This window comes from Adhaeribacter pallidiroseus, assembly GCF_003340495.1.
GTDB classification, from domain to species: domain Bacteria; phylum Bacteroidota; class Bacteroidia; order Cytophagales; family Hymenobacteraceae; genus Adhaeribacter; species Adhaeribacter pallidiroseus.
Genome location: NZ_QASA01000001.1, coordinates 1903157 through 1960827 on the forward strand (window position 1 = coordinate 1903157; position 57671 = coordinate 1960827).

At 40.2% G+C, this 57671-nt stretch carries 47 protein-coding genes and 2 pseudogenes (1 of these 49 cut by a window edge); 28 read left to right on the forward strand and 21 right to left on the reverse strand.

All coding sequences use genetic code 11. The annotated features are described in order from the left end of the window. The 9 genes and pseudogenes from argH to AHMF7616_RS07440 all read right to left on the reverse strand — a co-directional run. Nucleotides 1-1293 carry the 5' portion of an argininosuccinate lyase gene (gene argH, locus AHMF7616_RS07400; RefSeq protein ID WP_394335778.1) on the reverse strand. Its footprint begins 90 nt before the window's first position, so 1293 of the gene's 1383 nt are visible here — the first part of the coding sequence; it begins with the start codon at nt 1291-1293; the stop codon falls past the left edge of the window. Between the two features lie 55 nt (nt 1294-1348). Next, nucleotides 1349-2416 carry a M20 family metallo-hydrolase gene (locus AHMF7616_RS07405; RefSeq protein WP_115372310.1) on the reverse strand — a complete coding sequence of 356 codons (1068 nt, stop codon included), beginning with the start codon at nt 2414-2416 and terminating at the stop codon, nt 1349-1351. A gap of 42 nt (nt 2417-2458) precedes the next feature. Continuing rightward, nucleotides 2459-3286, reverse strand: a complete 828-nt coding sequence (gene proC, locus AHMF7616_RS07410; protein ID WP_115372311.1) for a pyrroline-5-carboxylate reductase — start codon at nt 3284-3286, stop codon at nt 2459-2461. A gap of 128 nt (nt 3287-3414) precedes the next feature. Next, nucleotides 3415-4206, reverse strand: a complete 792-nt coding sequence (gene argB / locus AHMF7616_RS07415; RefSeq protein ID WP_115372312.1) for an acetylglutamate kinase — start codon at nt 4204-4206, stop codon at nt 3415-3417. Nucleotides 4207-4214: 8 nt separating this feature from the next. Next, nucleotides 4215-5164, reverse strand: a pseudogene (locus AHMF7616_RS07420) (acetylornithine carbamoyltransferase). Next, complete coding sequence (locus AHMF7616_RS07425; protein WP_115372313.1) at nt 5161-6303, reverse strand: aspartate aminotransferase family protein; 1143 nt, start codon at nt 6301-6303, stop codon at nt 5161-5163. Before AHMF7616_RS07425 ends, AHMF7616_RS07420 begins: the two are co-directional and overlap by 4 nt. A gap of 106 nt (nt 6304-6409) precedes the next feature. Then, nucleotides 6410-7396: an N-acetyl-gamma-glutamyl-phosphate reductase gene (argC, locus tag AHMF7616_RS07430; protein WP_115372314.1), complete on the reverse strand. Its 987-nt coding sequence runs from the start codon at nt 7394-7396 to the stop codon at nt 6410-6412. A gap of 1 nt (nt 7397) precedes the next feature. Beyond that, nucleotides 7398-8585, reverse strand: coding sequence for an argininosuccinate synthase (locus AHMF7616_RS07435; protein ID WP_115375495.1), 1188 nt, complete (start codon nt 8583-8585; stop codon nt 7398-7400). A 104-nt stretch (nt 8586-8689) separates the two neighbouring features. After that, a complete protein-coding gene (locus AHMF7616_RS07440) occupies nt 8690-9289 on the reverse strand; it encodes a GNAT family N-acetyltransferase (RefSeq protein ID WP_115375496.1) in 600 nt (199 codons plus the stop codon). 657 nt (nt 9290-9946) lie between these two features. Between AHMF7616_RS07440 and AHMF7616_RS07445 the strand changes: the two genes are divergently transcribed. The 8 genes and pseudogenes from AHMF7616_RS07445 (at nt 9947) to AHMF7616_RS07480 (ending at nt 22092) form a co-directional block, all read left to right on the forward strand. Further along, entirely contained in the window at nt 9947-10798 is an 852-nt protein-coding gene (locus AHMF7616_RS07445; protein ID WP_115372315.1) for a prephenate dehydrogenase, read from the forward strand. Between the two features lie 310 nt (nt 10799-11108). Continuing rightward, a complete protein-coding gene (locus tag AHMF7616_RS07450) occupies nt 11109-11351 on the forward strand; it encodes a hypothetical protein (RefSeq protein ID WP_147275627.1) in 243 nt (80 codons plus the stop codon). Nucleotides 11352-11412: 61 nt separating this feature from the next. After that, nucleotides 11413-13950, forward strand: coding sequence for a DNA gyrase subunit A (gene gyrA / locus AHMF7616_RS07455; protein ID WP_115372317.1), 2538 nt, complete (start codon nt 11413-11415; stop codon nt 13948-13950). Between the two features lie 43 nt (nt 13951-13993). Further along, nucleotides 13994-15130, forward strand: a complete 1137-nt coding sequence (locus AHMF7616_RS07460) for a tetratricopeptide repeat protein (protein WP_115372318.1) — start codon at nt 13994-13996, stop codon at nt 15128-15130. Between the two features lie 355 nt (nt 15131-15485). Next, the gene (locus tag AHMF7616_RS07465) at nt 15486-15872 is read left to right on the forward strand and encodes a DUF3592 domain-containing protein (RefSeq protein ID WP_115372319.1); all 387 of its coding nucleotides are present in this window, start codon (nt 15486-15488) and stop codon (nt 15870-15872) included. 124 nt (nt 15873-15996) lie between these two features. Next, nucleotides 15997-17379, forward strand: a complete 1383-nt coding sequence (locus AHMF7616_RS07470; protein WP_115372320.1) for a c-type cytochrome domain-containing protein — start codon at nt 15997-15999, stop codon at nt 17377-17379. Between the two features lie 11 nt (nt 17380-17390). Beyond that, nucleotides 17391-20633, forward strand: coding sequence for a DUF1553 domain-containing protein (locus AHMF7616_RS07475; protein WP_115372321.1), 3243 nt, complete (start codon nt 17391-17393; stop codon nt 20631-20633). 11 nt (nt 20634-20644) lie between these two features. Beyond that, nucleotides 20645-22092 (forward strand): annotated as a pseudogene (locus tag AHMF7616_RS07480) (DUF1501 domain-containing protein). 35 nt (nt 22093-22127) lie between these two features. Here AHMF7616_RS07480 and AHMF7616_RS07485 read toward each other — a convergent pair. Both AHMF7616_RS07485 and AHMF7616_RS07490 read right to left on the reverse strand, forming a co-directional pair. Further along, complete coding sequence (locus AHMF7616_RS07485) at nt 22128-22535, reverse strand: Riean_0653 family protein (protein WP_115372322.1); 408 nt, start codon at nt 22533-22535, stop codon at nt 22128-22130. A gap of 197 nt (nt 22536-22732) precedes the next feature. After that, complete coding sequence (locus AHMF7616_RS07490) at nt 22733-23218, reverse strand: DUF6702 family protein (RefSeq protein ID WP_115372323.1); 486 nt, start codon at nt 23216-23218, stop codon at nt 22733-22735. A 65-nt stretch (nt 23219-23283) separates the two neighbouring features. Here AHMF7616_RS07490 and AHMF7616_RS07495 point away from each other — a divergent pair, with 65 nt between their 5' ends. Both AHMF7616_RS07495 and AHMF7616_RS07500 read left to right on the forward strand, forming a co-directional pair. Further along, on the forward strand, nt 23284-23871 hold the full coding sequence (locus AHMF7616_RS07495; RefSeq protein ID WP_115372324.1) for a HupE/UreJ family protein: 588 nt from the start codon (nt 23284-23286) through the stop codon (nt 23869-23871). Between the two features lie 13 nt (nt 23872-23884). Beyond that, nucleotides 23885-26233, forward strand: a complete 2349-nt coding sequence (locus AHMF7616_RS07500) for a M1 family metallopeptidase (protein ID WP_115372325.1) — start codon at nt 23885-23887, stop codon at nt 26231-26233. Between the two features lie 206 nt (nt 26234-26439). On the opposite strand, the gene AHMF7616_RS07505 is transcribed toward AHMF7616_RS07500, so the two are convergent. The 3 genes from AHMF7616_RS07505 to AHMF7616_RS07515 all read right to left on the reverse strand — a co-directional run bounded on the left by AHMF7616_RS07505 (nt 26440) and on the right by AHMF7616_RS07515 (nt 27236). Continuing rightward, the gene (locus tag AHMF7616_RS07505) at nt 26440-26622 is read right to left on the reverse strand and encodes a DMT family transporter (protein ID WP_317047590.1); all 183 of its coding nucleotides are present in this window, start codon (nt 26620-26622) and stop codon (nt 26440-26442) included. Nucleotides 26623-26690: 68 nt separating this feature from the next. Next, nucleotides 26691-27005, reverse strand: coding sequence for a dihydrofolate reductase family protein (locus AHMF7616_RS07510; RefSeq protein ID WP_115372326.1), 315 nt, complete (start codon nt 27003-27005; stop codon nt 26691-26693). A gap of 36 nt (nt 27006-27041) precedes the next feature. Further along, nucleotides 27042-27236 carry a dihydrofolate reductase family protein gene (locus AHMF7616_RS07515; protein WP_115372327.1) on the reverse strand — a complete coding sequence of 65 codons (195 nt, stop codon included), beginning with the start codon at nt 27234-27236 and terminating at the stop codon, nt 27042-27044. Nucleotides 27237-27699: 463 nt separating this feature from the next. Here AHMF7616_RS07515 and AHMF7616_RS07520 point away from each other — a divergent pair, with 463 nt between their 5' ends. The 4 genes from AHMF7616_RS07520 to AHMF7616_RS07535 are packed head-to-tail and all read left to right on the forward strand — an operon-like array spanning nt 27700 to nt 31986. Beyond that, nucleotides 27700-28752, forward strand: a complete 1053-nt coding sequence (locus AHMF7616_RS07520; protein WP_115372328.1) for an NAD-dependent epimerase/dehydratase family protein — start codon at nt 27700-27702, stop codon at nt 28750-28752. Nucleotides 28753-28811: 59 nt separating this feature from the next. Further along, a complete protein-coding gene (locus tag AHMF7616_RS07525; protein WP_115372329.1) occupies nt 28812-29579 on the forward strand; it encodes a glycosyltransferase family 2 protein in 768 nt (255 codons plus the stop codon). Then, nucleotides 29572-30276, forward strand: coding sequence for a lipid-A-disaccharide synthase N-terminal domain-containing protein (locus tag AHMF7616_RS07530; RefSeq protein WP_115372330.1), 705 nt, complete (start codon nt 29572-29574; stop codon nt 30274-30276). The genes AHMF7616_RS07525 and AHMF7616_RS07530 overlap by 8 nt, the downstream gene beginning before the upstream one ends. Nucleotides 30277-30315: 39 nt before the next feature. Then, nucleotides 30316-31986 carry an ArnT family glycosyltransferase gene (locus AHMF7616_RS07535; protein ID WP_115372331.1) on the forward strand — a complete coding sequence of 557 codons (1671 nt, stop codon included), beginning with the start codon at nt 30316-30318 and terminating at the stop codon, nt 31984-31986. Here AHMF7616_RS07535 and AHMF7616_RS07540 read toward each other — a convergent pair. The 3 genes from AHMF7616_RS07540 to AHMF7616_RS07550 all read right to left on the reverse strand — a co-directional run bounded on the left by AHMF7616_RS07540 (nt 31973) and on the right by AHMF7616_RS07550 (nt 35375). Beyond that, entirely contained in the window at nt 31973-32866 is an 894-nt protein-coding gene (locus AHMF7616_RS07540) for an AraC family transcriptional regulator (protein ID WP_115372332.1), read from the reverse strand. The genes AHMF7616_RS07535 and AHMF7616_RS07540 overlap by 14 nt on opposite strands. Before the next feature lie 92 nt (nt 32867-32958). Further along, a complete protein-coding gene (locus AHMF7616_RS07545) occupies nt 32959-33240 on the reverse strand; it encodes a hypothetical protein (RefSeq protein WP_233507387.1) in 282 nt (93 codons plus the stop codon). A 293-nt stretch (nt 33241-33533) separates the two neighbouring features. Then, entirely contained in the window at nt 33534-35375 is a 1842-nt protein-coding gene (locus AHMF7616_RS07550; RefSeq protein WP_115372334.1) for an alkaline phosphatase, read from the reverse strand. Between the two features lie 612 nt (nt 35376-35987). On the opposite strand from AHMF7616_RS07550, the gene AHMF7616_RS07555 reads away from it, so the two are divergent. After that, a complete protein-coding gene (locus AHMF7616_RS07555; protein WP_115372335.1) occupies nt 35988-36866 on the forward strand; it encodes a carbohydrate kinase family protein in 879 nt (292 codons plus the stop codon). 613 nt (nt 36867-37479) lie between these two features. Further along, nucleotides 37480-39066, forward strand: a complete 1587-nt coding sequence (locus AHMF7616_RS07560) for a glycoside hydrolase family 32 protein (RefSeq protein WP_233507388.1) — start codon at nt 37480-37482, stop codon at nt 39064-39066. A gap of 993 nt (nt 39067-40059) precedes the next feature. On the opposite strand, the gene AHMF7616_RS27045 is transcribed toward AHMF7616_RS07560, so the two are convergent. The 4 genes from AHMF7616_RS27045 to AHMF7616_RS07575 form a co-directional block, all read right to left on the reverse strand. Beyond that, nucleotides 40060-40560 carry a fatty acid desaturase family protein gene (locus AHMF7616_RS27045; protein ID WP_317047591.1) on the reverse strand — a complete coding sequence of 167 codons (501 nt, stop codon included), beginning with the start codon at nt 40558-40560 and terminating at the stop codon, nt 40060-40062. Further along, complete coding sequence (locus tag AHMF7616_RS27050; RefSeq protein WP_233507390.1) at nt 40500-41177, reverse strand: fatty acid desaturase family protein; 678 nt, start codon at nt 41175-41177, stop codon at nt 40500-40502. The genes AHMF7616_RS27045 and AHMF7616_RS27050 overlap by 61 nt, the downstream gene beginning before the upstream one ends. A gap of 350 nt (nt 41178-41527) precedes the next feature. Then, on the reverse strand, nt 41528-42676 hold the full coding sequence (locus tag AHMF7616_RS07570; RefSeq protein ID WP_115372336.1) for a Gfo/Idh/MocA family protein: 1149 nt from the start codon (nt 42674-42676) through the stop codon (nt 41528-41530). Between the two features lie 275 nt (nt 42677-42951). After that, nucleotides 42952-43968 carry a hypothetical protein gene (locus AHMF7616_RS07575; RefSeq protein ID WP_115372337.1) on the reverse strand — a complete coding sequence of 339 codons (1017 nt, stop codon included), beginning with the start codon at nt 43966-43968 and terminating at the stop codon, nt 42952-42954. Between the two features lie 214 nt (nt 43969-44182). Between AHMF7616_RS07575 and AHMF7616_RS07580 the strand changes: the two genes are divergently transcribed. The 12 genes from AHMF7616_RS07580 (at nt 44183) to AHMF7616_RS07635 (ending at nt 57210) form a co-directional block, all read left to right on the forward strand. After that, nucleotides 44183-45307, forward strand: a complete 1125-nt coding sequence (locus tag AHMF7616_RS07580) for a DegT/DnrJ/EryC1/StrS family aminotransferase (protein ID WP_115372338.1) — start codon at nt 44183-44185, stop codon at nt 45305-45307. A 3-nt stretch (nt 45308-45310) separates the two neighbouring features. Continuing rightward, nucleotides 45311-45892, forward strand: a complete 582-nt coding sequence (locus AHMF7616_RS07585; RefSeq protein ID WP_115372339.1) for an acyltransferase — start codon at nt 45311-45313, stop codon at nt 45890-45892. 67 nt (nt 45893-45959) lie between these two features. After that, a complete protein-coding gene (locus AHMF7616_RS07590) occupies nt 45960-46979 on the forward strand; it encodes a Gfo/Idh/MocA family protein (RefSeq protein WP_115372340.1) in 1020 nt (339 codons plus the stop codon). Between the two features lie 149 nt (nt 46980-47128). Then, a complete protein-coding gene (locus AHMF7616_RS07595) occupies nt 47129-48427 on the forward strand; it encodes an oligosaccharide flippase family protein (protein ID WP_115372341.1) in 1299 nt (432 codons plus the stop codon). Beyond that, entirely contained in the window at nt 48381-49100 is a 720-nt protein-coding gene (locus AHMF7616_RS07600; RefSeq protein WP_115372342.1) for a class I SAM-dependent methyltransferase, read from the forward strand. The genes AHMF7616_RS07595 and AHMF7616_RS07600 overlap by 47 nt, the downstream gene beginning before the upstream one ends. Before the next feature lie 4 nt (nt 49101-49104). Then, nucleotides 49105-50322: a glycosyltransferase gene (locus tag AHMF7616_RS07605; protein ID WP_147275628.1), complete on the forward strand. Its 1218-nt coding sequence runs from the start codon at nt 49105-49107 to the stop codon at nt 50320-50322. A gap of 162 nt (nt 50323-50484) precedes the next feature. Beyond that, nucleotides 50485-51618: a glycosyltransferase family protein gene (locus AHMF7616_RS07610; protein WP_115372344.1), complete on the forward strand. Its 1134-nt coding sequence runs from the start codon at nt 50485-50487 to the stop codon at nt 51616-51618. A 4-nt stretch (nt 51619-51622) separates the two neighbouring features. Then, nucleotides 51623-52666, forward strand: coding sequence for a non-hydrolyzing UDP-N-acetylglucosamine 2-epimerase (wecB, locus tag AHMF7616_RS07615; RefSeq protein WP_158546118.1), 1044 nt, complete (start codon nt 51623-51625; stop codon nt 52664-52666). 16 nt (nt 52667-52682) lie between these two features. Further along, nucleotides 52683-54602, forward strand: coding sequence for an asparagine synthase (glutamine-hydrolyzing) (asnB, locus tag AHMF7616_RS07620; RefSeq protein WP_115372346.1), 1920 nt, complete (start codon nt 52683-52685; stop codon nt 54600-54602). A gap of 150 nt (nt 54603-54752) precedes the next feature. Then, nucleotides 54753-55397: a glycosyltransferase family protein gene (locus AHMF7616_RS07625; RefSeq protein WP_115372347.1), complete on the forward strand. Its 645-nt coding sequence runs from the start codon at nt 54753-54755 to the stop codon at nt 55395-55397. Beyond that, a complete protein-coding gene (locus AHMF7616_RS07630; RefSeq protein WP_147275629.1) occupies nt 55304-56089 on the forward strand; it encodes a glycosyltransferase family protein in 786 nt (261 codons plus the stop codon). The genes AHMF7616_RS07625 and AHMF7616_RS07630 overlap by 94 nt, the downstream gene beginning before the upstream one ends. A gap of 53 nt (nt 56090-56142) precedes the next feature. Beyond that, nucleotides 56143-57210: a glycosyltransferase family 2 protein gene (locus AHMF7616_RS07635; RefSeq protein WP_115372349.1), complete on the forward strand. Its 1068-nt coding sequence runs from the start codon at nt 56143-56145 to the stop codon at nt 57208-57210. Nucleotides 57211-57671 lie beyond the last annotated feature (461 nt).

Sequence of the window (57671 nt, forward strand, 5' to 3'; positions counted from 1 at the left end):
ATTACATAAATTACCAATGCTGCCTTCGTGGGTATGGTGTACTTCCCGGTCCGGATTAAAATTACCCGCCTCAATGGCTAACCCAATGTTGCGGTAAGCTTCCCGGAAAGGCACGCCTTTCAGTACTTCGTTATTTACCACTTCTACGCTAAACAAGTACTTGTATTTATCCTCGTCCAAAATATTTTCTTTTACAATTATGTTTTGCAGCATAAAAGTAGCCATAGTAAAGCAGGACTGAATTTCCTGAAAGGCCGGTAAAAAGCTTTCTTTCACTAACTGCAAATCGCGGTGGTAGCCAGATGGTAGGTTAGAAATGATAAAGGCAATTTCGTTGGGTAAAGCCTGTAATTTGTTACACTTAGCCCGCATAATCTCAAAAACATCCGGGTTTTTCTTGTGCGGCATAATACTCGACCCCGTGGTTAAGTTATCCGGTAAACTTAAAAAACTAAAATTCTGATTCAGGTACAAGCAAATGTCCATGGCCATTTTCCCTAAAGTGGCCGCCAACGAAGCTAAAGCAGACGCCACATTTCTTTCGGTTTTGCCCCGGCCCATTTGCGCATAAACTACGTTGTAATTTAATGAATCAAAACCCAGCAGATCGGTAGTGAGTTGCCGGTTTAAGGGGAAGGAAGATCCATACCCAGCCGCGGAACCAAGCGGGTTTTTATTGCTAATCCGGTAAGCTGCTTGTAGCAAAATTAAATCATCTACTAAACTCTCGGCGTAAGCGCCGAACCACAAACCAAACGACGAGGGCATAGCAATTTGCAGGTGCGTATACCCCGGTAATAGTTTATTTTGATGCTCTTCGCTGAGCTTAATTAATTCGTGAAACAGGGCTTGTACGGTTTCCACGGTTTTTTGAATTTCGCTGCGAATGAACAACTTTAAATCCAGTAACACTTGGTCGTTGCGGGAACGGCCACTGTGAATTTTTTTGCCGGCTTCACCTAAACGTTGAGTTAACAATAGTTCCACTTGGGAGTGAACATCTTCAACCCCGGCTTCAATGTTAAAGTGGCTGGCTTTAATTTCGTGGTAGATCGTTTTTAATTCTTTTTGTAAAATTTTTAAATCTTCAGCGTCCAACAAACCAATAGCAGCCAGCATTTGGGTATGGGCCAAAGAGCCTAATACGTCAAATTCGGCGAGTAATACATCCAGCTCCCGATCGCGGCCTACGGTAAACTTTTCAACTTCTTCTTTCGTGGTGGTATTTTTTGCCAGAGCTTCATAGTTTTTGTTTTTGGTATCAAGTATCAGGTAGCAGGTATCAGGACAGATAAAAGTTTAAAAAAGTAATATTTAACGTATCTTGATACTTGATACCTGCTACTTGCTACTTAAACAGTATTTTATTTAAAAGTTGAATATACAATTGAATGCCTTCTTCTATTTCGGATAAATAAATAAACTCGTCTGCGGTATGCGACCGGGCCGAATCACCGGGCCCTAATTTTAAAGAAGGCACAGCCAGCAAGGCTTGGTCGGAGGTAGTAGGAGAGCCGTAAAGCTCCCGGCCCAATGCCAAACCCGCTTGTACGATAGGAGTTTCTTTGCTGATTCGGGAAGGTTTTAAACGCAGGGAACGCGGTTCTACCGCACAGGTAACGTGTGTTTTTATGATTTCCAGTACTTCTTCAGGTGTATAAGCATCAGTTACCCGCACATCCACGGTAAACGCGCAACTATCGGGCACAACATTATGCTGGGTACCGGCTTGTATTATGGTCACGGTCATTTTTACCGGCCCTAAAAACTCGGATTCGACGGGAAATTTAAAACTTTGAAACCAGTTGATATCCGGTAAAGCTTTGTAAATGGCGTTTTCGCCTTCTTCCCGGGCGGCATGCCCCGAAGTACCTTTAACCAAACAATCCAATACCAGTAAGCCTTTTTCCGCAATAGCCAGGTGCATTTGCGTGGGCTCTCCCACAATGGCAAACTCCAGAGGGCCAAGTTGCGGAATGATAGATTCCAAACCATTTACTCCCGATACTTCTTCTTCGGCGGTAGCTGCTAAAACCAGGTTATATTTTAAATTTTCATGACTGTAAAAGTGCCTAAACGTAGCAATTAAAGAAACCAGGCAACCACCCGCATCATTGCTGCCTAAACCATATAACTTATTATCCGCTACATAAGGGGTAAAAGGATCTTTTGTCCAATCTTTATTGGGTTTAACGGTATCGTGATGAGAATTAAGCAAAATGGTGGGCAGCTCCGGTCGAAAATTTTTATTAAAAGCCCAAATATTATTCTGTTCCCGGAGAGCTGCAATGTTGTTTTTTTTTAAAAAATCATGAATGAGAGCGGCTGTATTTTCTTCCTGCCAGCTAAACGATGCGGTTGCTATTAATGCTTTTAATAATTCTAGAGCATCCTGGAAAAGGATTTCTGGTTGCATGAAGCAAATTTAAAAAAGGTAATTGTTGGTTAACAAATATTATTAATTGGATTTTACGTAAAGATCTCCGGCTTTTTGAGCCGACAGCCGAATTCCTTTAATCATAGCGGAGCTAAAACCCGCGTGTTCCATTTCGTTTAAGCCGGCAATGGTGCAACCTTTGGGAGAAGTAACTTTATCAATTTCTCCTTCCGGGTGGTTACCGGTAGCTAATAATAAAGCCGCTGCTCCTTTGGCTGTTTGAGCCGCCATGTGCAAAGCTTCTGCCGCATGAAAGCCAATCTCGGTACCACCTTGGGAGGCGGCCCGAATGGAGCGCAAAAAGAAAGCAATGCCGCAAGCGCAGAGGGCGGTAGCCGCCGTCATTAATTCTTCGTGGATTTCAATGGTTTCGCCTACTGTATCAAACATGTCTTTTACCAAAGCCATATTTTCTTTCGTAGCATTGTTAGAAGCCAGGCAGGTCATGGATTCCTGAATGGCAATAGCTGTATTGGGCATGGCCCGTACAACCTGCACTTGTTTAACTAAACGTTTTGTAATATCGGCCACACTCACGCCCGAAACCACGGATATTAACACATGCTTTTCAGGATCAACGGCCTCGCGAATAACGTCCAATAATCCGTCCAATTGCTGGGGTAAAACGGCAATTACCACTACTCCGGCCTGCTGCACGGCTTGCGCATTGTTATCGGTAGCCCCAAACCCCTGATTAGTTAAATCTTGTAAGGAGCGAACATTCCGGCGCGTGATCGTTATTTGCTCAGCGTTATATTTGCCGGATTTTACTAAACCTTTGGCTAAGGCGATACCAATATTACCACCACCCAAAATGGCTATATTATTCTGATTTGTAGAAAAAGACATTTTTATAAATTTAAAATTGATTTACGGCAAGGGTTAAGTGTAAAATTTAAAAAAACAAAGATCTTTTGCCTGATTTATTCTTGTAACAAGTTAAAATCTACACCCGGAACCAGTGCCTTATGGTTTAATTAAAGGTGTAACACCGTACCGGCTAGTTGTTGCTGGGTAATTAATAACAAATCATCGGCATGCGCAATATGAACCGCTTTAACACCTTGTTCTAAAGCTTGTAAAGCATTATCCATTTTGGGAATCATGCCTTGTGCAATTATTCCGTTTGCCCGCAAATCCGGGTAGGTGGCTGGCGTTATTTCGGGAATTAGCGATTTCTCGTCTTGCACATTTTGTAATACTCCTTTTTTCTCGAAACAATATATTAAGCTTACCTGGTACAAAGAGGCTAATGCCACGGCCAAGGTTGAAGCAATGGTATCGGCGTTGGTGTTGAGTAAATTACCGGCTTTGTCGTGCGTTAAAGGCGCCACAACAGGAGTGAAGCCCTGATTTAAAAAAAGCTGCAAACCGGGGGCATTTACTGCAGCGGCTTCTATATCCCCTACAAACCCGTAATCAATGGCCGCCACCTGCCTTTTTTTCGCCGGTATCAAATTAGCATCGGCCCCGGTTAAACCTAAGGCATTGCACTGTAAAGCCTGCAACTGCGCTACTATGTTTTTGTTAATTAAACCCGCATACACCATGGTAACAACCCTTAAGGAACCCGCATCGGTTATCCGGCGACCATCCACTAACTGAGGCTCTATGCCTAAAGCTTTACTTACTTCTGTAGCTATTTTGCCTCCACCATGCACTAATAATTTCAATCCCGGAATTTGAGAAAAATCATTTAAGAAAAGCTTAAGTTTATTTTCGTCATCAATAACATTCCCGCCAATTTTAACGATGTAGAGGGTTTCCATTAAAAAATTTAAAAATTAGCTTCCAAAATTCTTTTTAATACCGCTTGGGCCGCAAAAACCCGGTTTGCTGCTTCCGGAATAACCAGGGAGTTAGGTCCGTCTAATATTTCGGACGATAATTCTAAGTCGCGCCTTACGGGTAAACAATGCATTACCTTTGCCTGCTTGGTTAATTTTAATCTCTCCTGCGTAAGCAACCAATTAGCGTCTGTACTGAGGATTTTACCGTAGTCGTGGTAAGCCGACCAGTTTTTGACGTAGATAAAATCGGCGTTTTCTAAAGCTTTCTCCTGATTGTGGGTGATTGTTGCGTTAGTTGTAAATTCTTCCGCCAATTCATATCCGGCCGGGTGCGTAATTACAAATTCTACCTCGGCCTGGCCCATCCATTCGGCAAATGAATTGGGTACGGCCTGGGGCAATGCTTTTACGTGCGGGGCCCAGGTAAGCACTACCTTGGGTCTGGCCTTGGTTTTATATTCGGTGATGGTAATTAAATCGGCTAAACTTTGCAGGGGGTGCCGGGTTCCTGATTCCAGGCTAACCACCGGAATTTGCGCAAATTTGATAAACTTATGCAAAATAGCCTCGCTGTAATCTTCTTCGCGATTTTGTAAACCCGGAAAAGAACGAATACCCAGAACATCAAAATATTGCCCCATTACTCCGGCCGCTTCCCGGATATGTTCCACGGTGGTGCCGTTCATAATGACTCCGTCTTGGGTTTCCAGGGCCCAGCCTTCTTTGTCGATGTTCAGGACGATTGCTTCCATGCCTAAATTAGTAGCGGCTTTCTGGGAGCTTAAACGGGTACGCAGGCTCGGATTTAAAAAATTAAACCCAGAGTTTTGTTTTTACCTAAGTGCGAATAGGCAAATGGATTTTTTTTAAGTTCCAGTGCTTCATGTACTAAAGCGTTTACATCGGGCACATCGGTTACCGAGGTGAAATTTCTCATAGCGCGTAGGTTTTGGCGAGTACAGCCTGAAAAGCTTCCAGGAATATGTCCGCTTCTGGTTTTTGTAAGTTTAAGGCCGGCAATATACGGATGGTATTTTTATTGGAAGAAGAACCTAAAAATATATGATGCTCTTCGAGTAATTGTTTACGGGTAGCCGCGGCATTATCTGGTAATTCTACGCCGATCATCAACCCTTTGCCCCGTATTTCCAAAATTCCTTCTATGGTACTTAGATTTTGCATTAGATAATTGCCGATTGCAGCAGCATTAACTAACAGGTTTTCTTCCTGGATAACATCTAACACGGCTATAGCTGCCGCGCAAGCCAGGTAATTACCGCCGAAAGTAGTACCCAACATCCCGTGTTTGGCCTGAAATTTCGGGTGAATGAGTACTCCCGCTACCGGAAAGCCGTTACCCATACCTTTAGCCACCGTTACAATATCCGCTTGAATATTGCTGTGTTGGTGGGCAAAAAACTTACCCGAACGGCCATAACCCGATTGAATTTCATCCAGGATCAAAACTGCATTATGGTTATTGCAAAAAGTGCGAAGTGCTTGTAAAAACTCCGGCGTCGGAATATTTACCCCACCCACTCCCTGAATACCTTCAATGATAACGGCGCATATTTCGTTTGGATTTTTTAAATTTTCTAAAGCCTCCAGATCATTAAACGGTAAAAATACGGTTTCGTGATTAGCATTGAGCGGCGCCAGAATAGAAGGATCGGGGGTGATCGCTACGGCGGCAGAAGTACGACCGTGGAATGCTTTGGTAAAGGCTAAAACTTTTTTGCGACCATTGTAGAAAGAAGCCACTTTTAAAGCATTCTCATTTGCTTCGGCTCCCGAGTTAATTAAAAATAAATTATAATCCGGATAGCCGCTTAACGCTCCCAGTTTTGCCGCTAACTCTTCTTGCTGCGGAATTTTTACGGAGTTGGAGTAAAAGCCAATCCGGGCTAATTGATTAGTTAATTTTTGAACGTAATGGGGGTGGCTATGGCCAATAGAAATAACGGCATGACCGCCGTATAAGTCTAAATATTTAGTACCCGTTTCATCCCAAAGGTAAGAACCTTCGGCTTTAACCGGAGTGATATTAAAAAGTGGATATACATCAAAGAGATTCATAGTGGCAGAAAGTAATTTTTTTAAAATTTAAACCTACTTACATAAATTTACAATAGGAACATTCCCATTTAGGTTTAACGCTTGACGCAGTTAACCAAATCCAGATTTAAAAACCAGACGGCTTTAGCAACAGGCCCGTAGTTTCCGGTAAATGAAAAAGCAAATTCATGTTTTGCACGGCTTGGCCAGAAGCACCTTTTAAAAGGTTATCAATTAAACTGATTATAACCAACTGATCTTCGTGCTTTTCAAGGTAAACTAAACATTTATTAGTGTTTACTACTTGCTTTACATGCGGATTCTGGTTGGTTACATGGGTAAACGCAGCATCCTGGTAGAATTGCCTAAACTGGTCATTAGCTTCTTCTAAAGACCAATTACAAGTCAGGTAAGTTGTGCACAAAATACCCCGGGTAAAATTTCCACGATAAGGCACAAAATTTATCCGCGGTATGGTTGAATCAATTTGTAAAGTACCCAGGGTTCGGCGCATTTCGTGTAAATGCTGATGGTTTAATACTTTATAAGCCGAAATATTGCTATCGCGCCAGCTAAAATGACTCGTCTCGGAAAAGCTTTGGCCTGCGCCAGTAGACCCGGTAATACCACTTATATGTACATCAGAAGCTAGTAAACCTTGCGCAGCTAAAGGAAGTAAGGCTAGTTGCATGGCCGTCGCAAAACAACCCGGGTTCGCAATGTTCTGAGCATTTCGTATTTTATCTACTCCGAGTTCCGGAAGGCCATACGTAAACTGCCGATCGCCACATTCCGGTTTGACCCGAAAGTCCTGGCTCAAATCAATAATTTTTACTTCGGTCGGCAATGTGTTTTGGGCTAAAAACTTTTGCGAATCACCGTGACCTAAACATAAAAATAACACATCAAGGTCGCCGGTCATATGCTGACTAAAAACCAGGTCGGTTTCGCCCGCTAAATCGGTATGTACCGAATACAGGGGTTTGCCGCCACTGCTGTTGCTATGCGCGAAAACCAGGTCGACTTGAGGATGATAGATGAGCAAACGCAGGAGTTCGCCCCCGGTATAACCGGCCGCCCCCACAATGCCCACTTTTATTTTTTGATCTATCATCTTAAAGGCTGTTCACTTTATGATGAATCATGGTTTGGTTGCCAAATATTTTGGAAAAGCCTTTTACATCTTCGCCGGTCCAGGCATTGTTCATTTCGCCGTAAGAACCAAATTTAGCCGACATTAAGTCGTGCTCCGAGGAAATACCAATAACGTGGTACCGGTAGGGGGCTAACGCCACCGTAACTTTACCCGTAACGGTACCTTGCGTATCGGCCAAAAATTTTTCAATGTTGCGCATTACCGGATCCAGAAACTGACCTTCGTGCAGTAAATTGCCGTACCAAACCGCCAGTTGATCTTTCCAGTACAATTGCCATTTGGTAAGCACGTGTTTTTCTAAAGCATGATGTGCTTTTATAATTAAAATAGGAGCTGCCGCTTCAAAGCCAACGCGGCCTTTAATGCCGATGATAGTATCGCCCACGTGAATGTCCCGGCCAATTCCAAAAGGCGCAGCCACTTCGGTTAATTTTTGAATGGCTTGTACCGGATTTTCAAAAATTTCATCGTTTATCCCTTTCAGCTCCCCGTTAACAAAAGTAAGCGTTACCTCTTCTGGATTTTGTTTAGTAACTTGGGTGGGCCAGGCTTCTTCGGGCAAATAACCGTAAGAAGTCAGGGTTTCGGCCCCGCCCACCGAGGTTCCCCATAAACCTTTGTTAATGGAGTATTTAGCCTTATCAAAATTCATTTCTACGCCGTGATTTTTTAAAAAATCAATTTCTTCCTGGCGCGAAAGTTTATTGTCCCGGATGGGAGTAAGTATTTCTACTTCCGGAATCAAAATATTAAAAATCATGTCAAACCGCACTTGGTCGTTGCCGGCCCCGGTGCTGCCGTGAGCGACGTAATCGGCACCAACTTGCTTGCAATAATTAGCAATAGCTACGGCTTGAGATACCCGCTCGGCGCTTACCGAAAGCGGATAGGTATTATTTTTTAAAACATTCCCGAAAACCAGGTACTTAATGCAAGAATCGTAGTAATTATCGGTTTCGTCCAGTACTGCAAATGAGTTAACTCCTAAAGCGTAGGCCCTTTTTTCAATTTCCTTTAGTTCTGCTTCGTTAAAACCGCCGGTATTTACAATAGCGGCGTGAATTTCCAGGTTCATGGATTCCGCTAGATATTTAACGCAATAGGAGGTGTCCAGGCCACCGCTGAAAGCTAAAACTACTTTTTTCATTCGGGTTATTTTGTTGATAATCAAATAAAAGGTTAGAAGATTAAATGGAATATAAGAGGCCATGTACACCATAAGAGCAGCCTTTTAAGCTGCTCTTGTGGGTATTACAAATCTGATGAAGATTCTTCTGTATCGCTGAGCAGGTTTTGTATTTTGCGTTCTCTATCCTGAGCCGGATCATAAAGCATGGCTGTACACAAGCAATTTTTGCGCTCTTTTAAGGTTAAAATTTCAAAATTTACACAGCTGCGGCAACCTTTCCAGAATTCTTCGTCATCGGTGAGTTCCGAGTAAGTAACCGGGCGGTAACCTAAATCGGAATTAATTTTCATGACGGCTAAACCAGTGGTTAAACCAAATATTTTAGAATTCGGGTACTTGCGACGCGATAAGGCAAAAACTTCTTGTTTAATGCGTTTCGCTAAACCACCTTTCCGGAAATGCGGTGAAACAATTAAACCCGAGTTAGCCACGTATTCGCCGTGGCCCCAGGTTTCGATGTAACAAAATCCTGCCCATTCGCCATCTTTACTCAGCGCTACAACGGCTTTGCCTTCCAGCATTTTAAGTTTTATGTATTCGGGAGAGCGTTTGGCAATACCCGTTCCCCGGGATTTGGCCGATGCTTCCATTTCATCGCATATGGTTTGCGCCCACACCGTGTCAGCGGCGGTTGCTACTCTTATAACAAACTGATCATCCATAGCTGACAAAGTAGTTGCCAGCGGTACATCAGTTTTTTTATTTTCAATCATTATCATGTTGATTAAAAAGAATTAAAAATGAATAAATCCTGCTTAAAGGTTTAAAAAAATTAAACTAAAATTAGAGATTGGAAAACGGGTTACCGCGTGAGTTACCCCCGAACAGATTACGCCCTTACGGGGAAAACCTGTCTACAAGCAGGCCTATATAATGGAGACGCAACAACCATTGCCACCGGAAGAGTGGGCAGCGTAGAAGTGGCTAGCGTATAAGAATGATATTTCTCCATTTTTTTAATTCGATGCAAATGTAATTAAAATACTAAAAAAGCAAAGATTTGGTTCTAATTTGTTTGTAAATTTTGTGTTAACCTTAGTTACTCAGTTAGATTAGCTTAAATTCTTATATCCAAAACGTAATTTTTAAATTTTCAAATTCCAGTTGTACCTGCAAGTATGCTTGTTATGTTAAACGATTGCTGGTAAGCAATATACTTGCCAAATTAAACTTCTTATCTTCAGGATTAAATAATGAAAGGTAATAATTGTAGCTTAAAAGTTTATTTTAGGAACAACTCTGCTTTGCAATAATTTAAAGTAAATGCCTTATTTTGGCAGCTTTAAGGAATTGTCTAAAAGGCAAGGATATTAACGATTATGAAACTTTGTATTGTAGGAATAGGCTTGCTCGGTGGATCTTTTGCATTAGGTATAAAAGATAAAATTTCTGATTTAAAAATTACTGGCGTAGATGCCAATCCAGAGCACGCTAAAAAAGCCTTGGAGTTAGGAATTGTACAAGAAATTTTAAATTTAGAAGCGGCAGTTGCCGAAGCAGATTTAATTGTTTTAGCCATTCCGGTAAACGCCATTATCTCTTTGTTGCCCCGGGTGTTGGATGTGATGGCTTCTACTGCCATTGTAATTGATTTAGGTTCTACTAAGGAGTTAATTTGTGCGGCCGTGCAAGATCATCCGAGGCGGCACCAATTTGTGGCGGTACATCCCATTGCCGGTACCGAAAACACGGGACCCGAAGCAGCTTTTGCCTCGTTGCTGCCCGGAAAAACCATGATAATCTGTGAAAAAGAAAAAAGCGATCCGGTAGCAGTGCAGTTAATAGAAGAATTATGTCGTAATTTAGAAATGCGTATTAGTTACATGGATGCTGCTTCGCACGATTTGCATTTGGCTTATGTATCGCACTTGAGCCACATTAGTTCGTTTGCCTTAGGTATTACCGTACTTGACAAAGAAAAAAACGAACAAAATATTTTCGATATGGCCGGGAGTGGTTTTTCTTCCACGGTGCGATTAGCCAAAAGTTCACCGGATATGTGGGCACCCATTTTTACCCAAAATGGCAAAAACATATCCGAGGCGCTCGCCAGCTACATCGAAAAGCTTCAATTTTTTAAAAAAATCATTGATAATCAAGACGAAAGTAGTAGCTATGCTCTCATGAAAGAAGCAAACGAAATTCGCCGGATTTTACAAGGGATCAAATAATGGCCTACTCTTACCATCTTTGATAAATTCGGCTTATTTACATTCCTGCGGCGTGAGCAATTATAAATTTTATGATTAATTAGATATTCCGTTTGCCTGGGAACCTGTATTCTATACTTACAGTAAATTATTGGGGCATACTGAATTATATAGATAAAGCAATTGTTTTATTTAGAGTGAATGCTAGTTAAATAATTTTAAAAAATAATCGTTAACACCCGTAAGGCTTTTGGTAAGCGCCACGAAATAGTTTTAATTTTGCTGATCGTGCATTATCAACCAAAACCATTTTAAGTTAACCTTTGCTGCTATGTTTCTTCTCTCCCGATTGGGAATTTTGTTGGTTTTAATTTTCCTGTTTTCTAGTTGCCGGCCTAGTTGCCCTATTGCTTCTTGTGCTGTCCGCAAAGTGCATCATCACGGCGGTAAAATTTACCGGGGACAACCACTCTGGAAAAAGCAAAATCCGCATATTGGCGAAGATATACCCCAGGATACCAAAGAAAAGCCAAATTTCAAACAGAATAAGCGTAAAGAAAAAGTGGGTGAATAGCTTAATTTTTCCGTAACTTGCAGGCACGGTTTCTTAATAGGATACTACTTTTTAACAAAAAATGACAGAAGGCGAACGAATAATACCTATAAATATTGAAGATGAAATGCGGGGAGCTTACATCGACTATTCCATGTCGGTGATTGTTTCCCGGGCTTTACCCGATGTACGCGATGGCTTGAAACCGGTTCACCGTCGCGTGTTGTACGGTATGTCGGAGTTAGGGGTTACCTATAACAAAGCTTATAAAAAATCAGCCCGTATTGTGGGCGAAGTACTCGGGAAATACCACCCGCACGGTGACTCCTCGGTATATGATACCATGGTGCGGATGGCCCAGGATTGGTCTTTGCGTTACCCGCTGGTGGATGGCCAAGGTAACTTTGGTTCGATCGACGGCGATTTTCCGGCGGCTATGCGTTACACCGAAGCGCGTTTAAAAAGGATTGCTGACGAACTTTTGGCCGACCTCGACAAAAACACCGTTGATTTCATTCCTAATTTTGATGATTCTTTAAAAGAGCCAAGCGTAATGCCGGCCAAATTACCTAATTTACTGGTAAACGGCACTTCGGGCATTGCCGTGGGTATGGCCACCAACATGGCACCGCACAACCTAAACGAGGTAGTAAACGGTATAATTGCCTACATCGATAATCATGAAATTACCATTGCCGAGCTGATGCAGCATATTACCGCGCCGGACTTTCCGACGGGTGGTACTATTTACGGCTACGAGGGCGTTCGGGCAGCCTACGAAACAGGTCGCGGACGGGTAATTGTGCGGGCGAAAGCTACTTTTGAAACTACTCCCACCGGCAAAGAACAAATTATAGTATCCGAAATACCTTACATGGTAAATAAAGCCGCCATGATTGAAAAAACGGCCGCTTTAATTAACGAGAAAAAAATAGAGGGCATTTCGGATTTGCGGGACGAATCGGACCGGGATGGATTGCGCGTGGTGTACGATTTAAAACGCGACGCCATGCCGAATGTAGTTCTGAATAATCTCTATAAATACACCCAATTACAGTCTTCGTTTGGAGTGAATAACGTGGCTCTGGTAAATGGCCGCCCCCTTACATTAAATCTAAAAGAACTTATCCGGTACTTTGTGGAACACCGCCACGAAGTGGTTATCCGGCGCACCGAGTTTGAACTGGCCGAAGCCAGAAAACGGGCGCACATTCTGGAAGGTTTATTGATTGCTCTTGACAATCTGGACGAAGTAATTACTTTAATTCGTTCTTCCCGCGACCCCGATATAGCACGGGTAGGTTTAATTGAGCGTTTCCAATTATCGGAATTACAAGCGCGGGCCATTTTAGAGATGCGTTTGCAACGATTAACCGGCCTGGAACGCGATAAGATTGTAAAAGAATACGACGAGATTATGCAGCTGATTACGCGGTTAGAAGAAATTCTGGCTAGCGAGGAGTTACGCATGCAAATCATTAAAGACGAACTCACCGAAATCCGGGACCGCTACGGCGATCCGCGGCGCACCAACGTGGAAATGTCGTCGAGCGATTTCTCGATGGAAGATATGATTCCGGATGAGAGCATGGTTATTACCATTTCGCACGAAGGGTATATTAAACGCACCGCCTTAACCGAATACCGGAGCCAAAGTCGCGGTGGCGTAGGCTCTCGCGGCGTGGCCGCTTCTAAGCAGGACGACTTTACCGAACATTTATTTATTGCTAACACGCATAATTACATGTTGCTTTTCACCGAGTCCGGTAAGGTTTTTTGGTTAAAAGTATACGAAATTCCGGAAGGTAGTAAAACGGCCAAAGGTCGGGCTATTCAGAATCTCATTAATATTGATAAAGAAGATAAAGTTCGCGCGGTTATTAACGTACACGATTTAAAAAATCCGGACTACGTTGTCAACAACTTTTTAATTTTTTGTACCGAGCAAGGCACCATTAAAAAAACGCCGCTAGAAGCTTATTCCCGTCCTCGTTTAAACGGCATTAACGCTATTACTATTAACGACGGCGACCGGCTGTTGGATGTACGGTTAACAAATGGTTCTAACGACATTGTACTGGCATTAAAATCGGGTCGGGCCGTGCGGTTCAACGAAGACAAAGTACGTTCCATGGGCCGGAATGCCGCGGGGGTAAGAGGCGTTACTCTAGCCAATGAGCAAGATAAAGTAGTAGGTATGGTTTGTTTAAGCGATCCGAACATGAATTTGCTGGTGGTTTCGGAAAAAGGCTTTGGCAAACGCTCACCACTGGAAGAATACCGCATCACTAATCGAGGAGGTAAAGGAGTAAAAACTTTAAATATTACTTCTAAAACCGGACAATTAGTAGCCATTCACGGCGTTATCGACACCGATGATCTCATGATTATTAATCGGTCAGGTATTACTATCCGTTTACGGGTGAGTGATTTACGCGTGATTGGCCGAGCAACGCAAGGTGTTCGGTTGATTAAAATTAACGAAGGCGACGAAATCTCCTCGGTAGCAAAAATTGAATACGAAGATAAAACCGAAATTGTCCTGAATCAGTCGGAGTTACCAGCCGATGAATCCTTGAATCCGGATTTAACGGACCCTGATTTAATCAATGAAAACTAATTTTATTAATCTTTAACTTTAAACCAACTAGTAATTTATTTGTATGAAAAAGCTTCTATTAACTACCGTTGCCGCTTTGAGTATGCAACTGGCAATGGCTCAAAAATCGGAAGTAACCAATGCTATATTGTCTTTAAAGAACGGAACCCTAGATAAAGCAAAAACTTCGATTGATAAAGCGGTGGTGCACGAAAAAACAGCTAACGATCCGAAAGCTTGGTTTACGAAAGGAGAGGTTTACGCTGCTTACATTGATAATCCGATCTTTGGAAAACAGGTACCCAATGCCGTAGAAGAGGCATACCAAGCTTACGATAAAGCAATTGCTATTGACAAAGATGGTGAATGGGGAAAACAAGCTACGGCTAAAAAAGATGGTTTGTACGCCGGTGCTTTTAACAACGCGGTTAACGCCTACAACGAAAAGCGCTACGACGAAGCTATTAAAGCTTATACCATGGCCCAAAATATTCGGCCACAAGATACCACGGCTTATGTTTATGCAGCTTATGCAGCCGAAGCCAAGCAAGACTTTCCTTTAGCTAAAGAAAATTATAAAAAATTATTGGCCATGAACCATAAAACCCCCATGGTTTATAACCGACTAATTTATTTCGCGAAAGAAGTAGATAAAAACGAAACTGAAACCGCTGCTTTGTTACAGGATGCGGTTAAAGCCTTCCCGAACAATAAAGATTTTATGTTGGAGGAATTAAACCTTTACGTAAAAGCCGGAAAAGGCAAAGAAGCCATTGGTAAATTAGAAAACGCAATTAAAGTAGATCCGAATAACCCGAACTTGTATAACGTTTTAGGTTCGCTGTATGATCAAACTGGTGAAAAAGACAAAGCTCGTCAGAACTACGAAGCTGCTTTAAAAGTTGACCCGGCTAACTTTGATGCCAACTTTAACCTGGGCGTGTACCACTACAATAAAGGAGCCGATACAAACAATAAGTTCAGCAAACTATCGGCAGCTAACCAACCTAAATTGGGGCCGAAATTACAGGCTGAAAGCAAACAAAGTTTTAATACCGCTATTCCGTACTTCGAAGCTGCCCACAAAGCTAATCCGCAGGACGTAGGAACCATGGAAACTTTAGCCCGCGTGTACATCCAGACAGGTCGCACGAAAGACGCCGAAGCCATGAACAAGAAAGTTGATGCTTTAAAGAAATAAATTAATTTTTTAAAATTTTAAAAAAAGGGAGGCCATTAAGCTTCCCTTTTTTGTGAACCAGGTTTTTTGTAAAATATTTTAATTCAGGAACATAGCAGTTTGTACCGAGCAGTATTTAAGAATTAACTAGCAGCTTAAAAGATGGCCTTCACTTTAAGAAGAAAGAAGCAATTTTTAGCTTTTGGGCAGCAAGCTCCCTTATTAAATGTTGCATATAATTTTTAGGGAATAGTGGATTTAAGTATATTGCTAGATAAGAGGTAAATAGCAATAGAAACGTTTCTTGGTTTTACCACTTTTTTGTAAATTATTCTGGGATTAAATCTTTTGCTGTTAGTAAGGCAAACCATACAACATGTATTCGGATTTACTTTTTGCAGTGGTAAGCATTTTTTTGTTAGTGGGAGGAATTATTAAAATAAAAAATGGCAAATATTTAAAAAAACAAGGGAAACGAGTAAAAGGAGTTATTTATTCTTTAGTATGGGAAAGAGATATTTACTATCCAGTTGTACGATTTAAGACTACGGAAGAAGTTTGGATTACTAAAAAACTAAACTCTGGAACTAATCCTTCGATGCATTCAGAAGGCGAAAAAGTTTTGCTTCTATATGATCCCGAAGATCCGGATTTAGTAGAAATTAATTCTGAAATCTCCCTAACCATCATTCCGGTTATTTCGATTATTCTGGGTTGGGCCGGACTGATTTATGTTGTTTTATCTTTGTTCGATCTAGTTTGATTAGCTTCTTTGCAAATCATATTTCCTTATTTTAGGCTAATTAGCCAACGATAATTTTAGAATTAAATCTAGGTTCCATTCAGTACCAGATGCCTTTATCCTAATACATTAATGAAGTCTTAAAATGACCGAAAACCTGATTCAATTCTTTGGGCGTTTACATCCTTTAATCGTGCATTTGCCCATTGGTGTTTTAATGCTGGCTATTGCTTTGCAAGTTTTGGTTAGTTTTTCCAGGTACGCGCATTTTCGGGCTTTTTTACCTTTGTTATGGTTTACAGGGTTTGTTACCGCCGTAATGGCTTGTGTGGCAGGGTTTCTTTTAAAGCTAAGCGGCGGTTACGACGAAGAAGCTGTTGATCTGCATCAGTATATGGGGATTGCTTTAGCTATCCTTACGGGTTTTGTTTTTCTGATTCAAAGTGGTCGTTTTCCGCAAAGATTATCCATTCCAACCGTTATAATAGCCTCGTTTTTTCTGATTGGGACCGGCCATTATGGTGGCAATCTTACGCACGGCGAAGATTATTTATCGGAACCATTGTACGCCATGATCGGGCAAACGCCCGGTAAAAAAGTGCGGTCACCCATTACAGATTTAAAAAATGCGTTGGTTTATACCGATTTAGTAGAACCCATACTGGAACAAAAGTGCTACCAATGCCATAACTCTAAGAAACAAAAAGGCGATTTACGACTGGATTCTCCGGAAAACCTGCTAAAAGGTGGTGAGCACGGTGCTGTTATTGCCGCGGGTAAAGCCGATGAAAGTGATTTATATAAACGGCTGATTTTACCGGAAGAAGATGATGACCGTATGCCCCCCAAAGGCAAAACGCAACTCACCGAATCCGAAATTCAATTAATTCATTGGTGGATAGACCAAGGAGGGGCCGATTTTAAAAAGAAAGTGGCTGATGTTCCGCAGTATGACAAAATCAAAGTGGTACTGACTGGATTAGCAAAAGGCGCACCTATAGATGATACTAAGAAAGAAGCTTCGGAGATCCCGGATAGTCCGGTAAAAGCGCCCGATGCGGCGGTATTAGCTAAAATCCGGGATTTAGGAGTAGTTGTAAGTCCGCTTACCCGCGATAACCGGTTTGTTTCCTTAAATATGGTAAATGCTCCAGCCTTCGCCGATGCGGATATGGCCTTGCTGACACAAATAAGCGACAATGTAATTTGGCTGGATATGTCGGAAACAGCAATTACCGATAAAGCCTTAGAAAATTTAAAAAAATTTAAAAATCTTACCCGCCTTAGTCTGGACCAAACAGATGTGTCGGATCCTGGTTTGGCCTATCTGCAAAATATGCCCCGTTTAAAATACTTAAACCTGTATGGCACTAAAGTTACCGATCAGGGGTTAAAACTAGTTGCAAACTGTAAAAGCCTGAAATCTATATATTTATGGCAAACTCAGGTAACCCAGCAAGGAGTGGCCGCCTTACAGCAACGCGTGGGTAAAGAAGTGGAGATCAATTTTGGAATGGATACTTTATAATTGCTCGAACCATGAAAAATCTTTTTTTGCTTTGCGGAAAAGTTACCATCCTGCTCTGGGCACTGACTAGTTGCAGCGAGCCAGACTTGCCCCCCGACGTAGAAAAAGCGTTAACCCAGGTTCCGGCCAAAATAGATTACAACTTACACGTAAAACCAATTTTGTCGGATCGGTGCTTTGCCTGCCATGGTCCGGATAAAAATAAGCAAAAAGGCGGCCTGCGGCTGGACCTAGTAGCGGCTTACGATAAAAAAAACGAGGATACGGGCCGGAAAGCTTTGGTACCGGGTAGCCTGGCAAAAAGCGAGGTATTTCACCGGATCATTAGCACTGATCCGGAGTATCTGATGCCCACTCCTGAATCGCATTTACAATTAAGCCCCACCGAAAAAGCTATCCTCATTAAATGGATTAAAGAAGGTGCCGAGTACAAACCGCATTGGTCGTTAGTGGTGCCTAAAAAAGCCGAGGTACCGGTTGTGAAAAATAAAGCCTGGCCTAAACATGCGATTGACTATTTTGTATTAAACAAATTAGAAGAAAAAGGGTTAAAACCAAATCCGGAAGCTTCTAAAGAAACACTTATCCGGCGGGTCTCTTTTGACTTAACCGGCTTGCCACCCACCATTGCCGAAATAGATGCCTTTCTGGCCGATAAATCACCACAGGCGTACGAAAGGGTAGTCAATCGTTTGCTGCAATCACCGCACTTTGGCGAGCGGTTGGCCGTAGATTGGTTGGATGTAGCCCGTTACGCGGACACCCACGGGTACCAGGACGATGGTTTACGCAATGCTTACCCGTGGCGCGATTGGGTAATTTCGGCCTTTAACCGCAACATACCTTACGATAAATTTATCACCTACCAATTGGCCGGTGATTTACTGCCGCAACCTACCCGCGAACAGTTAATTGCTACTTGCTTTTTGCGCAACCATCCGCAAAGTCAGGAAGGCGGCATCGTGGACGAAGAATACCGCGTAGAATACGTGGCCGACCGGGTAAATACTTTTGGTAAAGCTTTTCTGGCTCAGAGCACCGAATGTGCCCGCTGCCACGATCATAAATACGATCCTATTTCGCAAAAAAATTACTACGAATTATCCGCGTTTTTCAATAATAACAACGAAACCGGCGAGATTCCTTATACCGGCGAAGCGAGCCCCAGCTTAATATTAACCAAACCCGAAGTAGAAGATAAGCTTCAATATATCCGTACGCAATTAAAACCCTTGGAGCAAAAGCAAGCCGATAAAAAAGCTTATGAGCAAAAATTTGAAAAATGGTTAGCATCCGCCCAAAAGAATCCAACGGAAATTTTAAAAAAACAACCCGGTTTACTCGGCCATTTTACCTTCAACGAGAGAGAGCCGAAAAATACAATTAAATCTACCTTAGCTGCGCATTATACCAGCGGCGATAAAGACCGAAATCCTACTCCTTATCCGGGTAAATGGGGCCGCGCCGTTAAAGTGGATGGAGATATGGGTATTGAGTTCGGCAAGGAACTTACTTTCGACCGGTATCAGCCTTTCAGTGTTAGCTTATGGGTGAACGTTTTAAAAGCCGGCGAATCAGGTCCTTTGTTTAACCGCACCAATGGCGAATTAGATAACTGGCGCGGATATTTGTGCGGATTGAATAAAGATGGCACCGTATCCCTGAAATTTGTGCACGTGTACCCAGCCAATGCCATTGAGCTGCAAACTACGCAAAAACTAAATCCGCAAGCCTGGCACCATTTGGCTTTGGTATACGATGGCAGCAGCAAGGCCCAGGGTATTCAGTTTTTTATCGATGGCAAGTTGGCTTCGCTTAAAGTAATAAACGACGACTTGCAACAAAGCATGTTGTACGCCAAAGACAAAGCCAATTGGGGTATTCAAAATTTTAAATTAGGGCAGGCATCCATTAAATCTATATCGGGGGTGGCTTTCGATGAATTTCGGGCTTATAACCGCCAACTCGCAGCTTTAGAAGTGCAGCAACTTGCCAGTAAAAAAGATTTAATTCAAATTATTTTAGAAAAGCCGGTGAGTCAATTATCCGCTGAGCTAAAAGATTTGTTACAGGAGTATTACCGGCTGGCTTTTGACCCGGAATTTGCGGCACTTCAAAAAGAATTAGCTGCTAAAAGGAGTGAAGAAAACGACTTGCTCACCAATCAGGAAGAAGTAATGATTTACAAGGAGCTACCGCAACCCCGCGCGGCTTTTATCCTGGATCGGGGAGCCTACGATGCCCCGAAAGAACAAGTAAAACCGAATACACCCGAAAAATTCTTGGTGTTTGATAAAAAATTACCTAAGAACCGACTAGGATTAGCTAAATGGTTAATCAGTAAAGAACAACCTTTATTTCCGCGGGTAGCCGTAAATCGTTTTTGGCAACAATGTTTTGGACAAGGAATTGTGAAAACGGCCGAAGATTTTGGCAACCAGGGCGACTTGCCCACGCACCCGGAACTACTGGATTATCTAGCCGTAACTTTCCGGGAAAGTAACTGGAACGTAAAAGCTTTATTAAAGACCATGGTATTATCGGCTACTTACCGGCAATCTTCGGTGCCAACCCCGATTAATAAAGCGAAAGATCCGGAAAACAAGCTATTTACGCGGGCACCTTCGTACCGCTTAAGTGCCGAAATGATCCGGGATAATGCATTAACCGCAAGTGGTTTATTAACGCGCAAGATTGGGGGTAAGAGCGTATTTCCGTACCAACCTGCCGGTATTTGGGAAGCATTAGCCACACGTAATGCCACCCACTACGAAACCAGCAAGGGCGCTAATTTATACCGACGCAGTTTGTACACCATCTGGAAGCGTAGTTCGCCGCACCCTGCCATGATTAATTTTGATGTGCCCGACCGGTATATGTGTAGTGTGCGGCGGCAGAAAACCAGTACTCCTTTGCAAGCCTTGGTTTTAATGAACGATGTGCAATTCGTAGAAGCCTCTCGGGTTCTTGGTGAGCGGATGATTCGGGAAGGCGGGGAAACGCCGGAACAACGCATTACATATGCTTTTCGGGCATTAACTAGCCGGTATCCTCGTCCGGAAGAGTTGGCTATTTTGAATGATTTGTACCAGCAGGAATTCGCCGATTTTAAAAAAACACCCATGCGGGCAACTAAATTATTGCAGGAAGGGGAGTATGCGGTTAATAAAAAATTACCGCTTGCAGAAGTTGCCACCTGTGCGGTAGTAGCCAATACGCTCATGAATTTTGATGAATTTGTAATTAAGCGTTAATAAAACCAGCTATGTGTAACCATCACCATCACGAACAAGTTGCCAGCCAAATGAACCGGCGAGAATTTTTAACGCGCACCAGTTTGGCTGGGGTAGGGTTAGCCGCGCTCTCCTCGCTTTTGCCCCAAAGTGTTCTGGGTGATACCAACCCCAAACCGGTATTGCCGCATTTTGCGCCTAAGGCTAAACGGATTATTTACTTGTTTCAGAGCGGTGGTCCCTCGCAATTAGAACTATTTGAATACAAACCTAAATTGCAACAGTTATTTGGTCAGGAATTGCCGGCTTCTATTCGCGGCAACCAACGCTTAACCGGCATGACTTCCAACCAGAAATCTTTTCCGCTGGCCATGGGTAAATTTGAATTTGCGCAGCATGGTAAGAGCCGGGCCTGGGTATCGGAATTGTTGCCGCATACCGCTAAAATTGTGGATGAGTTGTGTTTTATAAAATCCATGCACACCGAAGCCATTAACCACGACCCGGCGGTAACGTTTGTGCAGACGGGTAGCCAGCAAGCCGGCCGGCCTAGTTTTGGCTCTTGGTTGAGTTATGGGTTAGGCAGCGAAAACCAGAATTTACCGGCTTTTGTGGTTTTATTATCGCGTGCCCGCGAAGGCGACCAGCCGCTTTATGCGAAGTTGTGGGGCAATGGCTTTTTGCCTTCCGAACACCAGGGCGTTATTTTTAAATCGGGCGATAACCCGGTTTATTATTTGAACAACCCCGGCGGCATGGATAAAGTAAGCCGCCGCCGCATGCTCGACCATTTAGCTAAATTGCACCAGGCCCAGGTTAAAAACGTGCTCGACGACGAAATTAACTCCCGTATTTCGCAGTACGAAATGGCTTACCGCATGCAAAGCTCCGTACCCGCTACCCTGGACATCAGCAAGGAGCCGGAGTATATTTACAACATGTACGGCGAAGAATCCAAAAAACCCGGCACTTTTGCGGCTAATTGTTTATTGGCGCGACGTTTAATTGAAAAAGACGTGCGGTTTGTGCAGTTGTATCACCAGGGTTGGGACCAGCACGGTAATTTACCCAACGACATTAAGCTCATGGCTAAATCAGTGGATCAAGCATCCGCGGCGCTTATTAAAGATTTAAAACAAAGAGGCTTGCTCGACGAAACGCTGGTAATTTGGGGGGGGAATTTGGTCGAACTAACTACTCGCAAGGCAAGTTAACCCCCGAAAACTACGGTCGCGATCATCACCCGCGCTGCTTTACAATTTATATGGCCGGAGCCGGTATTAAGAAAGGCTTTTCGTACGGCGAAACCGATGAATTTGGCTACAACATCATCAAGAACCCGGTGCACGTGCACGACTTTCAAGCCACGGTGCTGCATCTGCTAGGTATCGATCACGAGCAATTAATTTTTAAAAATCAAGGCCGCCGCTACCGTTTAACGGATGTGGCTGGTAAAGTAGTGAAAGATGTGTTAGCATAACGTCAAAACACTTAAATATTTAAAAATAGGAGTAGTTACAGCTTTTTATCAAAACGGCCATCGGTTACTTTAATGGTGTCGCAGCCAGGTTTGGCTAAGGTAAATTCAAACTTCCCCGAGATAATACGTTGATTTAAGTCTAACTTCGTGATGGTCAGTGTACCTGAGGAGTAAGTATTTATACTATCTCTACTAGCGTACTCACAACCTGTTTTATGATCAGTATAGGAAACTCCACTGCTTCGTTTGTTGCTGAAAGAATAGGTACCCGAAGTAGATAAATGAAAAGCATATAAAATTAAGTATTGATTTTTGCCACTTTTATCCGGGTAGCGGTAGGTTCTTAAGTCAAAAGTTCCCCCGTCGAAAGTAGGATCAAAAGAAACATCATAGTTAGAAGTGCCATTGTTGCCCTTAGGAGTCCAAGCTTTGCCATTGAGCAAACAGCCAAAGGTGTTGGCCCCAGTTTGCGTAGCGGGGGCAGTTGTTCAATCGGTTCGGGATGGTCTTTCTTTTTGCATTGCCCCAAAATCATCATTAAAAAAATCCAAATAATTAATTTAAAATGCTGCTTGCTCATTATAGACTGATGTATAAGGGCGAATGCTTCCCAAAATTTAAAAAATTACCTACAAACCCATTAAAACTGAAAAGTATACCTGCTTTCCGGATTATCTAGTTTCGTGCTTAGCCGTTTGTTCCCAACCGTTACGTGAACCATGTTTTGCTGCAGCGGGTGGGCATCAAACAAAATTGCATCTTCAATATCCAAGCGCTTGAGCAGGGTGGTTTGCGGTGCTTCTAAATAACACCAGGCGGCTTCTTCTTCAATCTCAAAACCTAAGTATTTTAGTTTCACCAATTTTCCGTTCACCCGAATTTGCAAACGTTCTTGTAAATAGCTGGCAATCAGTTCGTTTACCTGCCTGGGATTTTCGGGCTTTAAGATATTTACTTTTACTTTATACTTCTTTTCGAGAGTCTTCTCCAAGTCGTCAAAAAAAATCCGGCTGCTAACTTCCAGGTTTTTAGTTTTTTCATTTTGACGTATTTCCGTAATGCTTACAAAAAAGGGGTGCAGCCCGGAACTTACATGTAACAACAAAATAATAATAAAAGATAACATAGCGTTTTCAGCCGGAAATTACCGGCGTTCTCTTTAATTTAACGCCAAAATACGAAAAGAAATTCATGACGGACTTTTCCTTGTACTTTCAGTTGGGTTGGGAACATATTCTGGATTGGCAAGGCTACGATCATATTTTGTTTGTTTGTGCCTTGTGTGGCATTTACAGCTGGCACAATTGGCGCTCGGTTTTAATGCTAGTAACGGCTTTTACCTTGGGGCATTCGGTAACTTTAGCACTTAGTGTTCTTCATTTTTTTAAAATTTCTTCTTCTTGGATCGAATTTTTGATTCCGGTTTCCATCGTGATTACCTGCCTTACTAATATTTTAAAAAAACACAATTGGGGTAAGTTTGTTCGGGTACCATACGTGTTAGCTATGTTGTTTGGCTTTATTCATGGCTTAGGCTTTTCTAACTACTTGAAAAGCCTTTTAGGGCGTGATTCCAATATTGTAGCGGAATTATTTAGTTTTAACCTCGGTTTAGAAGGGGGACAGTTCCTAATTGTATTAGTTATTCTGTTTTTATCTTTTATTTTTACCGAAATCTTGAAGGCACCCCAGCGGGAGTGGAATTTGTTCTTGTCATCGGCTATTTTTGGTATTAGCTTTATGATGGCCCTGGAACGGCTAGCTGCTTTAATTAATTAATTTAAAAATTTTAATGAAACACTTTTTTTTAGCTTTACTTTTTACCGGCAGCCTCAGTACTGCATCCTGGGCACAAATAAAAAATAATCCGGAATCAAATCACGGTAATAAATTTGAACAACTCGGTACCATTATCCAGGATCCCAATATGTACCGTTCCGCCTCGGGAGCACCCGGCCCTCGGTATTGGCAGCAACGCGCCGATTACGACATAGACGTAGAACTCGATGACCAAAAGCAACGCATTGCGGGTTCGGAAACCGTAACGTACTACAACAACTCGCCCGATCCCTTATCTTACATTTGGCTGCAACTCGACGAAAACGAACATAATCCCAAGAGCGACAATCAAAAGTTCGACGAAAGCTCCATGAAGGAAAAAATGTCGATCGCGGATGTGCAGGCCATTATGGGGCATAATCAGGATTTGGGCGTTAAAATTGAAAAACTCACCGATGGTAGCGGCAAAGCGCTGAAGTATACCATTAACCAAACCATGTTGCGCATGGAACTGCCCAAAACGCTGAAGCCTGGCGAACGGTTTAAATTTAAAGTAAACTGGAACTACAACATCTCGGACCGGATGACCATTGCCGGCCGGGGTGGTTACGAGTATTTTGCCGAAGATGGCAATTATTTATACACTATTTCGCAGTGGTACCCGCGCTTAGCTGTGTATTCCGATTTTCAGGGTTGGCAAAATAAGCAGTTTACCGGCCGGGGGGAGTTTGCCTTAACTTTTGGAAACTTTAAAGTAAATATTACGACCCCCGCCGACCACGTGGTGGGCGCTACCGGCGAATGCCAGAACTACAGCAAAATGTTAACCTCGGCGCAATTAAAGCGTTGGAACCAATCCAAGAATGCTACTTCGCCCGTGGAAATTGTAACCCTGGACGAAGTAAAAGACATGATGAAAGTTAAGTCCACGAAGAAGAAAACCTGGACTTACGTGGCTACCAACGTGCGTGATTTTGCCTTTGTCTCGTCGCGCCGGATTGTGTGGGATGCCATGGGCACCAACGTAGAAGGCAAAAAAGTAATGGCCATGTCGTACTACGGACCAGAAGCGTATCCTTTGTATAACCGCTATTCTACCAAAGTGGTAGCGCATACTTTAAAATCATATTCTAAACACAGCATTGCGTACCCTTACCCGGTGGCTATTTCGGTGGAAGCGGCAAATGGCATGGAATACCCCATGATTTGCTTTAACTACGGTCGCGCCGAGAAAGACGGTACGTACTCCGAAGCAACCAAATACGGCATGATCGGTGTAATTATTCACGAGGTAGGTCATAACTTTTTCCCGATGATTGTAAACTCCGACGAACGGCAATGGACCTGGATGGACGAAGGATTAAATACTTTTTTGCAGTATTTAGCGGAGCAAGAGTGGGATAATAATTATCCGTCGCAGCGCGGACCGGCGCACAAAATTGTAGATTATATGCGTTTGCCGAAAGACCAGTTAGAACCTATTATGACTAACTCGGAAAATATTGTGCGGTTTGGGCCAAACGCCTACGCAAAACCCGCTACGGCTTTAAATGTTTTGCGCGAAACCATAATGGGCCGCGAATTATTTGATTATGCCTTTAAACAATACGCTAAACGTTGGGCTTTTAAACATCCCACTCCCGCCGACTTATTCCGGACCATGGAAGACGCCTCAGCTGTGGATTTAGATTGGTTCTGGCGCGGTTGGTTCTTTGGCATTGACCCGGTGGATATTGCTATTTCGGATGTGAAGTATTACCGCCTCGACACTAAAAATCCGGAAGTAGAAAACCTGGAAGCCAAAGCCGCCCGAGAGCGCACCGAATACAACATCGGACGGGAGCGCAACCGGCAGGAGGGAACCAAGTTTGCCGTAGAACAGGATACTTCTTTACAGGATTTTTATAATAAATGGGATCGCTTTGCGGTAACGCCGGCCACCCGGTCCGCTTTTAACGAGTATTATGCGGGCTTAACTCCCGAAGAAAAAGCTTTGTACGATACTAAAACCAACTTCTACGAAGTAGATTTTGCTAACGTAGGCGGACTTGTTGCCCCACTAATTCTGGAGTGGACGTACGTGGATGGTACGAAAGAAATCGAGCGGATTTCGCCGTATATCTGGCGGAAAAATGAAAACAAAATCACGAAAGTTTTTGCCAAAGCCAAAGAGGTAAAAAGTATCAAGTTGGATCCGTTCCGCGAGACGGCCGATATTGAAGAAAATAATAATTCCTGGCCGACGGAGTATGCCCCTTCTAAGTTTGAATTATTTAAACAGAAAACAGCTCCGCGTGGGTCCTCAACGGGGGCTAATCCCATGCAGCAAAATCGGCAAAGCCCCAATCAGGTAAAACAATAAGTGATTTTTTAAAAAATTAAACTTCCTCCCGAATACCTTATATTCCGGGAGGAAGTTTTTGTTTTATAAGCCTTTTAAAGCTTTAAGATTGAAGCTGGATACTTTACATTAATACACCACTTTCAACCCAATGATAGAGCCGATTAATTAAAAAATAAACAAAAGCCGAGGCAGATTGGCTGGTTCGTGAAAAAGAATGCCGATACTCACGGTTCCTTCAGGCCAGTTCCGGTCCAAATGGCATAAGCAGTTCTCATGGGTGTAGTTTGGATGGCTTTATTCAATACCAAAAAGCTCATGGTTATACAAATAAATAAGCCAGCGGCCCAAAGATAATTCGGAAAATTGTTAGATAATTTTAAACAAGTGGTAAAACCTACTTCGAACAAACCAGCAAAAAATAAGAATCAACCAGATCACTTGTGTTTAGAAAATGCCTGGTAAAATAAGCGAATATTTACGTTAACGTGGTTTCCTGAGGCAATGACTTACTAAAGTAAAGCATTACAACTCCATTAGAATAAACCTGGTGTTTGCTTAATTTTAAATTTTCCTGGTTTTGCCCATTCGGGAACAAGGCAATGCCCTCACCCAGAATTATGGGAATAAACGCCAGAATGTATTCGTCAATTAAACCGGCATTGTGTAATAACGTAATTATTTCACCACCTCCAAGGAGCCAGATATCTTGTCCTTTTTGGTAGAGTAACTCCTGCGTAAAAGTAACTGGGTCTGGGTTTACCACTTGCGCTTCCGGAATAACTGTTTTCATATGGTCGCGGGTAAATACAAATGATTTCTTATCCGGCTAAGGCCATTCGCCGAAACCCACACAAACTTCGTAGGTTTTGTAGCCCATTAGCAACGTATCCACGGTGGCTAGAAAATTCTGGTAACCGTAGCCTTCTCCCGCATTAGGGTCGGGCAGCCAATCAATAGCGCCATCTTTCCGGGCAATTTTGTTATCCAGAGAGGCCGCACTATAAAGCTTTAGTTTTCGCATAATTAAATTTTTTAATAACCTACGTGTATGCATCTAAGTTACTAGGTATCCGGCCAAATGGAAAGATGCGGTATCTACGAGTGCTTGTATTGGCTCGGCTGCATTAAAAACAAAAGGAGAGTTTTTTAAATCAAGCAAAATTTTCTGTTACTATGACCTGGTAATTAACCCTAAAAAAAGGTAAAATCTAAAAAAATTAATCTTTTTTGGGGAACAAATGATAGTTTTACCATCTGAATAGAAGAGTAAATAATAAATGTAGGTGTTTCTTGTTAATAAAATTTAAAGAATGAATTACCTTTTTATTAATGGGGATGCATACTTGCTGATAATTTGCAGTGAAGGAGCAAATGAAGGTGCTAGTAGTCGAAAAAATCTACATATCTGTTTTGTTTCGGAGCACAAGCTGCTTTTTTTAAATTTATCTGAATCCTTCTGTTTGGATTAGCGAAGAATAAGAATAATGAGCGTAACGCAGCGTATTTTAGTTACCGGAAGTGCGGGTTTTATTGGTCACCATCTGTTGCTAGCATTGGCAAAGCTGCCTTACCTGGTTTATGGCCTGGATTCGGTAAACAATTACTACGATCCCGAGTTAAAAACGGGCCGTTTAAAGGTGCAAGGATTTGAATCGAATAATGTTCCGGAAAACACGGTAGTTGCCAGCCAACAATATGCTAACGTATTTTTTACGAAGCTCGATTTGATTGATGCTCCTGCTTTAAGTAAATTATTTGAAGAACAAAATTTTGACATTGTCATAAATCTGGCGGCCCAAGCCGGAGTACGCCATAGCATGGAAGACCCGCAATCGTACGTGGCCAGTAATTTAGTAGGGTTTGCCAATTTACTCGAATGTTGCCGACGCTTTAAAATCAAGCATTTATTGTTTGCTTCTTCCAGTAGCGTATACGGGAATAACTCCCAAATTCCGTTTGCTACTACGCATGCCACCGATACCCCCGTTTCTTTTTACGCCGCTACTAAAAAGGCCAACGAAGTAATGGCCCATAGTTACGCCCACCTTTACCAAATTCCTACTACCGGTTTGCGTTTTTTTACGGTATACGGTCCCTGGGGCCGACCGGATATGGCTTATTACTCCTTTACGAAAGCCATTATGGCCGAAACTCCCATTAAAATTTACAATCACGGGAATATGCTCCGCGACTTTACTTATGTCGATGACGTGGTGCAAAGTATAATCCGGTTAATTTCGTTAGCGCCGGCGCTAAGTTCCTCTCCGGGGGCGCCTTTTAAGATACTAAACATTGGTAACAGCAAGCCGGAACAATTACTTGAACTCATTTCTTTACTCGAAAAATTGCTTCAGAAAAAAGCCATTCTGGACCTGCAACCCATGCCTCCCGGCGATGTACCAACCACTTATGCCGATGTTAGCGAACTGGAAGCATTAACGAACTTCCGGCCTAATACTTCTCTGGAAGCTGGCCTAATTGAGTTTATAAGTTGGTATACCCGTTACTCCGAAAATAATTATCTGCCAGTGCGGTAAAAATTAATACGTATCTTTACGTAAGGAATAAATACCGCTATCATTGAATTTAGCACCCTATGACCTTAATTGCTCCTTTAAAAAAATTGCTTTCCTTAACAATTATAGTTCCGGTTTATAACGAAGAAGAATGCTTGGTGCGTTTTTGCGATGCCATGGATCCTTTTTTGCAACAATCGCCGATGCCCACCCAGGTTCTTTTTGTGAACGACGGTTCCCGGGATAACAGTTTGCAGGAGATTAAAAAGATTTGTAAAAATAAAGAAGCTTATAATTTTATCTCCCTGGACAAGAATTATGGGCTAAGCACGGCTTTTAAAGCCGGCATTGATCATGCGCAATCTACTTATATCGGGTATATTGATTCGGATTTGCAAACGTCGCCGCTCGATTTTTTAAAATTTTTCCCCTTTTTAGCGGAATACCAGATGGTTAACGGCATTCGCCAAAAAAGGAAAGATACTTTTGTGAAAAAGATTTCTTCTAAAATTGCGAATAGCTTCCGGCGCCGGATGATTCAGGATGGAATAGCCGATACGGGTTGTCCTTTAAAAATTATGGATGCCACGTACGCCAAAAATGTACCTTTTTTTACGGGGATGCACCGCTTTTTACCGGCCTTGTTTCAGTTGCAGGGTGGCCGGGTAAAGCAAGTGCCGGTGCAACATTTTGAGCGCCTGGCGGGCTATTCTAAATATCATTTATTCAATCGCCTGTGGGGGCCGCTGCAAGATACCTTTGCCTTCCGGTGGATGCGCAAGCGGTACATCCGGTACCAGATAGCCGAACAACAGCAAAAAGTAATCTTGCAACCCCAGCATGACTAACACTAATTATCTGATATATGGCATTGGTTTACTGGCCCAGTTGTTATTTTCGGCCCGGTTGCTCGTGCAATGGGTGCAATCCGAAAAAGCCGGCAAAGTTTTATCGCCCGGTTCTTTCTGGACCACCAGCATTATGGCTTCTATCCTGCTGATGCTTTATGGTGCGCTGCGCGACGATGTGGTAATTATTGGGGGACAGGTTATCTCGTATTTTATTTACCTGCGCAATTTAAAATTAAAAAATATCTGGCAGGATGTTCCTTTTGCGATACGCTGGTTAGCCATTCTTTTTCCGTTTATTAGCTTTGCCTGGTTGCTCTTATACGATAATCATACCTGGGCTTCGCTCATGGCGCACAGCCGTATTTCGGGAGCTTTAATTGCCTGGGGTGGCTTAGGCCAAGTTGTTTTTACTTTGCGTTTTGTGTACCAATGGTATTATTCCGAAAAAAAACAACAATCCCTAATACCCAATGGATTTTGGCTTATAAGCTTAATTGGGAGTTTAATGATTATGTCGTATGCGGTTTTCCGGCTCGATCCTATTCTTTTTATCGGCCAAATATTTGGGGTAGTGGTATACGTCCGCAATTTTAGCATTGGCTCACGGGCGCAAAAACAAGCAACAACTATCCAGGATCCAGAAGCAACTTCCCAGCCGGCACCCGTCAGTAGTTCGGCCCGGGCACCTAAGTAAATGGCTAAGAGCAGCGGTACCCTTTTTTTTAATTTTTAAATGCCCCAGATACGTAACAAAACTACCTCTCTATTACAAAACACCGCGGTTCAGGTTACTTTGCTGATGTTGGTACTGTACGCCACCTTTTTTCAGAACCTGCAAGCTCTTGAACCATCGTTAATGGAAGCCCGCAACTTTATAACCGTGCGGGAAATTACCCAAAACGGTACCTGGCTGATACCTACTTTAAACGGACAGCCGCGTCTGGCTAAACCCCCTTTACCTACCTGGCTCACGGCTTTTTCTATTTTGGGGGCTGATGACTTATACGATTTGGCCGCGCTGCGATTTCCGGCCGCTTGTGTTTCGGCGCTGCTGGTTTTTTTCTTGTACTTGTTTACCCGTAGGCTCACCCGCGACCGGTATTTGCCGTTCCTGGCGGGGTTAGTACTGGCTACTTCTTTTTCTTTTTTTAATATTGGTCGGCAAGGTACCTGGGATATTTACTGCCATTCGTTTATGATGGGCGGTATTTGGTTGTTAGTAACGGGTTTGCAAGCAGAAAACAAAGCCTGGGGTATTTTTGCAGGCAGTGGTTTATTAATGGGCTTCTCTTTTTTAAGTAAAGGCCCGGTTTCTTTTTATGCTTTATTACTTCCGTTTTTAATAAGCTATGCTTGGGGTTATGGCACGAGTAACTTAAAAAAACACCGAACCGGAATAATAATAGTTACCATCATCTGCTTACTGGTTAGTCTAGCCTGGCCCTTTTATGTTTACCTGCAGGAACCAGCCAGAATGGCTACCAACATTTCCAATGAGAGTACGGCCTGGGTAAACCGGCACGTAAAGCCTTTCTGGTTTTATATCAGTTTTCCGTGGCAGGCCGGCATCTGGGCTATTTTCGCGGTAACGGCTTTAGTGATACCCTACGCTCGGCGGCGCATTGCACTTTATGGGAATTACCGGTTTCTGAGTAGTTGGGTATTTAGCTGCTTTATATTGTTATCGCTGATTCCGGAAAAAAAAGAGCGTTACTTACTTCCTTTGCTCATGCCTTTAGCTTTGCTTACCGCATATTACCTGCGGTATATGTGGGAAGTTTTTCAAAATAAAGCGGCTACCAAATCCGACCGCGTTGTATTTCTAATTAACACGGTGGTTTATGTATTAATCTCGCTTGCCCTGCCGGTAATGCTTTACATCTTAGGATACCAGCACAATTTAATTACTACAACTACTTTAATCTGGAGCAGTTGTTTGTTTCTGATCCTGGCAGTATGCTTCGTGCAGTTTTTTTTAAAAAAAGACTTTCGATTGTTTTTAGCGGCAGCCGTAATTTTGCATGTAGTAGCTCTTTTCTTTTTAATACCGCGTTACCAGAGCCTGGTGCACCCAGTAAAAAATTACGTGGGATTAGATCAAGTTCGGCAAATCAAAGAACTACACGTAGTTCCGTTTTATGCCGTACAGGAAATATCGCCGGAGCATATTTGGGAAGTGGGTAAACAAGTAGATACCATATCCTGGAACCGCCAGCAACTGCAACTACCCAAAACGCTGCCAGCCGCCATTTTTTCTAAATTTGCGCTTAATCGGGGCATGTTACCCCAGTTCAACTTACGCTTACAAAAAATTGGACGGTACCAGTACGATCGCCGGCACCCGGAAAGAGTGTATTATGTTTATTACCTAACGGCGGGTAAGCAAACCGCTAGCGATCGCTAAAATTATAGGAGTGCGTATCGCTGTTTACTTTTTCTAATAGCTTGCTGCGAAATTCACCGGGAGTTACACCGTAGTATTTTTTAAATAATTTATTTAAATGGCTGCCATCCGTAAAGCCGAATTCGTAAGTAATCTGCGAAATGCTGCGGTTGCTGAACTGCAACCGGTGCTGAATCATTTTAAGTTTGTATTTTAGGATATATTGCTGCAACGATTCGCCGGTTTGCCTTTTGAAAAAAATGCTTAAATACCCCGCGGAATAATTGAATTTTTCAACTAATTGCTCTATCCGCAGCTGCTCGGGTTGCTGAATGTTTTGGCTGATGTAAGATAAAATTTCTTCAATCAGCTGGGCGCTTTTGGGGTCTTTAGCCGCCACTCCTTTTTCCTGAACTACGTTCCGGGCCAATATACCCAAAATAGCTTTCATCAGGCTGTTCATGATTAACTCGTAAGAGCTTTCGGAACTGCGTTCATACTCCTGCAACAATACCGGGAGCAAGTGTTCTATCGTTTCTTTTTCTTTAGCATCCGAAACCAAACTGCCGCAGGATTGATAAGGGGCATTTAACAATAAGTGCACCGTCCGGGGCCAATTAGGTCCGGTTGGAATAACGGGTTCCTGCACAAAGGCTTCCGTAAAACGCAGGTAGCAAAAAGTGGTAATTTCTTCTATCAGAAAGTAATGGTAATCTTCCGGGCCTAGTAAGAAAACATCGCCGGCCGCATAATTAAAAGTGTTGCCATTAATAAAATGCTGGCCTTGGCCGCTCCGGATAAAAATTATTTCAAAATAACTGTGTTTATGTACCGGGTGCTGCCATTCGGCGGCCGTAAATACATAAATATTAAAGGGTTCGTATTGAATGTAGCGCTTCATGTATGTAGCTACTGGTAAAAAGTTATTAGGGTAATTACTGGAGGTGATGTTATTCTCTGCTTGGCTGCTTTAGGAGTTAGTTAGGGGTAATTTTAATTTTGTTCTTTTAAAAAAATTAACAGTTTATCAATGTCCTGTAGGGCTTGCTGCTGGGCTAAGTTAAAATTGTCTTGTAAGTGCGATTCATTTTTAATAAAATCTACTGATAAGTACTTATCCGGATTGCGGGAAAGGGTAGTAAACGGGCCGTAATTTTGTAGGTGGTCTTCTAAGGGTAGTAATAACTGTAGCGCATCTTCAATTAAACTACGTAGCACAAAAACGTTTCCCCGGCTATAGCGCAAAAAATTAATCTGAAATTTTATTCTTTCCATTTCGGCACCCTTATCCATACAAAGCGCAATTTTTAGTCAATATAGTCATTATTACATTGGTAAAAGAACATAAATTTAAAATATAAGCGGCAATTGCAATAGGTAGTTCCTATTAAAAAGATTTGAATTTAGAACCGAGTAAAAGTTTATTTGCCTACGCCCGTTAAGGATGAAGTAGAATTAAATGCTCATATAATTATTTGACTGCTATCTAAAATTTTAACTCGCCAGGAAAGTCGTCCTAAGACTATTTACTTAATCCATTTACTTAACTAGGCCGGGTTAGTTGGTTTTTAATGGTATTTTTTAATTATCTGCATTATTTTATCGAACAAAGCCGTGTTTTCGTATACTCCCCGAAAATCCAGAGAATGCGGGCCATAGGCAAATACTGGTACCGGTATGGCCGAATGATCATCAGAACTGAAATTGCCGGCTACGTAGTTCTGAGTCAAATTGCCGTCCAGCAGCGATAAGCCTCCGGTTTCGTGGTCGGCGGTAACCACTACCAAGGTTTCGCCGTTCTCGTCGGCAAATTGCATGGCTTCTCCCACGAGTTGGTCAAAATCCAGCATTTCTTGTACAACTAAAGGTAAATTGTTCTGGTGTCCGCCATGGTCGATTTGAGCGCCTTCGGCCATGATAAAAAAACCGGATTTGTTTGGTTGTAAGGCCTTTATAGAAGTACGCAAGGCATTTCGCAGAAAGTCGTTTCTTCCGGTAGCTTTAGAAAGCATGGCCGTGGAATCCAGTACCACAAACTTAGTGGCAACACCTGGCTCGAAACCCGTTAACTGAGTAGCGGTACGATAACCTTTCTGTTGTAAAAGGGTAAATAAATTACGGGAGTCGGCGCGCTTAATAAATGGTTTGCTGTTGCCGCCGATTAAAATATCTACGGGGCTAGAAGTAAAATCAAGCGCAATGGCCTCGCTTAGACTTCTTTCGTTTTGGTGCGCGTAAAAGCAGGCCGGGGTAGCATCGGTAATATCGCCTGCTGATATTAAAGCGGTTTTCATTTGGTAGGCGGTTAGCAAATCAGGGATAGCCGTAAGGGGTTTGCCTTGGGAATCTACCCCCACGTACCGGTTATTGGTTTTTTTACCGGTGGCCATAGCGGTAGCTCCCGCCGCAGAATCGGTAATGTAGGTATCGGCCGCCGATGTTTTAGATAAGCCGATATTTAAAAAATTAAACAAATTTAACTTGCCCGCCTGCCCCGTGTAGCCGGCGTAAATCTGCGCTAAGCCCATGCCATCACCAATCAGCAATATTACATTCTTAACTTTTGTGAGCTGGTCGTTATTTACGTATTTAGGTGGGTAAACTGGGTAAGCCGACGTTTTTAGTTGGAATTCGTTCTGGGGTAACTTTTTTAAAAAAGTGGTCAGATTCGTAACGTCGTCCGTGCCAATATAATCCACGCCCAATTGCATCAGGGTTTTCCAGGAGTTTACATTATCCGGGGTAGCCCAGAAACGTATTTTTTGATGCAGGTGGTGCACGCTATCAATTAGTCTTTGAATTTTTAAGAGGTCGGCCGCTACTATTTTACCTTTCCCGTTCCAGGCAGTGTACTTTCGAAAACTATCGCTGATTAATCCCACGCGTTGCGATTGGGCTGCGTTGTATTGCTGGCCAGGTGTGCCATCAAAATGAATGAACGCCGGAAACTCTGCCCAAGTGGCAGGTGCTGGTTTCTCACCGCTGATTACAATCTTAATAGTTGAATTTTTAAAAATTTCGGGGTAAGCACCCAGTAGTTTTACTAGGGCCGGTAGGGTAGTAGCACCCGTTGTTTTTAAATCAATCAATAACTGCAATACCGCCTTTTTATCAGAATAAGCGGTTCCTTTATTTTTCCGGATTTGGGTTTGTAAGGGTTTTAAATACAAAGCTTCCAGCGTACGGTCGGAAGCAATTTCCTGCGGTTCGTGGGCTACATACAACACCTTATCTTTTAAATAAACATCAGCCTCCATCGATCCTACGCGCCGGGAGTACGCATTTAAAAAGGGAATGGGTTGCTGATAATCATTATGGGCGTGTACCTGAGCCGGTGTATAATGGATTTGGGCTTGTAAAGAGGTACAAAATAGTATAAAAATTACGAGGAAACTTACCGGAAATTTCATAAAGGTTTAGTTAAGCAGCACTTGTTAAAAAGATTCAACATGGAATATTTAGCGTTCATCGAACGTGCAAATAACTAAAAGGCTGGCGGATCCGCTAACCCGGAAGCATTATCTTTCAGTTAAATTGATTTAAGAACATTATGAACTCTTTCACAAAACAATGTTGCCGTTTTTATCGAAATGGCGTACTTTTTTAAATTTTTGTAGTGCTACCGCAGCTAACTTATGTACCAACAAAAATGCGTCTAAAAGTAAGATTAAATTAAGTGAGCCCCGTTACTATTTTTGTTATGAAACCGGCTAAAAGCAAATTAGCATTTAACGTTTTGCAATAAAAAAGCAAAATTCCTGGGTATATTAAGAATTAGATTTAAAAATACGTATGATTTATTAGTAAATAGGCTTTTAAAAAGGCAGTACAATGGTATTGTTAAGTGGGAGTATGCAGCAGAAAATTATTCAAACTGTTTTTGCTAAAGTTCCGCTAAGTAAACGCAACATTTATAAATTCAGTTTGCATTTTATAGTTAATACCACGCTGCTTTTTTCTAGCTACGTTCATGCTGCGCCATATAATTATTATAAAATTTAAAAAAATTAGCTTTTACTCACATGATGCACCAAATTATTTGTTTCGGCGAAACCTTATGGGACATGCTGCCCAGCGGCCACCTGCCCGGTGGAGCCCCTATGAATGTAGCCATTCATTTAAAATACAATCACTACAACTCACTTGTTATTAGCCGGGTAAGCACCGATGATTTAGGCGAAGCGCTCTTAGATTTTTTAAGAAAAAAAGAAGTCTCTACCGAATTTATCCAGATTGGGAAAACCCATTTAACCGGCGTAGTAAAAGTGAATGTGGATGATAAAAGCGAAATAACTTACAATATTGTAGAGCCGGTTGCCTGGGATTATATTCAATACGATGAAAATGTAGCCAAACAAGTAGCGCAAAGTGATGTTTTTGTTTACGGCAGCCTGGCGGCCCGCAGCCCCACTACTCGCGATACGCTGCTGCAATATTTACCCAAGGCCCAATTAAAAGTTTTTGATGTAAATCTGCGCCCACCCCACTTCACCCCGGAACGAATAGAACACTTGCTGCACTTTGCAGACATTGTAAAAATGAACCACCAGGAATTAGAACTAGTTACCGGCTGGCTTGGGCAACTTGGAAACGAACAACAACAAATGGAGCAAGTTCGGCAGAAATTTAAATTGCAAATGGTGATTTTAACTCGGGGCGAGAATGGAGCAGCCGTTTTAACCAACGAAGGTTTTTGGGAACATCCGGGTTATAAGGTGAAGGTAGAAGACACTATTGGCAGCGGCGATTCCTTCCTGGCCACTTTCCTGAGTAACCACCTGCAGCAGCTACCAATACCCGAATGTTTGAGAAAAGCTTGTTTAGTAGGTGCTTACGTGGCTTCGTGTAAAGGTGCTACTCCCACCTACGACCCCTTGCTGCTGGAGGCCAACTTTGCTTAGAACCAGGCTTTCTAATCCGGAATACTTACTTTTTATTTCTAACAATAAACCTACAACAAACGAAAAGAATCTAGTACTTATTTATGTTGATTTGGGCTACACCAATTGTGTGCGCCCAAATCAACATGAATGTCCCCGGGAAAGTCTCTCCCGTTTCGGAAGAGACTTTCCCGGGAGTAAGTATCTTGGTTAAAGGTATTTAAGTTTAAAGGAAAGACGGGCTTGAATGCCGGCTGGCAGCTTAGTTGGAAAGTTTTAAATCAAATAGCCGTATTTTTGGCGCCCGTTATATTAAAAGAAGGTAATTTGTCTAATAAAATTTAAAAATTTCCCTGTTGAAAGTGCTTGATGGCTAACCAGCTTACATTTACTTAGTGCTAGTTAATAGATCTACTTTTTTCTTTTTTGCCTTGGCTATTCTTGTGGTGCTTCATACAGATAGTTTGTAGGCACCTATACGGAGTAGAGGCGTATCAAGAATAGAGTCTTTATGTTATTTCTAAGCTGAACATCGTTTCGTAATCATCAATAAGGAAATTTTAAAATCTCAGAAATTTAAATTTCTGAACAGAATACCCGCTTCTTTAATCTTTAATTTTACGACTCATCTTATATGAAAAAACTTGTTTTAAGCTTAGTAATGGGCGTTTTTCTATATGGCTGCAATTCTAAGTCAGCAACTACCGAAAATAATAGCGAGTCTACCGCCAAAAAAACAGAAGCCTCCGGGAGCCTCAGGGAAGACGGTACTTACAGCGAACAGCACCGGCCGCAGTTCCATTTTTCGCCCCCCCACATGTGGATGAACGACCCCAACGGCATGGTATATTACAAGGGTGAGTACCATTTATTTTACCAACATTACCCCGATAGTACCGTGTGGGGACCCATGCATTGGGGCCACGCCGTAAGTAAAGACCTGGTGCATTGGCAAAATTTACCTATTGCGTTATACCCCGATAGTTTGGGTTACATCTTTTCGGGCAGCGCCGTGATAGACGAAAACAATACGGCGGGCTTTCAGAAAGGAGATGAAAAAACAATCATAGCTATTTTCACCCACCATAACCCCAAAACCGAAAAGCAGGTGCAAAGTCTGGCCTATAGCACCGATAAAGGCCGCACCTGGGTTAAGTACCACCGGAACCCGGTACTACCTAATCCGGGAATCAGCGATTTCCGCGACCCCAAAGTTTCGTGGTACGCTCCGGCTAAAAAATGGATTATGACTTTAGCCGTGAAAGACCGGGTGCATTTTTACGGTTCTGCTGATTTAAAAAGCTGGCAATTATTAAGTGAATTTGGCAAAGGAAACGTAGGGGCGCATGGCGGTGTTTGGGAGTGCCCCGATTTGTTTCCGCTTACCGTAGAAGGGCAGCAGAAATGGGTGTTATTTGTGAGTATTAACCCTGGTGGACCCAACGGAGGCTCCGCTACGCAGTACTTTATCGGCGATTTTAACGGGAAAGAATTTAAAAATAGCAATCCGCCTACCACCACCCTTTGGGTAGACCAAGGCGCCGACAATTATGCCGGGGTAACTTGGTCTAATGTTCCGGCTCAGGATGGCCGGCGTTTATTTATGGGTTGGATGAGTAACTGGTATTATGCGAATAAAGTGCCCACCCAAAATTGGCGCAGTGCCACTACTGTGGCGCGCGAGTTAACTTTAAAAAATACGCCGGCGGGTATCCGGTTAGCCAGTGCTCCGGTTAAAGAATTGCAGCAACTCCGGCAAGAATCAAAAACCATAAAAGCCCAGGAAATATCTTCGCCAATAAACGTAAGTCAGCAATACAACTTAAAAACTCCATTAACCGAATTAAACTTAAATTTTGACGTCTCTAAAAGCGCAGGAGTAGTTCTGAAGTTTTCTAATGCAAAAGGCGAGTACGTACACATAGGTTACTCGGTGCCCAACAAACAGTTGTTTATTGATCGTACCTCTGCCGGTAATGGTAACTTTGAGCCGAGGTTTGCCAAAAAGCATGTTGCCCCGCTAATCCTGCAAAATGGCAAATTAAATTTGCATTTATTTCTGGATGTAGCGTCGGTAGAGGTTTTTGCTAACCAAGGCCAGCTGGTAATGACGGATATTTTCTTTCCGACGGAAGATTTTACTCACCTCGAAATTAGCTCCCAGGGCTCTGCACGACTGTTGGAAAGCCAAGCGTATTCGTTAGAGTCTATCTGGAAATAAATTATACTCAATTTATTATCTGGAATAGACCCTCTGATTTTGTCGCAAACATTCAAGTAACTTGCTTAACTATGTCCTTAATTTTTGAACTGTTTGAAACAACAAAATTACTAAAATTAGAATTATAGTTAAAATGTAGCAGCCTGACCCTTGAAAATTTAAAAATTACTAAAACAAAAGGCATTATATGGCCTTAGCTGTATTTTGGTTTTAAGGGTGATCCTTTCAGAATAAAAAGTAAAATGAGTGATTGAACGCTTCAGCCTTATCAAAAAATTTAAAAAATCTAATTTTTCACGAAAGGGAAACTTTAATGTGGCAGCTTACGCAAACCATTGAGGGGTGGATTACTGCATTAAAGCTGTATAACCTGCAATAGTTAAGGTTTAAGTTCTAGGTAAATAGCTGGTGGCTAAGTCAGGTAGATAACTATTTCATTCAGCATGCTGTTTATTGTTTTACGCAGGTTAAAGCGTGTTTAAGGAGTAAGGAAAATGTCTTCTAAAAATATAGGCTCTAATTAGCATCTGGTTCCAGAATAATGTAAACAGTTTCGGGGCTCACCAAACATCAAAGAACCCTATCAATTCAGCAATAAATTACAACTACTACAGTGTTTCGAGCAACGAAAAACCGCAGCAGGGTCAAAGGCGGAAAAATCATAGATTGTGCCGCTTCAGTTAAAACAAAGCATCCTGGTTCTGATTTTTTAAAGCCGCCGAGTGGCTACAGATTGCCGACATGTATTTATGATACCAAATCCACCAGAGAAAACGTATTGACTCTTTTTTAGAGAAAGATTTAAAAAAAATGTAAACTAAAAAAGCTTTCCTGATCAAATGATTAGGAAAGCTTTTTTAGTTTACACAGCTTATAGATACAAAAAACAAACTCTTGAGAGCAAATCCTTTAATTAAAGGAGCACTTTCTGGGGTTAAATAGTAGAATCTTAAGTACAATAAAAGTGAACAACGCGAAGCTAAAAACTACCCACTACACCGGTACTCGAACCAAGGCCGATTGTTTTTTATACGCTTCCAGGCCAAACTTCTTCAGCATCCGGTAATGAGATTTTAATGCGGCTACAAAAGTAGGACTTTCGATGTAAGGCAAATCAAACTCCAGAGCTGTTTGTTTTACAATTTTAGAAATTATCGGATAATGGATATGACAAACTTTTGGAAACAAATGATGTTCAATTTGCCGGTTAAGGCCACCTAGTAAAAAACCGGCCAATTTGCTGTTAGTAGCAAAGTTTGCGGTAGTGCGCATTTGGTGGTCTGCCCAAGCTTCTTCAATATTTCCTTGATCGTTGGGTAATGGAAAATCTGTGCCTTCAACCACGTGAGCCAGCTGAAATACTAATCCCATGGTTAAGCCCTCGGCCAGGTGCATACCAATAAAACCCATAACAAATTGCCACCAGGTTATATCTAAAACCAGCAGAGGTAAAGCAATAAACAAAAAGTAATAAATGGCTTTAAAAAAAAACAAGTTAAAGTATTCTCGTTTAGGATGATTATCCGTGGGATGTTCCCCAATCTTTTTTGAAAAAACTTAACGTAATCTTTGCGGAACACCCAGGATAGAGAAGCTAAACTGTAGAGACCAAAAGCATACAAATGTTGAAAACGCTGGATTTTGTTTACTTTTTCTTCTTCCGAGATCCGGATCAGACCTGGTGCTACTTCAATATCTTCATCGTGACCCGGAATATTAGTATACGTATGATGCACTACATTATGCGATATATTCCAGATATAAGGACTTGCCCCTATTAAATTAAATAAAAAGCTAAAAGCTTTATTTACCCTGGAATTAGAAGAAAAAGAACCATGGATAGCATCGTGGCAAACATTAAAACCAACAAAGGCGCTAAATACTCCCAGTAAAAGGGTAAAGCCCAGCATGGTCCAAAGAGAAAAATAGTTTGAAATCACCAATAAGTACAATGCAACAAAACCCGTTAAGTAAAAAATTGCTTTACCCCACATAGCTGTGTTAGCATATTTTGAAATAGAATTTTCTTTAAAATAGGTTTCAACCCGTAAACGAGTAGTAGCAAAAAAGGTAGATTTATGAGTGTTCGTGAATTTAATTTTTGACGACATAAAAAGTTAGTTGCAAAGTAAAGTAATTAAGGAATTAATTAGAAAGAAATACATTACTGCAACTTATAAAGCACAAACAAGCTGGCTTTAACAGCAAAATACCTTTTAATAGGATGTTAAATTTTTGAATGAAAAAGTTTTAAAAAAGGATCGAGCTATAATCAAAATAGTGTTAATCGGTATTGATTACGTTTTTATAAGCTAACTGGTTTCTTTATCAATGTATTATTGTTTGTTTAACCAGAGGTAATATTAAAAATTTAATTTAAACACCATGGATAATTCAAAACCCTTGAAAAACAAAGCCTACTCTGAAGTGAAGTAGGCTTTGTTTTTAATCTATGAATTAGCTAAACCTGAACCCAAGTTTGCTTTTTATTACTTTCTATAATTTTATCACATAAGACTAATTCGCGTAAACCATCGGCGAAAGTAGGGTAACTCGGCTCGGTTGGTTGTTTCCCTTCTCTGACTGCCGCGTATACCTCCTTAAATAATTGCTTAGAAGTATCCGGAAAACCTTCGTTATGGCCACCGGGGAAGGAGATTAAGGCCGCACTTTCTTTGTGCACCAAGGCGGGATCCCGCATCAGCATTTCGTTGGCGCTATCGCGTTTACCAATCCACAAATTATTCGGGGACTCCGAAACCCACGAAACAGTTTGATTCGAGCCGGAGATCTCCAGACTTAAACGGTTTTTGCGTCCTGCTGATACCTGGCTTACAGTTACTACTCCTTTGCTGCCATCGCTAAACCGGATCATGACGGTAGCGTAATCTTCGGTAGTAATGGGTACTTCTTGGTAATCCTCCGGCTGCAACATTTTGCCGGAGTAAGTTTCTATCGGTTTGGTGGGCTTTTTCCGGTTGGGGTGTACCGTCGCAAAGTCCGCCATTACAGCGGTTATTTCTAAGCCGGTAATGTATTCTATCAAATCAATCAGGTGCGATCCAATATCGGCAATTGCCCGCGATTCGCCGGATTTATCCGGCTCCAAACGCCAGTTATAATCGGTAGCGTAAAAAAGCCAGTCCTGTAAATACGAACCAATTACCGAATGTACGTTGCCCAGTTCCCCTTTTACCCGCATGGTGCGCATGTGGCGGATTAAGGGGTAATAACGCAGGTTAAAGTGAATAGCGTTCACCAATCCTGTTTGGGCCGCCAGTTCTACTAATTCCTGAGCTTCGGCTACCGTATTGGCTAAAGGTTTTTCGCATACTACATGTTTGCCCGCTAGTAACGCGGCTTTCGCCATGGGATAATGCAGAAAATTAGGCGTACAAATATGCACCACTTCTATATCCGGATCAGCCAGCATGCTATCAAAATTACCGTACGATTTCGCAATGCCTAAGCTATCGGCCTTCGAACGGGCGTATTCTTCGCTAAAATCGTTAATCGCTATAACTTCTATATCCGGCTGGCGGCGCAGCGCTTCGATGTGGGCGGGACCAATAAAGCCTAAACCCGCTACACCTACTTTAATTTTTTTCATAATTGTTTAAGTGAGGAATGGTACGAATCTTCAAATATATTCTTTTCATTTGAATGGGAACAAAAATTTTTAAATTGGAAAATATTAAATAAGGATTTATCTCGGCCAAACAGCCTGAATTAAAAAAATAATTTTAAAACGGAGATCCTATTGAAAGTTTAAAATCAATAACCAGGTTTATTACCTCTTAATCAACAAAAAAGCCGTTAACCAAATTGAGGCTAACGGCTTTCTAGTAAAACTAAAAAATTTTACTTGTTACTAAAATTTTAAAATTATTCTTCTTGTACCGCTGTACGAAGGTTTCTTAAACCATCGCGTAAAATAAGGTAAAAAACATAAAGTAGGCCAAGCAACAAGCCAATTATAGCCCCTTTAGCCGCATGCTTTTCCAGAGTACCACTAGCCGGTTTTCCAAAAGTAATAAACCGGTCGATAATTTCTATTTCGGAGTTAATAAACAATAAACGGTCTATTTGCAACTGCTGATCATAAAGCCGGAAATCTTCCCGGTAGACATTTATCGGATCAGATTCTTTATCGTTTAATGTTACGTTAGTTCCTTCTTTGCCGGTACCTCTCGTGAGATAACTTTGAGCCATATATTTTTTCAAAGTATCCAGATTTTTAGATTCTCTGATGAGTTTTGCCCGGCGATTAAGCAAATTTTTCCTTTCAATAGCAATCCGTTTATTTACGAATTTATTATTTTTAATATAGTTTACCAGGGTAGTATCTAGCCCTACCAGCGTAGTGGTATCGTAAACTTGCACCATAATCTGAAAAGTAGAATCACTGTGATTAAGGATAATAGAATCTAGTCGGCGCTGGTTTCCTTCGTTACTTTTGTAAAGATCAATCAACATCTGCATATTAGGAGAGATAATTTGCTCAACTTCTATTTTACGCAGTGTTTTGGCCTTTTCCGGATTTATTTTTAATAGATTTGCTAAAACTCTATAGTTTCCTTCGCCGCAAAGCCTGTTTAAATTTTGAATAGAATTGCCTAAAAACTCACCCTTGTAATATGCTGAATTTAAAGTCATTTTAGATTCATAATAAGGCTTGACATTCAGATGGTAACCAATTCCTAATAATCCGAAGATTATAATAAGGGAAGTAATTACTTTATAATTAGCAAATGTGGAGTCAATGGCTAAAAAGAAGAACCGGACCACAGATTTAATTAAAGCAGTAATAGCTTTACCAACAGCGCTTAACAGTTTGCTAAGATCAATTTCATCATTGTTTTCAGGGTTTTTCTTATTCAAGTTAGGTTCTGAATAATCCATATAGCGTTTAAATAAGGTTCAAATTTATAAATTTTGCATCTAAATCTTTATAAATTTGCGACCTCCTGCATCAAAATTTAAAAAACAGATTGCTTAAGTGAGTTTAGAAATACTATTTAATTAGCATTTTCTTTCATAAATCCCCAGAGTAGTTTCGTAAAATTATTGTATACAATTTACTTGATAATAAATATATATTAATAACCTATTTTTTATGCGCCTAATCCAAATGGTCGACCTTAAAACGCAGTATGAAAAAATTAAAGACGATATTAATGCCTCTATTTTCGAAGTAATTAATAATTCTAATTTTATCAACGGTCCTCAAGTAAAAGAATTTGCACAACAATTGGCAGTTTTTAATAAGGTTAAAAAGGTTATTCCTTGCGCTAATGGGACTGATGCCTTGCAAATTGCCATGATGGCTTTGGGGTATAAACCTGGTGATGAAATTATTTTGCCGGTTTTTACTTACGTGGCTACTGCCGAGGTGATTGCCCTGTTGGGTTTACGCCCCGTTTTTGTAGACGTGGATCCATTAACATTTAATATAGATCCTAACAAAATCAAAGAAAAAATAAGTGCTAGAACTAAAGCTATAGTGCCAGTACATTTATTTGGGCAATGTGCGGATATGGAGGCAATCATGCAATTAGCGACCGATCATTGTTTAGACGTGATAGAAGATGCTGCACAAGCCATTGGGGCAGAATATTATTTCAGTAATAATAAGCAGTTTGCCGGTACAATCGGTACGTTTGGCACTACTTCTTTCTTTCCTTCAAAAAATTTAGGTTGCTACGGAGATGGGGGAGCCTTGTTTACGAACAAGGATGAATTAGCAAAAACAGCAGAAGTAATTGCCAATCATGGCCAGGTAGTTAAATACCATCACGATGTAATTGGCATAAACTCCCGGTTAGATACTTTACAGGCAGGCATACTTTTAAAAAAATTACCCCTTTTAAATAATTATATTGATAATAGAAGAATAGCTGCTGCTTATTATGATGAAGCATTAAAGTCTATTCCGCAAATAGTTATACCATACCGTTCGTCGGTTTCTACCCATGTTTTTCATCAGTATACCATTAAAGTATTAGCAGAAAAACGAGACGCGTTGAAGAATTATTTAGCCGAAAAAGAAATTCCGACGATGGTCTATTATCCTTTGCCGCTACATTGGCAAAATGCTTACAAAGCGTACAATGTATCCAACGAAAGTTTTCCTGTATCCGAATCTATATCCGGCCAGGTGCTATCTTTGCCCATTCATACGGAGCTGGATCAAGAACAATTAGAATATATAACTGCCAATATCACTGCATTTTTTAACTAGCAAATGGATCAAAAAGATTTTTTTCAGCATGAATCTGCCTACGTTGATAAGGGATGTGCTATTGGTAAAGGAACTAAAATATGGCATTTTTCTCATATAATGCCTAATTGTAAAATTGGGCAAAACTGCAATATTGGGCAGAATGTAGTAATATCGCCCCAAGTTATTTTGGGCAACAATGTTAAAATTCAAAATAATGTATCCGTTTATACCGGGGTCGTTTGCGAAGATGATGTGTTCTTAGGTCCGTCTATGGTATTTACCAATGTAATTAATCCTCGTAGCGCAGTTAATCGCCGCAATCAATATGCCACAACCAAAGTAGGAAAAGGAGCAAGTATAGGGGCTAATGCTACCATTGTGTGCGGACATGATATTGGAGCCTATGCCTTTATAGGAGCCGGAGCGGTTGTTACTAAGTCGGTACCATCCTTCGCGCTGCTAGTAGGTAACCCGGCTAAACAAATTGGCTGGATGAGTGAATTCGGACACCGTTTAAAGTTTAATGCAGATAATATTGCTGTTTGTCCGGAGAGTGCGCAAGAGTATGTGCTGGAGGCTGGGTCCGTTAGAAGAATTAAATAAGTTTAACTTCTGGAATGCAACCCTTTTTATTAGGAATAACTCTTAGAGAAAAAACAGTAAATACATAATGGTAGCGAAAGACCAAAAGATAAAATTTGCAGTTATTGGGTGTGGCCATATTGGTAAACGGCATGCCGAAATGATAATCAGAAACGATGAATCTGAGTTGGTAGCCTTAATTGATGTAAAGGATCCTGCCGAGCTAAATATAGAAGGTTATAAGATCCCTTTTTACCAGAGCATAGAACAATTAATAAATTCCGGTATTGAGGTTGATGTAATAAGTATTTGTTCCCCCAACGGGTTTCATGCCGAACAAGCTTTACAAGCTCTTGCGGCTAAAAAGCATGTGGTGGTAGAGAAGCCGATGGCATTGCGAAAGTTGGATGCTGAAAAAGTAATTTACAAGGCCCTAAATATGCACCGGCATTTATTTGCTGTTATGCAAAACAGGTATTCACCGCCATCGGTTTGGATTAAAGATATGGTAGAATCCGGAAAATTGGGGCAGATTTACATGGTGCAACTTAATTGTTACTGGAACCGCGATGACCGGTATTATAAACCAGATAGCTGGCATGGTAAAAAAGAATTGGACGGAGGTACTTTATACACCCAGTTCTCGCATTTTATAGATATAATGTATTGGTTATTTGGCGATATCGAAAACATACAAGCCAAGTTTAACGATTTTAATCACCAGCACTCCACAGAATTTGAAGATTCTGGTTTTGTTAGTTTTGATTTTGTAGAAGGCGGAATGGGCAGCATTAATTACTCCACGGCCGTTTGGAATAAAAACCTGGAAAGCAGCATGACTATTATTGCCGAAAAGGGAAGTGTGAAGATTGGTGGCCAATATATGAACGAAGTAGAATATTGTCATCTAAAAGATTATGAAATGCCGGTTTTAGCGCCTACCAATCCCGGGAATGATTATGGCGCTTATAAAGGGTCTGCCCAGAACCATCATTATGTAATCGAAAACGTAGTAGATGTTTTAAAAGGACGAGCTCCCATTACTACGAATGCACTTGAGGGTTTAAAAGTAGTTGATATGATAGAAAGAATTTATAATTTAAAATAGATACCAATACCTATTTAAATCTATACTTTAAATTTAAAAATTATTAAATGCTTCTTTAGTTACTGTTATTTAAATGAATGCTTTAGGAGAAGCAATATTAAAATAATTGACATTAAAAATTAAAGAAGTATTTACTAAGAAAATAAAGAGTGCTGAATATCCATACTTTTAAAGATTTAAAATCTTCCGATTTTTTAAAAAATGTTTTAAAGCTAAGTGGGGGAACAATATTCTCTCAGTTACTATCAATTTTTTCAGCACCTATCATTTCAAGGTTATATAGTCCCGCTCAATTTGGGGAATTTGCTTTATTTAGCAGTATCATTTCCATTATATTAATATTTTCAACTTTAAGATATGATTTTGCAATTGTTATAGCTAAAACTAAGTTAGTAGCTAACACTTTAATCAATATTTGCATTATTTTAATTGCATTATTTTTTTTTATAAGTACAGTTGTATCCATAATTTACAAATTAAATACTGGTAATTCTGATGCTTTAGCAAACTTTATTCTGTGGATACCTGTAACCGCAGTTATCGTCAGTTCCATTCAGATATTGCTGTATGCTTTAAACCGAGAAAATAGCTATTCCGCAATAGCTTTTTCTAAAGTCTTGCAGAATGTATTAAATAGTTCAATTAGTATATCAAATGGTATATGGATTAAAAGTAATTTAGGGTTAATTTACGCGAACATTATAAGTGGTTTTTTGAGCCTTATATATCTTTTTTATACTGCTAAAAAATCCTATAAAGTTACTTTTAGGTTGGTAAAGAATAGAGTAATAAAGAAAGTAGCTTCTCATTACAAAGACTTCCCACTTTTTTCGGCTCCTACCTCTTTTTTAGATACATTGTCACAACAAGCACCTCTTTTTTTTATAACTTATTTTTTTTCATCCCAATTAGCTGGCCATTATTCTTTCGCCTATAGAATTTTAAGTTTACCCATCATCTTGGTTGGAACTAATATCGGACAAGTATTTTATAAAAAATTAAACGATTCTTATTTAGAAAAGAAAGACAGTAGAAAAGTGTTTTTGAGAACCTGGCTTTTTTTAGCTTTACTATCTATCATTCCTTTTACCATATTATTCTTTTTTGGGGGTTGGATTTTTAATTTTGTATTTAGTAGTAAATGGGAATTAGCAGGGAATATTGCCTCGGTAATTTCTCCATTATTATTTCTGACCTTTATAAGTTCTCCCACAAGCACGGGTTTTATCGTTTTAAAAAAACAAAGGGTTAATCTTATTTTTGGATTAGCCGTGCTGGTTTACCGGCCCATTGCTTTGTATATAGGATTTGTGTATAAAGATTTTATGCTGGGTTTAATACTTTTTACAATTTTTGAAATCATTCAAATATTTATATACAACTTTATCATGTATTCCTATTATGGCAGAAAATATTCTAATTGGAGAAAAAAAACTGCAGTATTATAATAATTTACTTATAAGAGCTGACTTAAACCTACATCAACAAATAGCTAAAAAAGTTGAAGAAATTCTGCCTCCGGGTTCCCGTATTCTTGATCTTGGGGCAGGCCAAGGAGCGCTATCTGCTCGTTTACATGATTTAGGATATAAGTTAATCGCAGTAGATGTAGATCCACTTGACTTTAAGTGTGAAACAGTAGAGTTTCATAAAGTAGATTTTAATAATAAAGAAGAAGTAGAAAGATTTAAAACGGAATACCACGAATCATTTGATTTAGTTTTAGGTATTGAAGTAATAGAGCATATTGAAAATCCTTGGGAATATGTCCGGTTGTTGAAAGGACTTGTTAAACCAAAGGGTTTTTTAATAATTTCTACTCCAAACATTACTTCCTGGATATCCAGATTCAAGTTTTTATTATCTGGTCAGTTTTTTCAATTTGATGAGCCTGATTTAGCTTACGGGCATATTGCTCCTATAACACCTTGGGAACTTAACCTTATTTTAACAAAAGAAGGTTTTAAAAAAATTAATATCACAAAGGGAGGAACTTTGCCTAAAATATGGATTCGAAGAGATTTAGCCGCATTATTTATTAACTTTTTAGCTTTAATAGTTCGACCATTTTCTAAAGGAATAGTTGATGGCTGGTGCATAATTGCAACAGCCCAGAAGTAATGGCATGAATATATTTATTATTCCCTCTTGGTATCCTTGCCAATCGCTTCCCATATCTGGTATTTTTTTTCAGGAGCAAGCTGCTTATTTAGCTGATTATAGTATGTCCAACCAGATAGGTGTGAGTTTATGGGGCCAATCCGATAAAAATTTACAATGGGTTGCTAAAGATTTGCTACTGCTAAATAAATTTTTACCTAAAGCGTTATATACAATAGCTCAGAAAAAAAAAGTCAAGAAAGTAAAAGACAATCTTTTTGAATACTACAATCCCGTTATATTATGGTCAAAAAGAATTAAAAACGGAAACTTTCAGGGAATAGTAGAGGCTAATGATGTAAATTTAAAAGATTTCATCCGAAATCAAGGGAAAGTGGATGTGATTCATGCGCATGTTAGCTTTCCGGCTGGTTTTTTAGCGAAGCAACTTTCCGAAAAATATAAGATTCCTTATATTATCACGGAACACATGGCACCATTTCCTTTTGTTCACTTATTAAATCCAGACGGTTCTTTGCAAAATGAGGTATTTGATTCGTTAAATAATGCTGCTAGAATTATTGCGGTAAGTCCAAGTTTAAGTAAGAGAATAAAAAGTTTCAACCTTCCTGAACCTGTTTATATTCCTAATATTATTGATGAAGATTTTTTTAAAATTTCTAGTCAAAACTTATCTAATTCAAAGTTTACTTTTTTCTGTTTGGGAGGTATGGATCCCAGTAAAGGAATAAAAGAACTGCTTTATGCTGTTCAAAAATTGCTTAGTAACGTTGATCGGCCCTTTTGTGCTAGAATTGGGGGAGACGGCGACTATTTAGAAGAATACCAAAGCATTGCTGCGGAGTTAAAGATTACAGAACATGTAAAATGGTTAGGTCTGTTAAGCCGTGAAGAGGTTAGAAGGGAACATCAAACATGTGACGCCTTTGTTTTACCAAGCTTTATAGAAACATTTGGAGTTGTTTATGCAGAAGCAATTGCGTGTGGAAAACCCGTAATAGGAGCTTATTCAGGAGGGCCTGAATGTATAATTAATAAGAATAATGGCGTTTTAGTTAAAGTGGGAGATATCCCGGATTTAGCTACTAAAATGCAATTTATAATGGAATACCATAATAGTTACAATGCAATTGAAATTAGGAATGATTTTGAAAATCGGTTTTCAAAAAAAAGTGTTATACCAAGATTATTAGAGGTATATGAAAGCGTTATTGATAAATAGAAGTGAGTAATATACATAATTCTCTGATTTAATTATTGTTTTGTTAAATTTTTAAATTAGGAAGCAGCAACGTATTCATTTAATATGGCAAACCAGTTAATAAGTTTATTTTCTCTTAAGCCATGTTAAGAAAATCTTACTAATTTATTCTTCTACATAATTATGAAAAAAACCATTTTGGTAATTGCTTCTGCTCCTCTTCATAATGGGCCAAGAATGATTAGAGAAATTGAGGCGTTAAAGCCATTTTATAATATTGTAGCAATTGGAGCCACTCCTCCTCCTGATGCAAGTATTAAATATTACGCTGTTAAAACAATTGATAAACCATTTCCTGACAAAGTATTTACAAAGGTTTATCAAATTTTTACTGGTAAGAGATATCTCTTACCTTTATGGTTGACGAAGCGGCGGTTTCAAAAATTATTATATTTAATTAAACCTGACTTTGTAATTGCTCATGACCCTACGCATCTCCCTTATTTAGTAGATTTTCCAAAAACATTATTCAAGCTTATTTATAATGCACACGAGTACCATCCATTAGAATTTGATGAGAATACTAAATGGTTGAACTTTTGGGGTAAATATTACTATCAGCTTTATAAAAACACATTGCCTAAAGTTAACCTTTTGATTAATGTATGTGAAAGTATTGCCATAAAGTGTAAGGAAGAATTTAATAAAAGTTCAATTGTTATACCTAATGCGGCGGTCTATTATCCCGATCTCAATCCTGTACTAAATAATTATGCGAGTTTGATTCGGCTTATTCATCATGGGATTGCTAACAAAACCCGTAAAATTGAATTAATGATTGATGCGGTAAAAATGTTGGGGAACTCTTTTCATTTAGATTTAATGTTAGTGCCGGTTGATCCTTTGTATTATGAAGAACTTCAGGTTTACTCTCGAAATTTATCTAACATAAGGTTCATCAAACCGGTTGCGTATAACCAGATTGTTCCTTTTATTAATACATACGATATTGGCTTGTATAATCTGCCGCCGGTAAGTTTTAACAATAGAATTGCCTTGCCAAATAAATTTTATGAATTTATACAGGCCAGGCTTTGTCTTGTTGTGAGCCCCTCAGTAGAGATGAAAAAAATTGTAGAGGAACACGATCTAGGATTAGTAAGTGATGATTATACGGCTGAATCTTTAGTTGAAACTATAAAAAGATTAGATTTAACAGCTATTAACCGGTATAAACAAAATGTCCATAAAGCAGCTTATTGTTTATCTGCTCAGCAATACCAAAATAGGTTGGTAGATGCATTAAAGGAAATATAATATTTTGAAAACAATTTTGTCTATAGTAGGAGCACGCCCTCAGTTTATAAAGCATGCACCGGTGCAACTTCAATTGCAACAATATTTTAACGCCTATACCATTCATACGGGTCAGCATTATGATGCTAATATGAGCCAAGTGTTTATTAATGAGTTAAATATTCCTGCTCCTGATTTTATGTTTGATATTGGGGGAAGTAAACCCCAAGGAGAGCAAACGGGTATTATAATGACAAAAATTGAAGAAGTATGTACAAAGGTAAAGCCGGATGCTATTGTAATTTACGGCGATACCAATAGTACACTAGCGGGTGCATTGATTGCTGTTAAAATGCATATTCCGCTGGTGCATATCGAGGCAGGACTGCGAAGTTATAATCGGAAAATGCCAGAAGAAGTTAACAGGATTGTGGCGGATGAATTCGCGGATTTATTATTTTGTCCTACTCAATTGGCAGTAGATAACATCAGGAAGGAAAAGCCAGACCGTAAAGGAGTTTTTCTTTGTGGTGATGTGATGTGCGACGCCTTACAATTGATAATTGATAAAACAACCCTACTTTTTGATTTACCTTATTATTTTGTTACACTGCATCGCCCGTATAATACAGATGATCAGAGTCGGATGAATAGAATATTACATACTTTGAATAAATTAGATAAGAAGGTTATTTTTCCTGTTCATCCAAGAACTATAAGCCGACTCAAAACTTACGCTATATTACCCGAGAATTTCCCTAACATCCATTTTGTAGACCCGGTGGGGTATTTAGAATCTATTTCTTACCAGAAATTTGCGGCTTGTGTTTTAACGGATAGTGGGGGTATTCAGAAAGAAGCTTACATGTTAAAAAAGAAATGCATTACTTTAAGAAGCGAAACAGAGTGGTCAGAAACTTTACAAAATGGCTGGAACACACTTGTGTTTGAAGATATTGAGAGTATCCCTGAAGTTATAAACAATCCTTGTGGAACTTATATCCCCAATGTGTATGGCGAAGGAACAGCAGCAGAATATATCGCTGAAACAATTTTTAAAAATATATAATTATTTAAGCTAGCTTATGTGTGGGATTTCCGGAATAGTAAGTTTGAATCCAAATAAAGTTTCTCGGGAGCGCTTAAAGAATATGACAGATTCTATCGCGCACCGAGGACCGGATGGAGAGGGGCATTGGTTGGCTGATGATCAAAGAGTTGGATTTGGGCATAGAAGGCTTTCTATTTTAGATTTATCTGAATCTGCTAATCAGCCAATGCATTTTGCTGACAGATATACCATTGTATTTAACGGCGAAATTTACAATTACTTAGAGCTCAAAGCCAGCCTTATTCAGAAAGGCTACCATTTTAAAACTACCTCCGATACGGAGGTTCTAATGGCTTGTTATCATGAAAAGAAGGAGAAATGCTTACAAGAATTAGATGGAATGTTTGCTTTTGCAGTTTATGACAAGGTAGAACGAACCGTGTTTTGTGCCCGGGATAGATTCGGGGAGAAACCTTTTTACTATACTATACAAGATAAACAAAGTTTCCTTTTTGCCTCAGAGATGAAAGCGTTGTGGGCGGCGGGTGTAGCGCGTGAGAGTAATACTACAATGCTCTATAATTACTTAACCGCTGGCTTTTTAGAAGATATTAGAGATAAAAAAGTTACTTTTTTTAAAAATATATTTCGCTTACCGGCAGCTTCTTATATCTATATAAATATCGATACTCTCGAAATTGTAGAAAAGGAATATTGGGATATTGATTACTTGAACACAGATGAAGCTATCAGCCTAGATGGGGCAACTCAGAAGTTCAAGGAACTGTTTTATACGTCGGTTAAACGGCGATTACGTTCCGATGTGCCGGTAGGCAGTAGTCTTTCAGGAGGATTAGATAGTTCTTTAGTTGTGTCCGTTATGGATGATCTGGATCAGCAGCAGCAGATTAATCGGAAAACATTTTCCGCGCAGTTTCCAGGTTTTCTGAAGGATGAAAGTGTTTACCAGCAAATGGTTATCGATCATACGCATGTTGATCCACATTTTGTTCAGCCAACAGAGCATTCTATGCTGGCTAATCTGGATAAAATCATTTACCACCAAGAGGAGCCTTTTGGCTCAGCCAGTATTGCCGTTCAGTACGAAGTTTTTGAACTTGCCAAGCACCAGGGAGTAACGGTGTTATTAGATGGCCAAGGAGCAGATGAAATTTTAGGTGGTTATCATGGCTACTTTTTAGCTTATTTTAATGAACTCGAAAAAGCAAATAAAAGTAACTTTAAAAAGCAGTGGGAAGCTTACCAAAAGCTTCACCAGCATAATTTAATTAATAGTGCTGATAAACAAAACCGTAACTGGAAAACCAGCCTGAAAAGTAAAATTTCGTTGCCAGTAAAAAAGCAATTGAAAACCATTTACCGGAAAATAAATCCATTAGATAACCGGATAGGATTACAAACTGATTTTGCCGCAACATACCGGCAGTCCGCTTTCCAGGACTCGGCTGATACGAATAACCTGAACGCAGTTTTATACCATAGCACGCGGGTGCATGGCCTAGAACAGTTGTTGCGATATGCCGATAGAAACTCGATGGCTCATTCTAGGGAAGTAAGGCTACCTTTTTTAAATCATGAACTGGTGGAATTTTTATTTACCTTGCCGGCTTCCTTTAAAATAAATGCGGGCTGGACAAAATATTTAATGCGCCATACGTTTGAAGATTTATTACCCAAAGAAATTTGCTGGCGAGTTGATAAAATCGGCTATGAACCCCCGCAGCAAAAATGGCTGCAAAATAATAAATTAACCGAACAGCTAATTTATTCGGTGGATAGTTTGGTACAGCATCGAATACTAGATGAACAAAAAGCCAGAATTTTAAAAAATAAAGGTTTAAAGAATTTAGATCATGCCATTGCCTGGAAATATTTAATGGCAGCCAGTTTGTTGAATAAAAATTTAGCTGTACCGCAGCAGGTAGCGGTATAAGTCTTACTTGTGCAAACATCCGTGTATATTTTATGAAAGGAAGTACATTAGATTTTTATTAAAATAATTTTGGTAGCAGCATTTCAACTATAAAAATTAAAAAAAGGTATAATTCGGATAATCCGGTAATATTAAGGGTAAAATTAAAGGATGAAAATTTTAATTATTTCAAAATATTTCCCCCCGGAAAATTCTGTTGCCTCCCTTAGGCCTTACTCCTGGGCTAAGTATTGGGCCAAAGCGGGAAACCAGGTGGAGGTGTTAACCACCATCAAAGATAAAAACAAGCCAGAGGCCAACCATTTAAATAGGAGTGGCTTTAATGTAAACGAGGTAGATTTCAGTGCTATTTATTATTCTATAAAATCAGTTTATAAAAAGAAAAACTCCTTAAAATCAGCTACTAGGGAACATTACGTTGTGGATCAGGCAAAAGTCTCTAATACCACTCCGCCAATTTCGAATAAAAACAACCAGTTACTGTTAATGGATCAGTGGCGAAGGAAACGCGGCTTGTTTTTAACAGCCCGGATGCCCGATATAATGGATTTGTGGATAAAACCTGCTACTCACTGGGCACGGGAAAATGGCCCCTGGGATTTAATAGTGAGTACCCACGGCCCTTATGCCTGTCATTTAATAGCTTTGAAATTAAAAAGAGAAAACCTAACTAAGAAATGGATAGCTGATTTTCGGGATTTATGGACCGACAATCATATTTACAAAGGCATGTTTCCGTTTACTTTGGCAGAAAAGTATTTAGAGAAAAAATCATCAGTCAGGCGGATGTTGTAACTACCGTAAGTGCGCCTTTAGTCGAGACTTTAAAAAATAAATATTCCCAAAAGCGCATTGAGGTTATTCAAAATGGGTTTGATTCAGATGAAATAAAAACCTTACCCGCAGGTTCAATTTTTCGAGAGGATAAAGTTCGTATTATCCATACCGGAACCTTTTATACCGGAAAAATGAGCCCAACCTTATTATTTGAAGCAATACAGTTACTTGCGGCTGATAGGCATTCATTTCCGCTCTTAAAAAACTTAGAAGTACTATTTTGTGGCCCGGATAATAGCAGGGTTATGCAGCAGGCCGAAGAAATGAGAATTTTACCTTGGGTCAAAGATGGGGGCTTTTTGTCGAGAGAGTTAATTTTGAAAATGCAATCTGAGGCGCACGTTCTGTTGTTTCTGGGGTTTGATAAGAATAAAACACCTGGTATTTTAACAGGTAAGATATTCGAATATTTGTTTAGCGGCACACTTATTTGGGCAATTGACGTAGACGATTGTTCGGCCGTAGGCCAAATAATTAAGGAGGCCAAAGCCGGTATTCTATTTGGGGAAGATCTTAATTTGTTAAAGCAAGAATTATTGCATTTATTAAAATCTCCGGAAAAGCAAAAACCCCAAACTGATATCATTTATTTAAAACAATTTGAAAGGGCAGCCTTAGCGGACAAAATGCTTAAACTTGTAACAGTCTAATCATATAAAATTCTTTTTAATACGGCTCACCCTATAAAGCATCACTCCTAAAATTGTTACCTAACCCCAATGAACCAAAAGTTTATATAATTCTGGTTAATTTTAACCGTTGGCAAGACACCTTAGAATGTTTAGAAAGTATTTTTAAACTTACATATTCTAATTATAGAGTGATAGTGGTTGATAATAATTCGGAAAACGATTCTTGTACTCGTATTCAGGATTGGGCCAATGGATCACAGGCAATTTCCTTTAATAAAAATTTTTACCAGAAAACCGGCATTGATTCTTTCCCCGTTGCTAAACCTATTTCCTTTTTATTTTACAATAAGCTAAATAGGACAAATGAGACAGACCTTACGGGTAGGGAGAAATTAATTTTGATTCAATCTAATGCAAATTTAGGTTTTGCCGGCGGCAATAATAAAGCCACTACTTTTGCTTTGCATCAGGGAGACGCCGATTATTTCTGGTATTTGAATAATGATACAGTAGTGAATAAGGAAGCCTTAACCCGAATAATAAATTTTATAAAAAAAGAAGAATTAGTTGGGAAAAATTATGGAATAATTGGTACTAAATTACTTTTTTATGAACAGCCTGAATTATTGCAGGGCATAGGTGGAAATTATAATAAATGGTCAGGGTTAACCAGTCATGTATTAGAAAACACGAACGATAAAAGTTTAAAAAGCATTTATTCGGAAAAAGCAGTCGTTGATTATCCCATTGGAGCATCAATGGTGGTAACAAAAGCGTTCATTGAAGAGGTGGGGCTTATGGAAGAAGATTATTTTTTGTATTTTGAAGAACTGGATTGGACCCAACGAGCTCACAAAAAGGGTTTGTCTATTATTTCTTTTCTTAATTGTAAAGTTTATCACAAAGAAAGCGCCAGTATTGGTAATAGTACAGGCAAAAAGAGTAAAATCGCGGATTTTTATAACCTTAGAAACAGAATTCTAATTTCTCAAAGATTTTTTAAGCCATATTTGCCCTTGGTTTACTTAGGATATATACCAGTAATTTTTAACCGGTTAAAAAGAAAGCAGCTAAACCGAATTAAAATGATTATAGGAATTTTATGGAATCCTTACCAGCATTACCGTGGAAGCAAATAGTAAATTACTAACTCTTACAATTTAAACGCTTTTACAAGCAGTAAGAAATAATTATAAAGATAAAAGTACAGGTTATAAATGGGGAGAAAATTGAATAATATGGGCCAGATAATTATTTCAGTAAAATAACTTACATGCGGTTCATAGATAAAATGTTACTTTTATTTTTAGTAACTGCTGGAATTCAACGCATAGATTTATTTGCGGGTAAATCTAGCTTTTTGATGCAGCCTTCTTTGGTAATTGCTCTGTTTTTGATTCCGTATACGCTCATTATTTTGTCAGTTAAGAGGCAGTTTAACGTACATCGGAATGTATGTTATTTTATTTTATTTCAAATACTACTATGTGCTTGGTTTTTATTTTCCTTAGTTGATTTGAAAGACCTTTTACAGGTAAAAAGAATCATTTTATTTTTTATTATTACTTCCTCCACCAGCTGCTTTCTACTATTATTTTAT

Coding starts and splice junctions, on each gene's coding strand:
- AHMF7616_RS07405 (WP_115372310.1), bottom strand. CDS start 2,416: ATGCAACCAGAAATCCTTTTCCAGGATGCTCTAGAATTATTAAAAGCA.
- proC (WP_115372311.1), bottom strand. CDS start 3,286: ATGTCTTTTTCTACAAATCAGAATAATATAGCCATTTTGGGTGGTGGT.
- argB (WP_115372312.1), bottom strand. CDS start 4,206: ATGGAAACCCTCTACATCGTTAAAATTGGCGGGAATGTTATTGATGAC.
- AHMF7616_RS07425 (WP_115372313.1), bottom strand. CDS start 6,303: ATGAATCTCTTTGATGTATATCCACTTTTTAATATCACTCCGGTTAAA.
- argC (WP_115372314.1), bottom strand. CDS start 7,396: ATGATAGATCAAAAAATAAAAGTGGGCATTGTGGGGGCGGCCGGTTAT.
- AHMF7616_RS07435 (WP_115375495.1), bottom strand. CDS start 8,585: ATGAAAAAAGTAGTTTTAGCTTTCAGCGGTGGCCTGGACACCTCCTAT.
- AHMF7616_RS07440 (WP_115375496.1), bottom strand. CDS start 9,289: ATGGATGATCAGTTTGTTATAAGAGTAGCAACCGCCGCTGACACGGTG.
- AHMF7616_RS07445 (WP_115372315.1), top strand. CDS start 9,947: ATGAAACTTTGTATTGTAGGAATAGGCTTGCTCGGTGGATCTTTTGCA.
- AHMF7616_RS07450 (WP_147275627.1), top strand. CDS start 11,109: ATGTTTCTTCTCTCCCGATTGGGAATTTTGTTGGTTTTAATTTTCCTG.
- gyrA (WP_115372317.1), top strand. CDS start 11,413: ATGACAGAAGGCGAACGAATAATACCTATAAATATTGAAGATGAAATG.
- AHMF7616_RS07460 (WP_115372318.1), top strand. CDS start 13,994: ATGAAAAAGCTTCTATTAACTACCGTTGCCGCTTTGAGTATGCAACTG.
- AHMF7616_RS07465 (WP_115372319.1), top strand. CDS start 15,486: ATGTATTCGGATTTACTTTTTGCAGTGGTAAGCATTTTTTTGTTAGTG.
- AHMF7616_RS07470 (WP_115372320.1), top strand. CDS start 15,997: ATGACCGAAAACCTGATTCAATTCTTTGGGCGTTTACATCCTTTAATC.
- AHMF7616_RS07475 (WP_115372321.1), top strand. CDS start 17,391: ATGAAAAATCTTTTTTTGCTTTGCGGAAAAGTTACCATCCTGCTCTGG.
- AHMF7616_RS07490 (WP_115372323.1), bottom strand. CDS start 23,218: ATGTTATCTTTTATTATTATTTTGTTGTTACATGTAAGTTCCGGGCTG.
- AHMF7616_RS07495 (WP_115372324.1), top strand. CDS start 23,284: ATGACGGACTTTTCCTTGTACTTTCAGTTGGGTTGGGAACATATTCTG.
- AHMF7616_RS07500 (WP_115372325.1), top strand. CDS start 23,885: ATGAAACACTTTTTTTTAGCTTTACTTTTTACCGGCAGCCTCAGTACT.
- AHMF7616_RS07510 (WP_115372326.1), bottom strand. CDS start 27,005: ATGAAAACAGTTATTCCGGAAGCGCAAGTGGTAAACCCAGACCCAGTT.
- AHMF7616_RS07515 (WP_115372327.1), bottom strand. CDS start 27,236: ATGCGAAAACTAAAGCTTTATAGTGCGGCCTCTCTGGATAACAAAATT.
- AHMF7616_RS07520 (WP_115372328.1), top strand. CDS start 27,700: ATGAGCGTAACGCAGCGTATTTTAGTTACCGGAAGTGCGGGTTTTATT.
- AHMF7616_RS07525 (WP_115372329.1), top strand. CDS start 28,812: ATGACCTTAATTGCTCCTTTAAAAAAATTGCTTTCCTTAACAATTATA.
- AHMF7616_RS07530 (WP_115372330.1), top strand. CDS start 29,572: ATGACTAACACTAATTATCTGATATATGGCATTGGTTTACTGGCCCAG.
- AHMF7616_RS07535 (WP_115372331.1), top strand. CDS start 30,316: ATGCCCCAGATACGTAACAAAACTACCTCTCTATTACAAAACACCGCG.
- AHMF7616_RS07540 (WP_115372332.1), bottom strand. CDS start 32,866: ATGAAGCGCTACATTCAATACGAACCCTTTAATATTTATGTATTTACG.
- AHMF7616_RS07545 (WP_233507387.1), bottom strand. CDS start 33,240: ATGGAAAGAATAAAATTTCAGATTAATTTTTTGCGCTATAGCCGGGGA.
- AHMF7616_RS07550 (WP_115372334.1), bottom strand. CDS start 35,375: ATGAAATTTCCGGTAAGTTTCCTCGTAATTTTTATACTATTTTGTACC.
- AHMF7616_RS07555 (WP_115372335.1), top strand. CDS start 35,988: ATGATGCACCAAATTATTTGTTTCGGCGAAACCTTATGGGACATGCTG.
- AHMF7616_RS07560 (WP_233507388.1), top strand. CDS start 37,480: ATGAAAAAACTTGTTTTAAGCTTAGTAATGGGCGTTTTTCTATATGGC.
- AHMF7616_RS27050 (WP_233507390.1), bottom strand. CDS start 41,177: ATGTCGTCAAAAATTAAATTCACGAACACTCATAAATCTACCTTTTTT.
- AHMF7616_RS07570 (WP_115372336.1), bottom strand. CDS start 42,676: ATGAAAAAAATTAAAGTAGGTGTAGCGGGTTTAGGCTTTATTGGTCCC.
- AHMF7616_RS07575 (WP_115372337.1), bottom strand. CDS start 43,968: ATGGATTATTCAGAACCTAACTTGAATAAGAAAAACCCTGAAAACAAT.
- AHMF7616_RS07580 (WP_115372338.1), top strand. CDS start 44,183: ATGCGCCTAATCCAAATGGTCGACCTTAAAACGCAGTATGAAAAAATT.
- AHMF7616_RS07585 (WP_115372339.1), top strand. CDS start 45,311: ATGGATCAAAAAGATTTTTTTCAGCATGAATCTGCCTACGTTGATAAG.
- AHMF7616_RS07590 (WP_115372340.1), top strand. CDS start 45,960: ATGGTAGCGAAAGACCAAAAGATAAAATTTGCAGTTATTGGGTGTGGC.
- AHMF7616_RS07600 (WP_115372342.1), top strand. CDS start 48,381: ATGGCAGAAAATATTCTAATTGGAGAAAAAAAACTGCAGTATTATAAT.
- AHMF7616_RS07605 (WP_147275628.1), top strand. CDS start 49,105: ATGAATATATTTATTATTCCCTCTTGGTATCCTTGCCAATCGCTTCCC.
- AHMF7616_RS07610 (WP_115372344.1), top strand. CDS start 50,485: ATGAAAAAAACCATTTTGGTAATTGCTTCTGCTCCTCTTCATAATGGG.
- asnB (WP_115372346.1), top strand. CDS start 52,683: ATGTGTGGGATTTCCGGAATAGTAAGTTTGAATCCAAATAAAGTTTCT.
- AHMF7616_RS07625 (WP_115372347.1), top strand. CDS start 54,753: ATGAAAATTTTAATTATTTCAAAATATTTCCCCCCGGAAAATTCTGTT.
- AHMF7616_RS07630 (WP_147275629.1), top strand. CDS start 55,304: ATGGACCGACAATCATATTTACAAAGGCATGTTTCCGTTTACTTTGGC.